Source organism: Frigoribacterium salinisoli (assembly GCF_054781095.1).
In genome coordinates this window covers 43,586-99,253 of the sequence record NZ_BAAGVB010000003.1, presented here as the reverse complement: position 1 = coordinate 99,253, position 55,668 = coordinate 43,586, and the positions used below count along the sequence as shown (strand labels likewise).

General features: G+C 74.2%; 53 protein-coding genes and 2 tRNA genes (1 of these 55 running past the window's edge). 27 read left to right on the top strand and 28 right to left on the bottom strand.

From position 1 onward, the window contains the following. Nucleotides 1-351 carry the 5' portion of a hypothetical protein gene (locus ACYVHQ_RS08520; protein ID WP_460512055.1) on the bottom strand. The gene continues 219 nt to the left of window position 1, outside the view, so only the first 351 of its 570 coding nucleotides appear in the window; the start codon lies at nt 349-351; its stop codon lies beyond the left edge, outside the window. A 147-nt stretch (nt 352-498) separates the two neighbouring features. On the opposite strand from ACYVHQ_RS08520, the gene ispD reads away from it, so the two are divergent. From ispD to rlmB, 3 genes are read left to right on the top strand one after another with little or no spacing between them, the layout of a single operon-like run. Next, nucleotides 499-1,848 (top strand): 2-C-methyl-D-erythritol 4-phosphate cytidylyltransferase, encoded by a 1,350-nt coding sequence (ispD, locus tag ACYVHQ_RS08515; protein ID WP_460512053.1) that lies wholly within the window; start codon nt 499-501, stop codon nt 1,846-1,848. A gap of 9 nt (nt 1,849-1,857) precedes the next feature. Next, nucleotides 1,858-3,276, top strand: coding sequence for a cysteine--tRNA ligase (gene cysS, locus ACYVHQ_RS08510; protein ID WP_460512051.1), 1,419 nt, complete (start codon nt 1,858-1,860; stop codon nt 3,274-3,276). After that, entirely contained in the window at nt 3,273-4,307 is a 1,035-nt protein-coding gene (gene rlmB / locus ACYVHQ_RS08505; RefSeq protein WP_460512050.1) for a 23S rRNA (guanosine(2251)-2'-O)-methyltransferase RlmB, read from the top strand. The genes cysS and rlmB overlap by 4 nt, the downstream gene beginning before the upstream one ends. Nucleotides 4,308-4,403: 96 nt before the next feature. Here the strand turns inward: rlmB and ACYVHQ_RS08500 are convergent, their stop codons facing one another. Beyond that, the gene (locus ACYVHQ_RS08500) at nt 4,404-5,699 is read right to left on the bottom strand and encodes a DUF4032 domain-containing protein (RefSeq protein ID WP_460512048.1); all 1,296 of its coding nucleotides are present in this window, start codon (nt 5,697-5,699) and stop codon (nt 4,404-4,406) included. A gap of 94 nt (nt 5,700-5,793) precedes the next feature. After that, nucleotides 5,794-6,894 carry an ABC transporter ATP-binding protein gene (locus ACYVHQ_RS08495; protein WP_460512047.1) on the bottom strand — a complete coding sequence of 367 codons (1,101 nt, stop codon included), beginning with the start codon at nt 6,892-6,894 and terminating at the stop codon, nt 5,794-5,796. A gap of 270 nt (nt 6,895-7,164) precedes the next feature. On the opposite strand from ACYVHQ_RS08495, the gene ACYVHQ_RS08490 reads away from it, so the two are divergent. After that, nucleotides 7,165-8,163 (top strand): DsbA family protein, encoded by a 999-nt coding sequence (locus tag ACYVHQ_RS08490; RefSeq protein WP_460512046.1) that lies wholly within the window; start codon nt 7,165-7,167, stop codon nt 8,161-8,163. A 40-nt stretch (nt 8,164-8,203) separates the two neighbouring features. On the opposite strand, the gene ACYVHQ_RS08485 is transcribed toward ACYVHQ_RS08490, so the two are convergent. Beyond that, nucleotides 8,204-8,752, bottom strand: coding sequence for a metallophosphoesterase family protein (locus ACYVHQ_RS08485; RefSeq protein ID WP_460512044.1), 549 nt, complete (start codon nt 8,750-8,752; stop codon nt 8,204-8,206). Nucleotides 8,753-8,872: 120 nt separating this feature from the next. Here ACYVHQ_RS08485 and ACYVHQ_RS08480 point away from each other — a divergent pair, with 120 nt between their 5' ends. The 3 genes from ACYVHQ_RS08480 to ACYVHQ_RS08470 all read left to right on the top strand — a co-directional run bounded on the left by ACYVHQ_RS08480 (nt 8,873) and on the right by ACYVHQ_RS08470 (nt 12,444). Further along, nucleotides 8,873-10,012, top strand: coding sequence for an AI-2E family transporter (locus ACYVHQ_RS08480; RefSeq protein WP_460512042.1), 1,140 nt, complete (start codon nt 8,873-8,875; stop codon nt 10,010-10,012). 253 nt (nt 10,013-10,265) lie between these two features. Then, nucleotides 10,266-11,948 (top strand): MDR family MFS transporter, encoded by a 1,683-nt coding sequence (locus ACYVHQ_RS08475; RefSeq protein WP_460512574.1) that lies wholly within the window; start codon nt 10,266-10,268, stop codon nt 11,946-11,948. After that, nucleotides 11,917-12,444, top strand: coding sequence for a MarR family winged helix-turn-helix transcriptional regulator (locus ACYVHQ_RS08470; RefSeq protein ID WP_460512040.1), 528 nt, complete (start codon nt 11,917-11,919; stop codon nt 12,442-12,444). The genes ACYVHQ_RS08475 and ACYVHQ_RS08470 overlap by 32 nt, the downstream gene beginning before the upstream one ends. Before the next feature lie 156 nt (nt 12,445-12,600). Here ACYVHQ_RS08470 and ACYVHQ_RS08465 read toward each other — a convergent pair whose 3' ends face one another. Then, nucleotides 12,601-13,653, bottom strand: a complete 1,053-nt coding sequence (locus ACYVHQ_RS08465; RefSeq protein ID WP_460512038.1) for an NAD(P)-dependent alcohol dehydrogenase — start codon at nt 13,651-13,653, stop codon at nt 12,601-12,603. A 195-nt stretch (nt 13,654-13,848) separates the two neighbouring features. Further along, complete coding sequence (locus ACYVHQ_RS08460) at nt 13,849-14,790, bottom strand: ROK family protein (protein WP_460512037.1); 942 nt, start codon at nt 14,788-14,790, stop codon at nt 13,849-13,851. Nucleotides 14,791-14,926: 136 nt separating this feature from the next. On the opposite strand from ACYVHQ_RS08460, the gene ACYVHQ_RS08455 reads away from it, so the two are divergent. Next, on the top strand, nt 14,927-15,820 hold the full coding sequence (locus tag ACYVHQ_RS08455) for a carbohydrate kinase family protein (RefSeq protein WP_460512035.1): 894 nt from the start codon (nt 14,927-14,929) through the stop codon (nt 15,818-15,820). 259 nt (nt 15,821-16,079) lie between these two features. Here the strand turns inward: ACYVHQ_RS08455 and ypfJ are convergent, their stop codons facing one another. The 6 genes from ypfJ to ACYVHQ_RS08425 form a co-directional block, all read right to left on the bottom strand. Continuing rightward, nucleotides 16,080-16,979, bottom strand: a complete 900-nt coding sequence (gene ypfJ / locus ACYVHQ_RS08450; RefSeq protein ID WP_460512033.1) for a KPN_02809 family neutral zinc metallopeptidase — start codon at nt 16,977-16,979, stop codon at nt 16,080-16,082. Between the two features lie 117 nt (nt 16,980-17,096). Further along, nucleotides 17,097-17,540: an OsmC family peroxiredoxin gene (locus ACYVHQ_RS08445; protein WP_460512031.1), complete on the bottom strand. Its 444-nt coding sequence runs from the start codon at nt 17,538-17,540 to the stop codon at nt 17,097-17,099. Between the two features lie 64 nt (nt 17,541-17,604). Next, a complete protein-coding gene (locus ACYVHQ_RS08440) occupies nt 17,605-18,099 on the bottom strand; it encodes a MarR family winged helix-turn-helix transcriptional regulator (RefSeq protein WP_460512029.1) in 495 nt (164 codons plus the stop codon). A gap of 118 nt (nt 18,100-18,217) precedes the next feature. Next, on the bottom strand, nt 18,218-18,391 hold the full coding sequence (locus tag ACYVHQ_RS08435) for an Rv0909 family putative TA system antitoxin (protein WP_460512027.1): 174 nt from the start codon (nt 18,389-18,391) through the stop codon (nt 18,218-18,220). A 112-nt stretch (nt 18,392-18,503) separates the two neighbouring features. Then, a complete protein-coding gene (locus ACYVHQ_RS08430; RefSeq protein WP_460512026.1) occupies nt 18,504-19,838 on the bottom strand; it encodes an alpha-amylase family glycosyl hydrolase in 1,335 nt (444 codons plus the stop codon). A gap of 75 nt (nt 19,839-19,913) precedes the next feature. Continuing rightward, on the bottom strand, nt 19,914-20,336 hold the full coding sequence (locus ACYVHQ_RS08425) for a DUF5997 family protein (protein ID WP_460512024.1): 423 nt from the start codon (nt 20,334-20,336) through the stop codon (nt 19,914-19,916). A 175-nt stretch (nt 20,337-20,511) separates the two neighbouring features. On the opposite strand from ACYVHQ_RS08425, the gene ACYVHQ_RS08420 reads away from it, so the two are divergent. From ACYVHQ_RS08420 to ACYVHQ_RS08405, 4 genes are all read left to right on the top strand, one after another. Next, nucleotides 20,512-21,258, top strand: coding sequence for a LysR family transcriptional regulator substrate-binding protein (locus tag ACYVHQ_RS08420; protein ID WP_460512022.1), 747 nt, complete (start codon nt 20,512-20,514; stop codon nt 21,256-21,258). A gap of 220 nt (nt 21,259-21,478) precedes the next feature. Further along, nucleotides 21,479-22,264 carry an SDR family oxidoreductase gene (locus ACYVHQ_RS08415; RefSeq protein ID WP_460512020.1) on the top strand — a complete coding sequence of 262 codons (786 nt, stop codon included), beginning with the start codon at nt 21,479-21,481 and terminating at the stop codon, nt 22,262-22,264. Nucleotides 22,265-22,386: 122 nt separating this feature from the next. After that, on the top strand, nt 22,387-22,593 hold the full coding sequence (locus tag ACYVHQ_RS08410; RefSeq protein WP_460512018.1) for a hypervirulence associated TUDOR domain-containing protein: 207 nt from the start codon (nt 22,387-22,389) through the stop codon (nt 22,591-22,593). A 14-nt stretch (nt 22,594-22,607) separates the two neighbouring features. Continuing rightward, a complete protein-coding gene (locus ACYVHQ_RS08405; protein ID WP_460512016.1) occupies nt 22,608-22,844 on the top strand; it encodes a hypothetical protein in 237 nt (78 codons plus the stop codon). A gap of 75 nt (nt 22,845-22,919) precedes the next feature. Here the strand turns inward: ACYVHQ_RS08405 and ACYVHQ_RS08400 are convergent, their stop codons facing one another. Beyond that, nucleotides 22,920-24,224 (bottom strand): MFS transporter, encoded by a 1,305-nt coding sequence (locus ACYVHQ_RS08400; RefSeq protein ID WP_460512015.1) that lies wholly within the window; start codon nt 24,222-24,224, stop codon nt 22,920-22,922. An 81-nt stretch (nt 24,225-24,305) separates the two neighbouring features. On the opposite strand from ACYVHQ_RS08400, the gene ACYVHQ_RS08395 reads away from it, so the two are divergent. Then, nucleotides 24,306-25,088, top strand: coding sequence for a TetR/AcrR family transcriptional regulator (locus ACYVHQ_RS08395; protein ID WP_460512013.1), 783 nt, complete (start codon nt 24,306-24,308; stop codon nt 25,086-25,088). Nucleotides 25,089-25,132: 44 nt separating this feature from the next. Here the strand turns inward: ACYVHQ_RS08395 and ACYVHQ_RS08390 are convergent, their stop codons facing one another. Then, entirely contained in the window at nt 25,133-25,978 is an 846-nt protein-coding gene (locus tag ACYVHQ_RS08390) for an ABC transporter permease (protein ID WP_460512011.1), read from the bottom strand. Beyond that, nucleotides 25,975-26,973, bottom strand: a complete 999-nt coding sequence (locus tag ACYVHQ_RS08385; protein ID WP_460512009.1) for an ATP-binding cassette domain-containing protein — start codon at nt 26,971-26,973, stop codon at nt 25,975-25,977. The genes ACYVHQ_RS08390 and ACYVHQ_RS08385 overlap by 4 nt, the downstream gene beginning before the upstream one ends. A 172-nt stretch (nt 26,974-27,145) precedes the next feature. Here ACYVHQ_RS08385 and ACYVHQ_RS08380 point away from each other — a divergent pair, with 172 nt between their 5' ends. Beyond that, nucleotides 27,146-30,712, top strand: coding sequence for a proline dehydrogenase family protein (locus tag ACYVHQ_RS08380; protein ID WP_460512008.1), 3,567 nt, complete (start codon nt 27,146-27,148; stop codon nt 30,710-30,712). Nucleotides 30,713-30,733: 21 nt separating this feature from the next. Here the strand turns inward: ACYVHQ_RS08380 and ACYVHQ_RS08375 are convergent, their stop codons facing one another. The 4 genes from ACYVHQ_RS08375 to ACYVHQ_RS08360 all read right to left on the bottom strand — a co-directional run bounded on the left by ACYVHQ_RS08375 (nt 30,734) and on the right by ACYVHQ_RS08360 (nt 36,007). Beyond that, a complete protein-coding gene (locus tag ACYVHQ_RS08375) occupies nt 30,734-31,717 on the bottom strand; it encodes an NAD-dependent epimerase/dehydratase family protein (protein WP_460512006.1) in 984 nt (327 codons plus the stop codon). Beyond that, nucleotides 31,714-34,545 carry an alpha/beta fold hydrolase gene (locus ACYVHQ_RS08370; RefSeq protein ID WP_460512004.1) on the bottom strand — a complete coding sequence of 944 codons (2,832 nt, stop codon included), beginning with the start codon at nt 34,543-34,545 and terminating at the stop codon, nt 31,714-31,716. Before ACYVHQ_RS08370 ends, ACYVHQ_RS08375 begins: the two co-directional genes overlap by 4 nt. Next, nucleotides 34,542-35,564, bottom strand: coding sequence for a 3-oxoacyl-ACP synthase III (locus ACYVHQ_RS08365; RefSeq protein ID WP_460512002.1), 1,023 nt, complete (start codon nt 35,562-35,564; stop codon nt 34,542-34,544). The genes ACYVHQ_RS08370 and ACYVHQ_RS08365 overlap by 4 nt, the downstream gene beginning before the upstream one ends. Before the next feature lie 161 nt (nt 35,565-35,725). After that, a complete protein-coding gene (locus tag ACYVHQ_RS08360) occupies nt 35,726-36,007 on the bottom strand; it encodes a hypothetical protein (RefSeq protein ID WP_460512001.1) in 282 nt (93 codons plus the stop codon). A gap of 114 nt (nt 36,008-36,121) precedes the next feature. On the opposite strand from ACYVHQ_RS08360, the gene ACYVHQ_RS08355 reads away from it, so the two are divergent. Further along, on the top strand, nt 36,122-36,379 hold the full coding sequence (locus tag ACYVHQ_RS08355) for a hypothetical protein (RefSeq protein ID WP_460511999.1): 258 nt from the start codon (nt 36,122-36,124) through the stop codon (nt 36,377-36,379). Nucleotides 36,380-36,473: 94 nt separating this feature from the next. On the opposite strand, the gene ACYVHQ_RS08350 is transcribed toward ACYVHQ_RS08355, so the two are convergent. Further along, complete coding sequence (locus ACYVHQ_RS08350; protein ID WP_460511997.1) at nt 36,474-37,547, bottom strand: FUSC family protein; 1,074 nt, start codon at nt 37,545-37,547, stop codon at nt 36,474-36,476. Nucleotides 37,548-37,649: 102 nt separating this feature from the next. On the opposite strand from ACYVHQ_RS08350, the gene ACYVHQ_RS08345 reads away from it, so the two are divergent. Together ACYVHQ_RS08345 and ACYVHQ_RS08340 are read left to right on the top strand one after the other, a co-directional pair. Continuing rightward, nucleotides 37,650-37,722, top strand: a tRNA-Thr gene (locus ACYVHQ_RS08345). 82 nt (nt 37,723-37,804) lie between these two features. After that, nucleotides 37,805-37,987 (top strand): hypothetical protein, encoded by a 183-nt coding sequence (locus ACYVHQ_RS08340; RefSeq protein ID WP_460511995.1) that lies wholly within the window; start codon nt 37,805-37,807, stop codon nt 37,985-37,987. 51 nt (nt 37,988-38,038) lie between these two features. Here the strand turns inward: ACYVHQ_RS08340 and ACYVHQ_RS08335 are convergent, their stop codons facing one another. Beyond that, on the bottom strand, nt 38,039-38,674 hold the full coding sequence (locus tag ACYVHQ_RS08335) for a nitroreductase family protein (RefSeq protein ID WP_460511993.1): 636 nt from the start codon (nt 38,672-38,674) through the stop codon (nt 38,039-38,041). After that, entirely contained in the window at nt 38,674-39,090 is a 417-nt protein-coding gene (gene msrB, locus ACYVHQ_RS08330; RefSeq protein WP_460511991.1) for a peptide-methionine (R)-S-oxide reductase MsrB, read from the bottom strand. The genes ACYVHQ_RS08335 and msrB overlap by 1 nt, the downstream gene beginning before the upstream one ends. Before the next feature lie 86 nt (nt 39,091-39,176). Between msrB and ACYVHQ_RS08325 the strand changes: the two genes are divergently transcribed. The 4 genes from ACYVHQ_RS08325 (at nt 39,177) to groL (ending at nt 43,026) form a co-directional block, all read left to right on the top strand. After that, complete coding sequence (locus ACYVHQ_RS08325; RefSeq protein WP_460511989.1) at nt 39,177-40,172, top strand: DUF2332 family protein; 996 nt, start codon at nt 39,177-39,179, stop codon at nt 40,170-40,172. A gap of 167 nt (nt 40,173-40,339) precedes the next feature. Continuing rightward, the gene (locus ACYVHQ_RS08320; protein ID WP_460511987.1) at nt 40,340-40,633 is read left to right on the top strand and encodes a DUF3263 domain-containing protein; all 294 of its coding nucleotides are present in this window, start codon (nt 40,340-40,342) and stop codon (nt 40,631-40,633) included. A 49-nt stretch (nt 40,634-40,682) separates the two neighbouring features. Continuing rightward, nucleotides 40,683-41,258: a LytR C-terminal domain-containing protein gene (locus ACYVHQ_RS08315; protein ID WP_460511986.1), complete on the top strand. Its 576-nt coding sequence runs from the start codon at nt 40,683-40,685 to the stop codon at nt 41,256-41,258. A gap of 148 nt (nt 41,259-41,406) precedes the next feature. Continuing rightward, nucleotides 41,407-43,026, top strand: coding sequence for a chaperonin GroEL (gene groL, locus ACYVHQ_RS08310; protein ID WP_460511984.1), 1,620 nt, complete (start codon nt 41,407-41,409; stop codon nt 43,024-43,026). A 747-nt stretch (nt 43,027-43,773) separates the two neighbouring features. Here the strand turns inward: groL and ACYVHQ_RS08305 are convergent. The 5 genes from ACYVHQ_RS08305 to ACYVHQ_RS08285 all read right to left on the bottom strand — a co-directional run bounded on the left by ACYVHQ_RS08305 (nt 43,774) and on the right by ACYVHQ_RS08285 (nt 50,271). Next, the gene (locus tag ACYVHQ_RS08305; RefSeq protein ID WP_460511982.1) at nt 43,774-45,477 is read right to left on the bottom strand and encodes a sensor histidine kinase; all 1,704 of its coding nucleotides are present in this window, start codon (nt 45,475-45,477) and stop codon (nt 43,774-43,776) included. Nucleotides 45,478-45,554: 77 nt separating this feature from the next. Further along, a complete protein-coding gene (locus ACYVHQ_RS08300; RefSeq protein WP_460511980.1) occupies nt 45,555-46,247 on the bottom strand; it encodes a response regulator transcription factor in 693 nt (230 codons plus the stop codon). A gap of 51 nt (nt 46,248-46,298) precedes the next feature. Further along, a complete protein-coding gene (locus ACYVHQ_RS08295; RefSeq protein WP_460511978.1) occupies nt 46,299-47,933 on the bottom strand; it encodes a DNA repair helicase XPB in 1,635 nt (544 codons plus the stop codon). 132 nt (nt 47,934-48,065) lie between these two features. After that, nucleotides 48,066-49,940: a helicase-associated domain-containing protein gene (locus ACYVHQ_RS08290; protein WP_460511977.1), complete on the bottom strand. Its 1,875-nt coding sequence runs from the start codon at nt 49,938-49,940 to the stop codon at nt 48,066-48,068. A 19-nt stretch (nt 49,941-49,959) separates the two neighbouring features. Next, the gene (locus ACYVHQ_RS08285; RefSeq protein ID WP_460511975.1) at nt 49,960-50,271 is read right to left on the bottom strand and encodes a hypothetical protein; all 312 of its coding nucleotides are present in this window, start codon (nt 50,269-50,271) and stop codon (nt 49,960-49,962) included. Between the two features lie 73 nt (nt 50,272-50,344). Here ACYVHQ_RS08285 and ACYVHQ_RS08280 point away from each other — a divergent pair, with 73 nt between their 5' ends. Further along, on the top strand, nt 50,345-50,719 hold the full coding sequence (locus tag ACYVHQ_RS08280; RefSeq protein ID WP_460511973.1) for a cold-shock protein: 375 nt from the start codon (nt 50,345-50,347) through the stop codon (nt 50,717-50,719). Further along, nucleotides 50,712-51,311, top strand: a complete 600-nt coding sequence (locus ACYVHQ_RS08275) for a DUF3027 domain-containing protein (protein ID WP_460511971.1) — start codon at nt 50,712-50,714, stop codon at nt 51,309-51,311. Before ACYVHQ_RS08280 ends, ACYVHQ_RS08275 begins: the two co-directional genes overlap by 8 nt. 79 nt (nt 51,312-51,390) lie before the next feature. Here ACYVHQ_RS08275 and serC read toward each other — a convergent pair whose 3' ends face one another. Next, complete coding sequence (gene serC, locus ACYVHQ_RS08270; RefSeq protein WP_460511970.1) at nt 51,391-52,509, bottom strand: phosphoserine transaminase; 1,119 nt, start codon at nt 52,507-52,509, stop codon at nt 51,391-51,393. Nucleotides 52,510-52,595: 86 nt separating this feature from the next. Here serC and ACYVHQ_RS08265 point away from each other — a divergent pair, with 86 nt between their 5' ends. From ACYVHQ_RS08265 to ACYVHQ_RS08250, 4 genes are all read left to right on the top strand, one after another. Beyond that, nucleotides 52,596-53,288 carry a metal-dependent transcriptional regulator gene (locus tag ACYVHQ_RS08265; protein ID WP_460511968.1) on the top strand — a complete coding sequence of 231 codons (693 nt, stop codon included), beginning with the start codon at nt 52,596-52,598 and terminating at the stop codon, nt 53,286-53,288. Nucleotides 53,289-53,580: 292 nt separating this feature from the next. Then, nucleotides 53,581-54,492, top strand: a complete 912-nt coding sequence (locus ACYVHQ_RS08260) for a C40 family peptidase (protein ID WP_460511966.1) — start codon at nt 53,581-53,583, stop codon at nt 54,490-54,492. Nucleotides 54,493-54,910: 418 nt separating this feature from the next. Continuing rightward, nucleotides 54,911-55,405, top strand: coding sequence for an HNH endonuclease (locus tag ACYVHQ_RS08255; RefSeq protein WP_460511964.1), 495 nt, complete (start codon nt 54,911-54,913; stop codon nt 55,403-55,405). A 38-nt stretch (nt 55,406-55,443) separates the two neighbouring features. Then, nucleotides 55,444-55,515 (top strand) — tRNA-Arg (locus ACYVHQ_RS08250). Nucleotides 55,516-55,668: the final 153 nt, after the last annotated feature.

Sequence of the window (55,668 nt, the reverse complement as noted above, 5' to 3'; positions counted from 1 at the left end):
GAGCTGCTCGGCGTCGGCGCTGGTGCCCCGACGCACCTCGGTGCCGGCGGGGACGTCGACGGTCTGCGTCTCGGTGCCGGTCGCGGTCTCGTACTCGAAGCGGACCTCGGCGTCGTCCTCGCTCGAGTTGAGCAGGACCATGACGAGGCTCGCCTCGGAGCCCTCGTCGGTGACGGCGAGCACGTTGCGGAGGGCGACGTCGCCGACGGTGGCGTTGACGCCGTCGACGACGTGGTCGATCGCGAAGGTGTGCTGGGGGGCGATGAAGTTGCACCCCGCGGCGAGGACCGCGACGCTGCCGGCCAGGACGGTGGCCGCAGCGGTGCGCAGGGTCACGGGGGCGATCTTCACGGGTCCTCCAGGGGTCGGTGCAGGGGTGCAGCGGGGCCACGAGGGCCCTCTGTCCAGCCTAGCGGCGGGCGCGGCGGTAGGGGCGCGGGACGGCTCTGCCAGTGGCCCCCAATGGTACCCTGGCGCCCTCAGATCGGAGTCCCAGGCATGCAGTCAGAACTCGACGAGGCCTCCGCCGCCGAGCACCGCGAGGCCGACGTCGACCCCCTGGGCGCCGTGCGGCGCGCGGTCGTGGTGGTGGCCGCGGGCAGCGGCACCCGGTTGGCGCAGGGGCGTCCCAAGGGCTTCGTGCCCGTCTCCGGGGCGACCGTGCTGGAGCGCTCCCTCGGGGCGCCGTTCGCGAGCGAGGTGCCGACCCAGGTGGTCGTCGTGGTCCCCGCACCGCTGCTCGAGGAGTCCCGGGCGCTGGTGGCCGCCGTCGCGGGCGCCGCGGCGCCCTACGCGTCGGTCGTCGCAGGAGGCTCCACCCGGCAGGGCTCCGTCGCCGCCGGTCTCGAGGCCCTCGCCCCCGGCGTCGAGACGGTGCTCGTGCACGACTGCGCGCGCCCCTTCACCCCCACGGCCCAGTTCGACCTCGTCGCCGCGACCGTCGAGTCGTCGGGCGACGGCGTCGTGCCGGGGCTGCCCGTGACCGACACGATCAAGCGCGTGGCGCCCGACGCCGAGGTGCTCGGCACGGTCGACCGCAGCGAGCTCGTGGGCGTGCAGACGCCGCAGGGGTTCCCGCGCGGGCCGCTCGTGGCGGCCTACGCCGCCGCGACCGCCGAGCACACCGACGACGCCGCCCTCTTCGCCGCGGCGGGGCACCGGGTCGTCGTCGTGCCGGGCGACGCCTCGGCCTTCAAGATCACCACCCCGTGGGACCTCCGTCGCGCCGAGGCGCTCGTGGCCGAGCAGGAGGCTCGGGCCCCGTCCGGGGCGCCGGCGGTACCGACCCCCGACCGGGCCGGGCCGCCCCTGCAGCGGCACCGGAGCCTCCGGACCGGCATCGGCGTCGACGTGCACGGCTACGACGCCGAGCAGCCGATGCACCTGGGGCTGCTGCACTTCGAGGGCGAGCCGGGGCTCGCCGGTCACAGCGACGGCGACGCGGTCGCGCACGCCGTGGTCGACGCGCTGCTCTCGGCGGCGGGGCTGGGCGACATCGGTTCGCTCTTCGGCACCGACGACCCCCGGTTCTCGGGCGCCTCGGGCGAGGTGTTCCTCGAGGCGACCCTCGACGAGCTGACGCGGGTGGGCGCGCAGGTCGTGAACGTCGCCGTGCAGGTGGTGGGCAACCGGCCGCGCCTGGCCCGTCGGCGCCTCGAGATGGAGGCGCGGCTGATGGAGGTCGTGGGTGCCCCGGTCAGCGTGAGCGCGACGACCACCGACGGTCTCGGCTTCACCGGGCGCAGCGAGGGCGTGACGGCGCTGGCGACCGCGCTCGTGGCCTTCGTCGCGCACCCGCGGCGGGACGTCGGCGGTCACGCCGACGACGCCGGGCACGACGTTCACTAGCCTGGGGCGGTGACCATCCGCCTCTGGGACTCCCGCGCCCAGGCCCTCGTCGACTTCGTCCCCCTCGAGCCCGGCAGGGTCGGCCTGTACGTCTGCGGGCCCACCGTGCAGTCGTCGCCGCACATCGGGCACCTGCGCTCGGCCCTCGTCTACGACCTGTGGCGCCGCTGGTTCACCCACCGCGGCCTCGAGGTCACGCTCGTGCGCAACGTGACCGACATCGACGACAAGGTGCTCGCCCTCGCGGCCGGCACGGCGGAGGAGTGGTGGGCGCGTGCCTACCGCGTCGAGCTCGAGTTCTCGGCCGGCTACGCGCGCCTCGGGGTGCTGCCGCCGACCTACGAGCCCCGGGCGACCGCCAGCATCGGCGAGATGCAGCAGATCGTGCAGCGCCTGCTCGACCGGGGCCACGCCTACGTGTCCGGCGACGGCTCGGGCGACGTCTGGTTCGACACCGCGAGCTGGGAGCCGTACGGCGAGCTCACCCGTCAGGGCGCCGACGACACGGTGCCCTCGGCCGACGCGGGCGGCCACGCCAAGCGCGACCCGCGCGACTTCGCCCTCTGGAAGGGCCGCAAGGACGACGAGCCGGCGTCGGCGAACTGGCCGAGCCCGTGGGGCGAGGGCCGGCCGGGCTGGCACATCGAGTGCTCGGCCATGTCGCGCCGCTACCTCGGCGCCGAGTTCGACATCCACGGCGGCGGGCTCGACCTGAGGTTCCCGCACCACGAGAACGAGCTCGCGCAGTCGACGGCGGCCGGTGACGCCTTCGCCCGGCACTGGTTGCACAACGGCCTGGTCGCGGTCGAGGGGCAGAAGATGTCGAAGTCGCTCGGCAACTCGGTGTTCGCCGCCGAGCTGCTCGGGGCCGCGCGCCCGGTCGTCGTGCGGTACTTCCTCAGCGCGGCGCACTACCGGTCGACGATCGACTACCACGACGGTGCGCTCGAGGAGGCCGAGGCCGCCCTCGACCGCGTCGAGACGTTCCTCGCCCGGGCCGAGCGCCGCCTGGCCGGGACCCGCTTCGCGGGCGCGGGCTCCCGGGTCGTGCCCGACGCCTTCGGCGCCGCCATGGACGACGACCTCAACGTGCCGCAGGCGCTCGCGGTCCTGCACGACGCCGTGCGCACCGGCAACTCGGCGCTCGACGACGACGACCTGGAGGTCGCGGCCCGCGAGCGGCAGCACGTGCAGGCCATGGTCGCCGTGCTGGGCATCGACCCGACGGCGCCCGAGTGGCGCGGCGAGGGCGACGACGCGGCGCACCGAGCGCTCGGCGTGCTCGCTGACGTACTCTTGGCCGAACGCCAGCGGGCGCGCGCCGAGCGCGACTTCGCCCGGGCCGACGAGATCCGCGCCCAGCTCACGAGCGCCGGCATCACCATCGAAGACACCCCCAGCGGGTCGCATTGGAGCCTCGAACAGTGAAGAACACCGAAGGAGCCCGCAAGGGCCGCCCCGGCGCCGTCCGCCAGGGCAGCAAGGGCAAGCAGGTCGGTTCGGGCGGCCAGGGGCGGCAGGCGCTCGAGGGCAAGAAGCCGACCCCGAAGGCCGAGGACCGCCCGTACCACCCCGCCGGCAAGCGCAAGCTCGCCAACGAGCGCCTCGAGGCGGCCCGCGGGCGCTCCGGCGGCAGCGGTCGCGGCGGTGCCGTCGCCGGTCGGGGCAAGCAGGAGGCCCCGCGGCGCCGCCCGGGACAGGCCGACGACGCCGAGATGGTCACGGGGCGCAACAGCGTGCTCGAGGCCCTGCGCACGCGCATCCCCGCGACGGCCCTCTACGTGGCCGCCCGCATCGAGATGGACGACCGCGTGCGCGACATCCTCGCACTGGCCACGCGTCGCGGCGTGCCCGTCATGGAGGTCATGCGCCCCGAGCTCGACCGGCTCACCGGGCCGGACAGCGTCCACCAGGGCGTCGCCATCAAGGTCCCGCCGTACGAGTACGCGCACCCCGAGGACCTCCTCGCGGCCAGCCTCGGTCGCCGGCAGACCCCGCTCTTCGTCGCCCTCGACGGGATCACCGACCCGCGCAACCTCGGGGCGATCATCCGCTCCGTCGGCGCGTTCGGCGGCCAGGGCGTCATCGTCCCGCAGCGCCGCTCGGTGGGCCTGACGGCGTCGGCCTGGAAGACCTCGGCGGGCGCCGCGGCGCGCATCCCGGTCGCCATGGCCTCGAACCTCACCCAGACGCTGAAGCAGTTCAAGCAGCAGGGCGTCTTCGTCGTGGGCCTCGACGGCGACGGCGACGTCGAGCTGCCGGGCCTCGAGCTCGCCGACCGGCCGCTCGTGGTCGTCGTCGGCAGCGAGGGCAAGGGCCTGTCGCGCATCGTCGCCGAGACCTGCGACGCGATCGTGTCGATCCCGATCACCGGCGCGGTCGAGTCGCTCAACGCCGGCATCGCGGCCTCGGTGACCCTGTACGAGATCTCGAAGCTGCGCGGCGCCGGACGCGACTGACGCCACCGGGGCGGCCCGCGCCTCCTGACCCGCGGTCGCCCCACGACGCCCGCCCTCCCCGACCAGCGGGGAGGGCGGGCGTCGACGCGTGCGGGGTCAGACCTTGCTGCGCCAGTCCTCCTCGACCTCGTCGTCGTCCAGGTCGGCGGCCGTCGGCAGCGTGATGGCACCGGTGACGGGCGCGATGACGGTCTGCTCGTCGCGGCGGTGGCGGAGCACGTCGTTGACGTACGAGGTCAGGGCCTCGGCGAGGGGCACGTCGCGGTCCTGCGCCTGGGACTGGTACCAGCGGTGCTCGAGCAGCTGGTGGAACACCTCGGCCGGCTCGAGCTTGCCGCGCAGGTCGCGCGGGACGCTCCGCACCACGGGCTCGAACACGCGGGCCGTCCACTCGTGCGCCACCATCTCCTCGTCGAGCGTCGACCGGTCGCCCTTCGAGCGGTAGGCGTCGAGGTCGTTGAGCAGGCGCCGCGCCTGGTTCTCCTCGACGTCGAGGCCGGTGAGGCGCAGCAGCCGACGGGAGTGGTGGCCGGCGTCGACGACCTTCGGCTGGATCTTCACCTGGGTGCCGCCCGCGGTCGTGCGGATCGCCAGCTCCTCGATGTCGAAGCCGAGGTCGTTGAGGCGCTCGACGCGGTCGTTGATCCGCCAGCGCTCGGACTCGTCGAAGGTCTCGGTGCCCGTGAGCTCGACCCACAGGCTGCGGTACTTCGCGACGATGCCGTTGCTCACGTCGACGGGGTCGAGGTTGTCGTCGAGGCGGCCCCCGGCCTCGAGGTCGAGCAGCTCGCCGGCGATGTTGACGCGGGCGACCTCGAGGTCGTTCTCGCGTTGGCCGTTGGAGAGCCCGCCCGGGTACAGCTTGCCCGTCTCGGCGTCGACGAGGTAGGCGGCGAAGGCGCCCGCGTCGCGCCGGAACAGCGTGTTCGACAGAGAGACGTCGCCCCAGTAGAAGCCGATCACGTGCAGGCGCACGAGCAGCAGCGCCAGCGCGTCGACGAGCCGCTTGGCGGTGTCGGGCCGCAGGGTCTGCGAGTAGAGCGCCCGGTAGGGCAGCGAGAACTTGAGGTGCCGGGTCACGAGCACCGGGTCGAGGGGGGCGCCGTCGGCGTCGCGCCGGTTGGTGATGACGGCGAGCGGGTCGACGCAGGGGATGTCCATGCGCTGGAGCGTGCGGAGCATCTCGTACTCGCCCCGCGCCATCTCGCCCGAGGTCTCCTTGATGGCGATCACGTAGCCGCTCAGGTGCGCGAAGCGCACGAGGTGACGGGAGATGCCCTTCGGCAGGGCGGCGATGGCCTCGTCGGGCCACGCGTCCAGGGGCAGCGACCAGGGCAGGTCGAGCAGGGCGGGATCGGCCGTGGCCGACGTGATGTTCAGGGAGTCGCTCATGGGGCCTTCCGGCGGTGCGGGGAACGGGGACGGCCCGCCACGGCCTCCGGGACGGTGCTCGGAGGCGCGTGACGGGCCGGTCGGTGCGGTGGCGTCAGGCGCTGACGACGGCCTGGTCGCCCAGGCGCTCGCCGCTCTCGCTGTCGAACACGTGCACGTGGTGCGCCTGCGGGGTGATGTGGATCGTCTCGCCCAGCTTCGGGTGGTTGCGGCCGTCGACGCGCACGACGATGTCGACGCGGGCGCCGTTCACCTCCGTGTGGCCGTAGAGGTAGCCGTCGGCGCCGAGCTCCTCGACGACGTCGACCGTGACCGCGAGGCCCTGGCCGTCCGTGTTGACGACGACGTCCTCCGGACGGATGCCCACGGTGACGCTCGAGCCGGTGGCGCGGCCCACGACGTCGCGGTCGACGCTCGTGACGGCCGTGCCGAACTGGATGCCGCCGTCGACGACGTCGGCGGGCAGGAGGTTCATGGCGGGGGAGCCGATGAAGCCGGCGACGAAGACGTTCTGCGGCTTCTCGTAGAGGTCGCGGGGGGTGCCGACCTGCTGCAGGATGCCGTCCTTGAGGACCGCGATGCGGTCGCCCATCGTGAGCGCCTCGGTCTGGTCGTGGGTGACGTACACCGTCGTGACGCCGAGGCGGCGCTGCAGGGAGGCGATCTGGGTGCGGGTCTGGACGCGGAGCTTGGCGTCGAGGTTCGACAGCGGCTCGTCCATGAGGAACACCTGGGGCTGGCGCACGATGGCGCGGCCCATGGCCACGCGCTGGCGCTGGCCGCCCGAGAGGGCCTTCGGCTTGCGCGAGAGGTAGGGCTCGAGGTCGAGCAGCTTCGCGGCCTCGAGGACGCGGCTGGCGCGCTCCTCCTTGCCGACGCCGGCGATCTTGAGGGCGAAGCCCATGTTCTCGGCGACGGTCATGTGCGGGTAGAGCGCGTAGTTCTGGAACACCATCGCGATGTCGCGGTCCTTCGGCGGCACGTCGGTGACGTTGCGGTCGCCGATGTAGATGTCGCCGCTGTTGACCTCTTCGAGGCCGGCGAGCATGCGGAGGGTGGTCGACTTGCCACAGCCCGAGGGGCCGACGAGGACGAGGAACTCGCCGTCCGCGACCTCGAGGTCGATCGCGTCGACCGCGGGGCGGGTCGAGCCCGGGTACAGACGGGTGGCCTTGCTGAACGTCACTGACGCCATGATCTCTTTCTCCTTCACCGGCAGGTACGTGCCGGACGATCCGTTGTGATGGACGGCGATCGACCGTGAGGGTCCACGATGACCGCTCTTGACAGCATGGCACAAGGACGGGCGGGTGCAGGGGTCCGATCGCTCGACTTGGACATCTCGCAGGTGCGGACCGTACGATCCCCTGGGCCCTGCGACGCGCACGGAGGGCCCGCGATCACCCCGATCACGCCCCCAGAACGACGGCGCGACGCCTCGCGTCGCGCAGCGGAGACCTCCCTCATGACCGAGAACGACCAGCCCACGGGCGAGCTCAGCACGAACCAGCGCCGAGCGGCCGCCCGCGAGAAGGCCAGGGTGGCCCGCACGAAGCAGAAGCGACGCCAGAAGGCGACGAGGTGGGCCCTCCAGGGCGGCCTCGTGCTCGTGCTCGTGGCCGCGGTCGTCGCGGTGGTCCTCGTGATCAGCAACGGCGTGCGCCCCGCGGGCCCCGGCCCCGAGAACATGGCCAGCGACGGGATCAAGATCGGGGAGGGCTTCCAGGCGGTCCCCACCGAGGCCCTGGGCCCCGACGACGAGCCGACGCCCAGCGAGACGTCGGAGACCGCCGACACCGTCGACATCGTCGTCTACCTCGACTACCTCTGCCCGATCTGCGGCCAGTTCGAGGCGGCCAACAACGACTACCTCGCCGGGCTCGTCGAGTCAGGGGCGGCGACCGTCGAGTACCACCCGGTCGCGATCCTCACGAACCGCTCCGGCGGGACCCGCTACTCCGACCGCGCGGCCAACGCGGCCGCCTGCGTCGCGAACTACTCGCCCGGGTCGTTCTTCGACGTCAACGCCGCGCTCTTCGAATCGCAGCCCGAGGAGGGCTCGCGGGGCCTCGACGACGCGGGCCTGAAGGACGTCGTCACCGGCGTCGCGGGCCTGCAGCAGACGGGCCTGATCGAGCGCTGCATCGACGAGGAGCAGTTCGGTTCGTGGGTCTCCGCGGCCACGCAGCGCGCCGTCGACGGCCCGATCCCGAACAGCGACGTCGACGCCCTCCGCGGCACGCCGCTGATCCTCGTCGACGGGCAGCGCTACGACTTCAGCACGCCGTTCACGCAGGAGGAGTTCAGCAACTTCGTCGTGACGGCCGCCGGCAACAGCTACTCCGAGTCCTCGACGGCCACGCCGACGCCTACCCCCGCCCCGAGCGACGAGCCCGAGGCCGACGAGCCCGAGACCACCGCCACGGCCGAGCCCGACCCGGCGGAGGAGCAGCCCGCCTCCTGACCCGGGCCTGCGTGGCCCGCGCGGCCTCCGAGTCCCGCGGTCAGCTCCGGAACCGCGGGTGCGGCCGCACGCGGGGCTCCTTCGGCGGCGTGGGCAGCGGGTGCAGGACGACGTCGCGGACCGCGCCCTCGTCGAGCACCAGCGACAGCCACGTGGCCTGCGGCTGGCGCCGCTTGTCGGTGGGGGAGCCGGGGTTGAGCAGGCGCAGCCCGGCCGGCGTCGTGGTGTCCCACGGGATGTGGCTGTGGCCGAACAACAGCAGGTCGAGGTCGCGGAACCTCCGGTCCACGCGGCGCTCGCGCCCCTCCCGCGCACCGGTCTCGTGCACGACCGCCAGGCGGACGCCGTCCACGGTCGCGGTGGCGACCTCGGGGAACCGGTCGCGGACCTCCTGCCCGTCGTTGTTGCCGTGCACGGCGAGCAGCCGCCGCGAGCGGCGCTCGAACTCCTCGACGAGCGGCAGGCCGTCCCAGTCGCCCGCGTGCACGACGAGGTCGGCGGTCTCGACGGCGTGCCAGAGGAACGGCGGCACGGCGCGGGCCTTCTGCGGGACGTGGGTGTCGGACACGACGACGACGGTGGTGGGCACGGGTCGACGCTAGCCTCGTGCTGACGCACCCGGGCCAGCGGGCCCGCCACGGGGTTGAGTGGGGCCGTGCGGCGTCGGCCCGCGCCGCCCATGCACGAGCACGAGAGAGACGAGGACCGCGTGGCACTCTTCCGCAGTCACCACCCCGAGGGGAAGCAGGCCGAGCGGGCCGTGTCGGAGATCGGCGGCATCTGGTCCGACCCCTTCGGCAAGCTGGCCAGCAGGGCCGTGCAGGTCATCGTCGTGGTGGTCGTGCTCGCCGCGCTGATCTTCGCGTTCCAGACCCTGAGCCTGGTGACGATCCCCGTCATCATCGCCCTCATCTTCGCCTCGGCCCTGCACCCCTTCGTCGGGTGGCTGCGGCGCCACAAGGTGCCCTCGGTCCTCGCGACGGTCATCGCGCTGCTGGCCGTGCTCGTCGTGCTCGGCCTCGTCACGTGGCTGATCGTCACCGCGGTCGAGGACCAGTGGAGCGACCTCCGCGACTCGGCCGTCGAGGGCTTCGGGCAGCTGCAGGACTTCGTCACCACGCTGCCCTTCTCGATCAGCGACGCGCAGATCGAGGATGTCACGGACACGGCGACCGACTTCGTCACCAGCGCCCAGTTCGGCTCGGGCGCGCTCGCCGGCGTCTCGGCCACCGCGAACTTCCTCACCGGGCTCGTGCTGATGATCGTGGTGCTGTTCTTCTTCCTCAAGGACGGCCCGCAGCTCTGGGAGTTCCTCCTGCGCCCCTTCAAGGGTCAGCAGTACGCCCGTGGCCGCCGGATCGGCGACCGCGTGGTCAGCACCCTGGGCGGATACGTCCGCGGCACCGCGACCGTGGCCGCGGTCGACGCGGTCGGCATCGGCGTCGGCCTGCTCATCGTGGGCGTCCCGCTGGCGATCCCGCTCGCGGTGGTCGTCTTCATCACCGCGTTCATCCCCCTCGTCGGTGCCACCGCGGCCGGCATCCTCGCCGCCCTCGTGGCGCTCGTCGCGCTGGGCCCGGTCAAGGCGCTGATCGTGGTCGGCATCGTGGTCCTCGTCAACCAGCTCGAGGGCAACTTCCTGCAGCCGGTCCTCATGGGGCGCACGCTCAAGCTGCACGGCCTCGTGATCCTCGTCGGCCTGACCGCGGGCACGGTGCTCGGCGGCATCGTCGGCGCCGTCCTCTCGGTGCCGCTCCTGGCCGCCGGCTGGGGCGTCGTGCAGGTCTGGAACGGCGAGCACCAGCCCGCCGAGATGTGGCGGAAGAAGCGACCGGAGGAGGTCCGCTAGGACCGCTGGACGTCCGTCGGCGACGGACGGGGCCGAGAGGGCCGGGGCGCAGCTGCCCCGGCCCTCCGTCGTCCGCGGGCCTCCTGGTGCCCTGGGAAGAGTGCACGATCTGCAGGAAGATGGTTGCGTTCCGTCAACTTCCGCGTATGGTTGACAGATCGCAACTGATTCCTGGAGGAACGCACCCGTGACGCAGAGCACCACCTCGGCGAGCCAGACGGCCGCCCCGCACGAACCGGGCGAGGCGCCCGGCATGAGCCACCGCGAGGTCCTCACCGCCCTCTCCGGGCTGCTGATGGGCATGCTCGTGGCGATCCTGTCGTCGACCGTCGTGTCGACCTCGCTGCCCCGCATCGTCAGCGACCTCAACGGCAGCCAGACGTCGTACACCTGGGTCATCACCGCGACCCTGCTCGCCACCACCGTGAGCACGCCCCTCTGGGGCAAGTTCTCGGACCTCACGAACCGCAAGATCCTCCTGCAGGCGGCCCTCGTCCTCTTCGTGCTGGCCTCGGTCGCCGCCGGGTTCTCGCAGGACACCGCGACCCTCATCACCTTCCGCGTCTTCCAGGGCCTGGGGGCGGGCGGCCTGACGGCCCTCGTGCAGGTCGTCATGAGCGACATCATCAGCCCGCGCGAGCGCGGCCGCTACATGGGCTACCTCGGCGCCGTCATGAGCGTCGGCACCATCGGCGGTCCACTGCTGGGCGGCGTCCTCACCGACACCATCGGCTGGCGCTGGAACTTCTTCGTCGGCGTGCCCGTCGGCATCGCGGCGCTCATCGTGATCCAGCGCACGCTGCACCTGCCCGCCAAGCCGAAGAAGAAGGTCGTCGTCGACTACTGGGGCGCGAGCCTCATCGCGGGCGGCGTCTCGCTGCTGCTCATCTGGGTGTCGCTCGGCGGCAAGCAGTTCGAGTGGAACAGCGCCGCCAGCTGGCTCATGGGCGTCGGGGCGGCCGTGCTCCTCGCGCTCGCCGTGCTCGTCGAGTTCCGCACCGCCGAGCCGATCATCCCGCTCTCGCTCTTCAGGGACCGCACCTTCACCTTCGCGGTCGTCGCCTCGCTCAGCGTCGGCGTCGCCATGTTCGGCACGAGCGTCTTCCTCGGCCAGTACATGCAGCTCGCGCGCGGTCAGTCGCCCACCATGGCGGGCATCCTGACCCTGCCGATGGTGCTGGGCCTCCTGCTCTCGTCGATGGTCGCCGGTGCGCTGATCTCGAAGCACGGCCACTGGAAGCCCTACATGATCGTCGGGTCGGTCCTGCTCGCCGCGGGCCTGTTCCTCATGGGCACCATCGAGTACGACACCGCGTTCTGGGTCGTGTCCATCTACATGGCGCTCATGGGCATCGGCATCGGCATGGTCATGCAGAACCTCGTGCTCGTCGTGCAGAACTCCGTCGACGTCAGCGTCGTCGGTGCGGCGTCGTCGACGGTCGCGTTCTTCCGCAGCCTCGGCGGCACCATCGGCGTCTCGATCATGGGCGCCGTGCTCGGCACCAAGGTCTCCGGCTACATCACCGAGGGCCTCACCGACGCCGGGGTCGACCCCAGCGCGCTCGGCAGCGGACAGTCCACGACGAGCATCCCCGACCTGAGCACCGTCCCCGGGCCGATCCGCACCATCATCGAGTCCGCCTACGGGCAGGGCGTGGCCGACGTGTTCCTCATCGCGGCTCCGCTCGCGATCGTCACCATCGTGTTCGTCTGCCTCCTGCCGAACGTCGAGCTCGGCACCAAGTCCGGCATCCAGCGCGCCGCCGAGGGCGGCACCACCGCCCCGACCGAGGGCGGAACGCCGGCCACCGAGACGGGGGCCGTCGACACCGTCATCGCGACGCAGGCCGCCGAGGTGGCGGGGCACCCCGCCGAGCACCGCGAGCCGGTGGAGGATGGTCGTCATGACCCGCAGCACGGCAGCCAGCGCCACTGATCCCGCCCCGGGCGACCGGGTCGGCACGGCACCTGCCGCGTCGGCCCTGCCCGTGCCGGGCGACGACGACCGCGAGGGCGTCATGGCGACGGTCGTCGACGAGGTGAGCACCCTGCTCGTCACGGCGAAGAAGACCGTGCAGGACGCCGCCACGCGCTTCGACGTCGAGCTGCCGCCCAGTGCGTTCTACGTGCTCCGCTACGTCGCCAAGCACGGGCCCTGCGCCTCCGGCGACGTGGCCCGCGCGATGAACATGGACAAGAGCGCCGTCAGCCGGCAGGTGACGTCGCTGCGCGAGCACGGCTACGTCGACGTCGTGGCCGACTCCTCCGACGGAAGGGTGCTCCTGCTCACCGTCACCGAGCGGGCGACCGAGCGGCTGCTGGCCGTCCGGCACGAGCACCGCGCCACGTTCCGCAGCCACGTCGACGGCTGGACCGACGACGAGCTCCGCGAGTTCGCCGGGTGGCTGCGGCGCTTCAACGGGACGGACTGACCGGGCGGCTCGCAGGAGGCTCGGGGCCGGGCTGGTGCGCGCCTCCTGCCCGCCCGCCGGGCTGGTGCGCGCCTCCTGCCCGCAGCCTCCTGCCCCGCGCACGACGAAGGCCCCCTCCCGATCGGGAGGGGGCCTTCGTGCGTCAGGAGGCGCGGGTCACGACGCGGGGATCGTGGCCGTGTCGATGACGAAGCGGTAGCGCACCTTCGACGACACGACGCGCTCGTAGGCGTCGTCGACCTCGTCGGCCGAGATCGTCTCGACGGTCGCGCCGATGCCGTGCTCGGCGCAGAAGTCGAGCATCTCCTGCGTCTCGCGGATGCCGCCGATGTTGGAGCCGGCGAGGCTGCGGCGGCCCGTGATGAGCGAGCCCGCGCTGAACGACTGCGGGTTCTCGGGCAGGCCGACGAAGACCATCGTGCCGTTGAGGCGCAGCGTGCGCGCGTACGCGTCGATGTCCATGTCGGCCGAGATGGTGTTGACGATCAGGTCGAACGAGTCCTTCAGCTGGTCGAACGTGGTCGGGTCGCTCGAGGCGTAGTAGTGCTGCGCGCCGAACTCGGTGCCGTCGGCCTGCTTCGACAGGGTCTGGCTGATGACCGTGACCTCGGCGCCCATCGCGGCGGCGATCTTGACGGCCATGTGGCCGAGGCCGCCCATGCCGACGACCGCGACCTTCGTGCCGGGGCCGGCGCCCCAGTGCTTGAGGGGCGAGTAGGTGGTGATGCCGGCGCAGAGCAGCGGCGCGGCCTCGTCGAGCGAGATGCCCTCGGGGATCGACAGGACGTAGCGCTCGTCGGCGACGATCTCGGTGCTGTAGCCGCCGTAGGTCTCCTCGCCCGTGTACTCGCGGCCGTTGTAGGTCGCGACGTTGCCCTTGGTGCAGAACTGCTCCTCGCCCGCGAGGCAGTTCTCGCACTCGCGGCAGCTGTCGACGAAGCAGCCGATGCCGACGCGGTCGCCGACGGAGTGCCGCGTGACGGCCGAGCCGACCTCGGCGACGACGCCCGCGATCTCGTGGCCGGGGACCATGGGGAAGATCGCCTTGCCCCATTCCTCGCGGGCCTGGTGGATGTCGCTGTGGCAGATGCCGGCGTACGCGATCTCGATGCGGACGTCGTTCTCGCCGAGGTCGCGGCGCTCGATGGTGCGGCGCTCGAAGGGTGCGCCGGCGGACGGCGTGACCAGTGCGGAGACGGTGGTGGACACGGGGGACCTCCCTGGGTCGGGGTGGGGTGGGGGGCGTCCCTCGGCGACGGGCGTGGCTGTGCGCGACGGGCGTCGGGGGGACTGCACGAGCCTACGCCCGGGCAGGAGGCCGCGGCTGGGCGGTGCGGGCGCGCTGCGGTCCGCGGCCGGCCGCACGGTGGCGGGCCCGACCAGCCCACCGCGCAGGAGGCGCGCTCAGCCCAGCAGGTCCGCCTGCCACACCAGCGCGGCCGCCCCCACGAGCGGGCTCTCGTCGCTCAGCCCCGAGCGCACGACGCGGCAGTGCCGCGCGTACTCGTTCACCGGGGCCTCCTCGACGGTGGCCCGGACGAGGTCGAGGTAGTCGTCGCTCACCCGCGAGAAGCCGCCGCCGATGGCCGCGACCTCGAGGTCGAGCAGCGTCGCCACCGACGAGATGGCCTCGCCCACGGCGTTGGCGCTGCGCCGGACGGCCGCGACGGCGACCTCGTCGCCGGCCACGTAGTCGCGGGCGAGGTCCTCGCCGCGCTCGCCGTGCCAACCGCGCTCCTGCGCCCACGCCACGACGTTGGGGCCCGAGGCGATCTTCTCGAGCGTCGCGCGCAGCGCGCTCTCGCCCGCCGGGCGGTCCGCGATCTGGACCTGGCCGACGTGGCCGGCGTTGCCCGTGCCTCCTGAGAGCAGTCGGCCGTCGACCAGGAGGCCGCCTCCGACGCCCGTCGACACGGTGATGGCGATCGAGTTGTCGACGCCCTGCGTCGCACCCACCCAGTGCTCGGCGAGGGCGAGGGCGGTGCCGTCGAGCCGCAGCACGGTGGGGGCGGCGTCGGGCACGCTCGCCGCGACGAGGCCCTCGACGAGCTCGCGCAGCGGGTAGCCGCGCCAGGCGGGCAGGTTGATGGGCGAGACGGTGCCCGCCACGAGGTCGACGGGGCCTGCGCTGCCGATGCCGGTGCCCACGACGACGTCGCCCTCGCCGAGAGCGCCGAGGGCGTGCGCGACGACCTCGCGGACCGCGTCGGCGAGCTCGTCGGACGTGGCCTGTGGCCCGGTGGGACGCCGCGCACGGCTGTCGGGCGAGAGGGTGCCGTCGGCGGCCACGAGGGCCGCCTCGACCTTGGTCCCGCCGACGTCGACGGCGAGCGCGTACTGCTGCATGACCAGCAGGCTAGCGGCCCGGCTGCCCGGGGCGGGCAGGCTGGCCGTCCGCGCCCGGAGGGTGCCCGACGACGTGGGCGGGGTCGCCCCGGGGGAGCGGGTCGGCCCGCCCTGCGTGCGGGCTAGGGTGGCCGGCATGGACCAGTCCGCAGGCCGGGTCGTCGTCGTCGGCGACGCCCTCATCGACGAGCTCCGCACGCCCGAGGGCTCTGACGACCACGTCGGCGGAGCCGGGCTCAACGTCGCCGTGGGGCTGGCCCGTCTCGGTGTGCCGACGACGCTGCTCGCGTCGGTCGGCGACGACGCCGACGGGGCGAGCATCCGCGCGCACCTCGCCGAGCACGGCGTCGAGCTCGTCGCCACCGTCAACCCGCTCGGCACCGGCCGCGCCGTCTCCGAGCGCGTCGCCGGAGAGCCCACCTACGCCTTCACCGAGGCCGCCGTCGCGCGCACGCTCGACTTCTCGCCCGCGCAGGAGGCGGCGATCGCGACCGCCCCGCTCGTCGCGGTCAGCTCGTACCCCTTCGACGACCCGCACGCGACGGAGCGCCTGCTCCAGGTCGTGGGGGAGCGACCGCCGCGCCTCGCCGTCGACCCGAACCCGCGGCCGGGGTTCCTCCGCGACGCGGCCCGGTTCGCGACCGGCTTCGAGCGCGCCGCCCGGGTGGCCCTGCTCGTCAAGGTCGGCGAGGACGACGCGGCGCTCGTCGCGGGCTGCACCGTCGACGAGTGGCGCCGTCGCCTGATCGACGGCGGTGCGGGTGCCGTCGTGGCGACCTACGGGGCCGACGGCGCGACGCTCGAGCTGGCCGGCCACGAGCCGGTGCGGCGCCCGATCAGCGCGCTGCCCGGCGAGGTCGTCGACACCATGGGCGCGGGCGACGCGACCTTCGCCGCGCTCGTGGCGTCCCTCCTGGCGCAGACCACGGGGGCCGTCGGGACCGACTGGGCCGCCGCCCTCGAGCGCGCCATGGACGTCGCCGCCGCCACGGTGCGGGCGCCGGGGGCGCTGCTGCGGCAGCCGTCCTGACGGCCGCGGGCGGGCCTCCTGTCCTCCCCAGGTCCCGGCCGCCGTCCCCGGCCCCCGGCCCCCGGCCCCCGGCCCCGGCCCCGTCCCCGGGACGGTGTCCACGACACGCGGAGGGCGGGCGTTCGGCACCCACCGTTCGTGGGCGACGTCGAGGGGACGGTGTCCACGGTCGGTGCGTGCGGCACGACCTGACCGGCAGATCGTGGACACCCTCTGGCGACTCGTGCCCGCCGAGGGCGCTCGCGGCCAGGCCTCCGGGTCAGAGCTGCTCGCCGGGCACGGCGAAGGTGTCGCAGGCCGTCGCGCCCTGCTCGAACCCCTGCGTGAACCAGCGCTGGCGCTGCTCGGCCGAGCCGTGCGTCCACGAGTCGCTGTCGACCTCGCCGCCGGACGCCTCCTGGATGCGGTCGTCGCCGACCGTGGCCGCCGCGTCGAGCGCGTCCGTGATCTGCGCGTCCGTGATCGGCTCGAGGAAGGTCACGCCCTCGACGTCCTTCAGGCTCGACGCGGCACCCAGCCAGGCGCCCGCGTAGCAGTCCGCCTGCACCTCGAGGCGCACCGAGTCGGAGGTCGGCCCCGTGCCGCTCCGGTCCGCCCGCGCGAAGGCGCCCGTGAGCTGCTGCACGTGGTGGCCCCACTCGTGGCCGACGACGTAGAGCTGCGCGAGCGGGCCGGCGGTCGCGCCGTACTGCTGCCGCAGCTGGTCGAAGAAGTCGGTGTCGACGTAGAGGGCCTGGTCGGGCGGGCAGTAGAAGGGCCCCGTGGCGCTCGTCGCCCCGCCACAGCCCGTCGTCGTCGACGACGTGAAGAGGAAGAAGTCGGGCTCGACGTAGTCCCCGATGCCGAGGGTGGGGGCCTCGCGCTCCCAGTACACGTCGAGCGACGTGGCCGCACCGGCCATGCGGCACGAGATGTCCTCGTTGGCGTCCGCGCCGGTCTCGCACTGCCCGAGCTGCTCCCCCACGACGGGCTGGGCCCCGCTGCCTCCGACCCCGCCGCCCCCGACGAGCCGGCCGAGGTCGACGCCCGTGAACTGGGCGATGAGGAACACCGCGACGGCGGCGAGCGAGATGCCGCCCCCGGCGAGGCCGGCGGTGCGGCCGCGGCCTCGGCGGCGAACGGAGCTGCCGTCGATGCGGGCGTCGGGGTCGAACGTCATGTCGACGACGCTACTGCTCCGGCCGCGGCCCGGCCCGGCGCCCGCCGACCGCACGCGACGAGGGCGCCGCCTCCGGTCGGGACCGGGGGCGACGCCCTCGTGGGGGACGGACCGGGGCTACGCCTCGAGCTCGGCGTCGAGCGTGATCTCCACGCCGGTGAGCGCCTTGGAGACCGGGCAGGTCTCCTTCGCGTTCTGGGCCGCCTTCGCGAAGGCGTCGGCGTCGAGGCCGGAGACCTCGCCACGGACCGTGAGGTGGATGCCGGTCAGCATGAAGCCGCCGTTGGCCTTGTCCGGGCCGAGCGAGACGTCGGCCTTGACGTCGAGCGCCTCGACGGTGCCGCCGGCCTCGCCGAGGACGGCCGAGAACTGCATGGCGTAGCAGGCCGAGTGGGCCGCGCCGAGGAGCTCCTCGGGGCTGGTCGAGCCGTTGGCGTCGTCGGCGGCGCGCTTCGGGAACGAGACGTCGTAGGTGCCGATCTTGGAGCTGGTCAGCTCGACCTGGCCCTCGCCGGTCTCGAGGCTGCCGTTCCAAGCGGTGCGTGCGGTGCGCGTGGGCATGGGATCTCTCTTTCGTCAGGGTGGGAGCGGCGGCCGGAGGTCCGGGTCGCCGGGGTCGGTGGGGTCAGGGGGCGAGCGGGGTGCCGGGCGCGGGGGTGCCGGGCTCGTCGTCCGTGCCGCGCACGCTCGAGGCGAGCGTCGCGACGGCGCTCGTCAGCTGGGCGATCGCCTCGCGGTCGAGGCCGGTGGCGGCGCAGATGCGGTCGGGCACGCTGCCCACCTCGGCGCGCAGGGCGTCGCCCGAGGGGGTGAGGGCGACGACGACGCTGCGCTCGTCGGTGCGGGACCGCGAGCGCTCGACGAGTCCGGTGGCCTCGAGGCGGCGCAGCAGCGGCGACAGCGTGCCCGAGTCGAGCTGGAGGCGCCGGCCGAGCCCGGAGACGCTCGTCGTGCCGTCCTCCCACAGCACCAGCAGCACGAGGTACTGCGGGTAGGTGAGGCCGAAGGGGGCGAGCAGGTCGCGGTAGGTGGCCGTGATCGCCCGCGAGGCGGAGTAGAGCGCGAAGCAGATCTGCTCGTCGAGCAGGGGAGCGGCGGCGGCGGGGGCGGTCGTGGTCACGGGTCCGACGGTAACACAATTGTGCGCAACTCGATGGTGCACAACCCAACGATGTCCGCGGAACGAGACGACGGCGGGTCCCCTGCTGGGGACCCGCCGTCGTCACGTCGAGGAGGCCCTACGAGCCGATCTTCCCGTCGGCCGCGTCGGTGGCCTTGTCGATCTGGTCGCCGTGGCCGCCGCCGGTCGCCTTGTCGGCCGCCCCGCCCGCCGCGTCGAGGCCCTTGTCGCTGACCTGCTCGCCCTTGTCGATGTCGAGGGCGTCCTTGGCCTTGTCGCCGATGCCTGCCATGTCGTGCTCCTTCGCGTCGAGGTGGCGCGGTGCTCCCGCGCCACGACCACGCTGCGCCTCCGGCCGTGCCCCGGGTGCTCAGGCTGTACCCCGGCGCAGGAGGCCCGGGTGCTCAGCCGAGGACGGCCCACCCGTGCGCCGGCACCACCCACGCGTCGCCGCGCCGGTCGGCGCTCCCCGCGAGGAGCTCGACGGGGGAGGGCGCGCCTCCTGCTGGTGTCCTGCCCGCGGTCGAGCCGTCGACGACGAGCTCGGCGTCGTCGAGGTCGAGCGCGACCACGACGCGGCCGTCGCCCTCGCGGGCCGTCACCTCGTAGACCATCGTCTCGTTCGTGAGCGCCAGGCGCTGGACGACGCCGTCGTGCAGCCACGGGTGGCGACGGCGGAGGCCGATCAGCTCCTGGTGCAGGGCGAGCGTGGCGCGCTGCCGGGGCTCGAGCTCGAGGTCGTCGGGCGTGGCGGGGAACGCGGGGCGCACGGCGTCGTCGCCGCCCGCGCGGTCCTCCTTGACGGCGCGCAGCTCGAGCTCGTCACCGGCGTAGACGGCCGGGGTGCCGGGCAGCGTCGCCAGCAGCACGACCGCGTGCGGCAGGTGCCGCTCGTCGTCGATCTGGCTCGCGATGCGGGTGACGTCGTGGTTGCCGAGGAACGTCCAGGGCGAGAACGCCTCCACGAAGGCCGCGTGGCGCTGCAGCGACCAGTCGAGCTCGTAGAGGTTGCGCTGGTCGAGGCTGCTCCAGATCGCCTTCCACAGCTCGTACTGGGTGACCGAGTCGACCCCGCTCGCGGCGACGAAGGCGGCGTGGTCGCCGTGCAGCACCTCGGCCACGACGTAGGCCCCGGGGTGGCGCTCGCGGACCCGCGGCAGCACGCGGGCCCAGAAGTCGGTCGGCACGGCGTAGGCGGCGTCGAGGCGCCACCCGTCGGCACCGGCGTCGAGCCACGTGGTCATGACGTCGACGACGAGGTCCTCGACGGCGGGGGAGGAGTGGTCGAGCGTGACGAGCAGGTCGTGCCCCTCGAACGGCACGAGCCCACCGTCGGCGTCGCGCAGGAGCATGGCGGCCTCGGGCGACGAGGGGTCGTCGAGCGCCGTCCGCACGATCGGGTGCTCGCGGCCGACGTGGTTGAAGACGCCGTCGAGCAGCACCCGCACGCCGCGCTCGCGGGCCGTCGCCAGCAGGTGGCGCAGGTCGTCCGCGTCACCGAGGCGAGGGTCGACCTCGTGGTGGTCGAGCGTGTCGTAGCCGTGCGTCGACGAGGTGAAGACGGGGCCGAGGGCGAGTCCGTTGAGGCCCAGCGACGTCACGTGGTCCAGCCAGGGCTCGAGCTGCCGGAGGCCCGGACCGGGCCCCGCGACGCCGCGCTCGACCCCGGTCGTGTCGGCTCCGACGAAGCCGAGGGGGTAGACGTGCCACCAGAGGGCGTGTTCGATCCAGGAGGGCATGCGGGCGACGGTAGCCGGGGAGCCGTCACGCGGGCTGGACGGCGGCGCCGGGCGGACAGCGCCGGCGGCCCGGCCTCAGCGGCCGGTGCGCTCCTCGCGCTCGGCACGGGCGGCGCGCTCGGCGTCGCGCTCCTTGACGCGCTGGTCCTCCTCGCGGACGGCCGCGAGCGAGGCGCGCTCCTGGCGCAGCCAGTCGGGCATGCGCTCGAGGAGCTCCTTGATCTGCGCCGTGGTCATGACGTCGTCGACGCCGGCGCGGGCGAGGCCCGACGCCGAGACGCCGAGCTTCTGCGCGACCACGGGGCGCGGGTGCGGGCCGGTGCGGCGCAGCTCGGCCAGCCACTCCGGCGGCTCGGCGACGAGCTGGGCGAGCTCGGCGTGGCTCACGCCGTTCGCCTGGAACTCGTCGGGGGTCGCCGGCAGGTACACCCCGAGCTTCTTGGCGGCCGTCGCGGGCTTGAGCGTCTGCGGTCCGGGCTTCGGGGTGCTGTCGGTCATGGGGCCAGGGTACCGGGCGGGCCCGCGCCTCCTGCGCTCGCGCCTCCTGGGTCCCGTCCGTCGTGCCGGGCGCAGGGCGGGCGGATCCGTCGTCGGCGGGCGACCGCGCACGCCCGTCGACGACGGGACCGCCCGGGGTCGGGGCCGCACCGGGCGGGACCGGTAGCCTCGCGACATGAGTGCGACGACCTTCCGCGTCGGGGCCGTGCCGGGCGTGACGCTGTCGAAGTGGTCGCGGGCCTGGGCCGAGCGCCGTGCCGACCTGCCCCTCGAGGTCGTCGAGGTCGACCCCGAAGACCCGCTGACGCCGGTCCGTGACGGCTCCGTCGACATGGTGCTGGCCCGCCTGCCGCTGTCGACCGACGGCTTCTCGGCGATCCCGCTCTACGAGGAGCGCCCGGTCGTGGTCGTCGCCAAGGACCACCTGCTCGCCGCCCTCGCCCCCGACGAGGAGGTCGCGCTCGCCGACCTCGCCGCCGAGCACCGCCACGACCTCGAGCTCGCACCGGCCGACGCCGTGGCGGTCGTCGCGACGGGCCCCGGGGTCGCCGTGCTGCCGCAGTCCCTCGCCCGCATGCACGCCCAGAAGGGCACCACGTACCGCTTCGTCGCCGACCTGCCCGGCACCACCATCGCCCTGCTCTGGCCCGACGGTCGCGACGACGACGACACCGACGACTTCGTCGGCGTGGTCCGCGGTCGCACCGCCCGCAGCTCGCGGGGCAGGAGTCGCGACGACGCCCCCGACGAGGCTCCCGCCCGGCGCGGGGCCGGCTCGAAGGGCACGGGCACCAAGGGTGGCGCAGCAGCCGGGGGCAAGGGCGTCAAGGGCGGCCGTGGCGGAGCGCCGGCCCGGGGCTCCCGCGCCCAGGGCGGCGGTCCTCGCCGCGGCGGGACGAGCCGCGGGCGCGGCGGCCGCTGACCGCGGCCGCTGCGCCCGCCTGTCCTCGTCCCCACCTGCCCTCGTCCCCACCTGCCCTCGGGTCATCGATGTGACCCGAGGTGTCGCCTCCTGCGCCGCGAGGCCGCACTTCGGGTCACCTCGATGCCGGGAGGGAGCAGGGCGGGCGAGCAGGGCGAGTCGGGCGGGCAGCACGGGCGCGGGCCTGGCGCGGCTGCGGCCCGTCTGCCAGGGTGGCGGCATGTCGACGACGACCAGGACCTGCCTGCTGACCGGTGCCGGACGACGCGAGGGGATCGCCGCGGGGATCGCCCGCGCGCTCGCCGCGGACGGCTGGGACCTCGCCCTGGTCACCTTCGGCGAGTACGACCGCGAGATGCCGTGGGGTGAGCGACCCGCCGACCTCGAGGAGCTCGTCGCCGAGATCGAGGCGCTCGGTCGCCGCGCCGTGGTGCACCAGGCCGACCTGGGCGACCCCGCCGTGCCCGCGCGGCTCTTCGACGTGGTCGAGCGCGACCTCGGCACGGTGACCGGCCTCGTGCTGTCGCACTCGCAGAGCGTCGACTCGAGCATCCTCACGACGAGCGTCGAGGCCTTCGACCGCCACTTCGCGGTGAACACGAGGGCCGCGTGGCTCTGCCTCGCCGAGCTCGCCCGCCGTCTGCCGCCCGTCGACGGGCAGTCACCGGAGGCCGTGGAGGGGCGGGCGCGCGTCGTCGCCCTCACGAGCGACCACACGGTGCACAACCTGCCCTACGGGGCGAGCAAGGGCGCCCTCGACCGCATCGTCGTCGCGGCCGCGAAGGAGCTGGGCCACCTCGGCATCACGGCCAACGTCCTCAACCCGGGCCCGATCGACACGGGCTGGATGGACGACGCGATCCGCGCCGCCGGCGTCGAGCGTCAGCCCAGCGGGCGCCTCGGTCGGCCGGAGGACGTGGCACGGGTCGTGCGGTTCCTGCTCGGACCCGAGGGCGCCTGGGTCACCGGCCAGCTGATCACCGCCGACGGCGGCTTCTCGGTCTGACCGCCGGGGCGCGGCCCTACCACGTGGGGTGTCGCGACCTCCCGGTGTTCGCCCACCCGGGCCGCCGGACGCCCCCGGGGAGGCGCGCGTAGCGTCCAGCCCACACACGCGAGGAGGCGCACATGGCGTTCAGCAAGGGCGATGCGGTCACCTGGAACACGTCCCAGGGCGAGACGCACGGCGAAGTGGTCGAGCAGAAGACCAAGGAGTTCCAGCACGACGGGCAGACCTTCAAGGCGAGCGAGGACGAGCCCTACTACGTCGTGAAGTCGGACAAGAGCGGATCGACGGCAGCGCACAAGGAGTCCGCGCTGTCGAAGCGGAAGTGACGGAGGGGACGAGCATGGCTGACATCAGCGAGGTCCAGTGGAACGACGAGGCGCGGGCGAAGATCCTCACGGACTCCGACCGCGTGCTGCAGGAGGCCGTGGCCGCGGCCGCGCAGGAGCACTCGGGGGAGTCGTGGGAGACGTCGTTCGCGGCGATCAACGAGGCCGTCAAGGACCGCTTCATCGACTACGAGCCCGGGCCGGACGTGCGGAAGTACGCCGAGATGATCGAGCGCGGCGAGTTCTCCTGACCCGCGCCTCCTGACCCGGCCCCCGGCCGCGGCGACGACGGGCCCCTCACCTCCGGGTGGAGGGGCCCGTCGTCGTCAGCGCTGGCCGGTCGGGGACGCGTCGACCCGACGGACCCGCCGGTCGAGCGCCACGGCCGTGGCCGCGAGGGCGACCAGCGCCGCGAGGCAGGCCAACGTCACGGCCTCGCCGAGCAGGAGCACGAGCGGCCCGGCGAGGAGCTCGCCGAGCGGGACGCCCCCGAGCGACGCCGCCGTGAGCACCAGGTAGACGCGGCCCAGCCACGCACGCGGCACCTGCTCGCGCACGGCACCGTCGAGCGGCACCGTGAAGAGCTCCAGCGCGACGCCCGCCGCGCCGAGCGCGAGGCAGACGAAGAACGCCAGGTGCAGCGGATCGATCACCAGGGGCCGCAGGCCGTAGACGAGGGCCAGCACGACGAGCGGCAGGGCCGTCACGGCGACGGCGAGGCAGCCGGCCCAGAGCCGAAGCCGGCCACGGAGCGAGGTCGCCCAGGCGGCGCCGACGACGAGGCCCAGCGTCTGCACGGCACCCGCGAAGCCCCAGGCGGTGCGTCCGAAGGACTCGTCCGTGGGGATCGGACCGTAGGGCTGGGCGAGGCCGCCGAAGGCCGCATCGGCGGCGATCGGCCCCAGCACGTGCACGCCGGCACCGAAGGCGAACTGCACGGTCCCCGCCAGCAGGGCGGTCGACAGCAGCCAACGGTTGCGGAGCACGAACCCCGCACCCGTCACGAGCTCGTGCGTGACGCCGCCCCAGGTGGCGGCCCTGCCGAGGGTGCGCCCCACGCCCTGGGGCAGTCCGGTGAACGCCACGGCAGCCGCTGCGAACGCCGCCGCCGCGACGAACAGCCCGGAGGCCGTGCCGAAGGCGCCGACCGCGAAGCCGCCGGTCGCGGTCCCCACGACGAGCCCGACGTGCATCGCGACCCTGTTCACGGCCGAGGCGTCGTGCACGCGGTGCTCGGGCAGCGTGGAGCGCACCACGGCCTGCGACGCCGGTGCGAACAGGGCCGCCGCGACGCCGTTGACGGCCGCCACGAGGGCCAGCGCCGCGAGCGTCTCGAGGCCCAGGAGCAGCAGCACCGCCGCCCCGACCAACGAGAGGGCCGACAGCAGGGACGAGACCACCGCCACGGCCCTCTTCGGCAGACGGTCGGCGAACGCCGCTCCGTAGAGGACGAGCACGAGGTTCGGCAGGGACCGCGCCGCCACGACGAGCCCGAGGTCGACGGCGTCGCCGCCGAGGTCGAGCACCGCGAAGGCCAGTGCGATCGGGGCGACGCCGTTGCCGAGCCAGGACAGCGCCCGGCCCCGCCACAGCGCCCGGAAGGCGGGGACGCGCAGCAGCGTCCAGTCCATGCCCGCCTCCTCGCGCCGAGTCGCGCCGAGCCTATGCCCGCGTCACGGGAAGGAGCCGGGTGCGCCGTTACTGTGGGTCCCGTGAGCAGCCGACGAGCCACCGAGGACCGCTCCGACGGCGTGCCCGTGCCCGCGGCCGACGAGCGGCCCGTGCCGACCGGGCCCGTGCCGACGGGATCCGTGCCGTCGGGATCCGTGCCGACGGGACCCGTGCCGTCCGGACCCGTGCCCGCCTCCGGTCCGGGCCGTTCCGCGAAGGGAGCCGTGAAGCGCGAGGCGATCCTCGACGCTGCCCTGCCCGTCTTCGGGCGCGTGGGGTTCCACGGTGCGACGCTGCGCGAGATCGCCCGGCAGTGCGGGGTGTCGCACCAGTCGCTCATGCACTACTTCCCGACGAAGGACGCCCTGCTGCTGGCCGTCCTGCGCCGCCGCGACGAGAAGCTGCGCAGCCACTTCCACGACGCGGGCGGCATGCGCCTCGGCGAGCTGCTCGCGCTCGCCGAGTACAACGTCGACGTGCCCGCCGTCATCGCGCTCTTCAGCACGGCCTCCGCCGAGGCGACGGGGTCCGAGCACCCCGCCCACGAGTACTACGAGGAGTACTACGCCCAGATCGTGGCCTCCACGACGTCGTGGCTGCGCGCGGCCGAGCGTCGCGGCTGGCTGCGCGAGGGCTTCACGGCCGAGGCCGCCGCCCGCGTCGTGCTCGCCGCCGTCGACGGACTGCAGCTGCAGTGGCTCTACGACCGCGACGTGCAGGTCGTCGAGCTGCTGAGGCTCGTCGTCGCGACCGTCGTCACGGTGCCGCTCGACCGCGTCGACGACGCCGTCCGCGACGACCTGCGCCGCCCCCCGGAGGACTGAACCCGCCCGGCCGGCCGGCCCGCGCCTCCTGCCCGGCCGGCCGCTCAGCGGGAGCTGGTGCGCGCGAAGCGGCGGACGGCGAGGGGCACGAACACGACGAGCATGACGGCGATGCCGACGAGCACCGTGAGGTAGGGGTGCTGCATGGTCCACACGTCGGGCACGGGGGCGCTGCCGACGTTGCCGAACGAGAGGCGCACGGCCTGGACGAGGCTCGACACGGGGTTCCACTCGGCGAAGACGCGCAGCACGGTGGGCAGGGTGTCGCTGGGCACGAAGGCGTTGGACACGAACGTGAGGGGGAACAGCACGAGGAACGACGCGTTGTTGATCGTCTCGGGCGACTTCACGCTCATCCCGAGCAGGCACATGACCCAGCTGAACGCGTAGCTGAACAGCAGCAGCAGGGCGATGCCGCCGAGGAACGACAGCGGCGACGCGTCGACCCGCCACCCGACGAGCAGTCCGGTGAGCATCATGATGACGATCGAGATCGTGTTGATGACGAGGTCGCCGAGGGTCCGCCCGACGAGCACCGCCGAGGCGCTCATCGGCAGGGTGCGGAACCGGTCGATGATCCCCTCCTTGAGGTCTTGCGCCATGGCCGAGCCCGAGAACGTCGACCCGAAGATCACGGTCTGCGCGAAGATCCCGGCCATGAGGAACTGCGTGTAGTCGGTCCCGTCGACCGCGATGGCGCCGCCGTAGACCTGGCTGAACAGCAGCACGAACATGATCGGCTGCAGCACCGCGAAGACGAGGATGTCGGGCGACCGGCGCAGGCGCAGGAGGTTGCGGCGCGTGACGATCCAGCCGTCCTCCGCCCAGGCCAGGAGGCCCGTGTCGCGCCCCGAGGAGGGCGCCGTCCGCAGCGTGGCCGTGCTGGTCATCGGGTGCCCTCCGCGTCGGTGCGCGCTGCCGGCGCGGCGTCGGCCTCGTCCGTCGGGCGGCCCGTGAGCCGCAGGAAGACGTCGTCGAGGGTGGGGCGCCGCATGCCGGCGTCGTGGAGCTCGACCCCGGCGTCGCCGAGGTCGGCGAGCACGGCCCGCAGCGCCCCGGGGCCGTCGGTGACGGCCACGTCGAGGCCGCGGCGGTCGTCGCTGAGCTGCGGTTCGCCGTCGCCGTGCCGGCGCAGCACCGCGAGGGCGGTGTCGGCGTCGTCGGGCCGCACGAGCGCGACGACGACGCGGTGCCCGCCGACGCGGGCCTTGAGCTCGTCGGCGGTGCCCTCGGCGATGATGCGCCCGCCGTCGACGACGGAGATGTCGTCGGCGAGCTGGTCGGCCTCCTCGAGGTACTGCGTCGTGAGCAGCACGGTGGTGCCGCCGGCGACGAGGTCGGTGATGATGTCCCACAGCCCGAGACGGCTGCGCGGGTCGAGGCCCGTGGTCGGCTCGTCGAGGAACAGCACGGCCGGGTCGGTGACGAGCGCTCCGGCGAGGTCGATGCGCCGTCGCATGCCGCCCGAGAAGCCCTGCACGGGTCGGTCGCCCGCCTCGGCGAGGTCGAACACGTCGATGAGGTCGCGGGCGCGGCGCCGGCTCGCGCGGCGGCCGAGGTGGTGCAGCCGCCCGATCATGTCGAGGTTCTCGAAGCCCGTGAGCTTCTCGTCGACGGCGGCGTACTGCCCGCTGACGCCGATGCGCCGGCGGACCGCGCGCGGGTCGGCCACGACGTCGACGCCCGCCACGACGGCGGTGCCCGCGTCGGGGCGCTCGAGCGTGGTGAGGACCTTCACGGTCGTCGTCTTGCCCGCTCCGTTCGGCCCGAGCAGGGCCTTGACGGTGCCCTCGGGCACGGTGAGGTCGAGCCCCGCGAGCGCGTGCACGGGGCCGCCCTTCGCGGGGTAGGTGCGGGTCAGCCCGCGTGCCTCGATGATCGCCACGGCGACTCCCGTCGTCAGCGACCGGCGACGCCTCCTGTCGGACGCCGCGGTCGGTCAGGGGCACGGTACCGCGGCCCGGCGACGTCGTCGAGAGGACGGGGAGGTCCACGTCCCCGGCGGGTCGCGGGACGAATGCTTGCCAGGTGGCAAGTTCTGGTCCTACGGTGTGGCCATGACCGACATCGAGCAGACGGCCGGGCCGTCCACCGGGCACCCCTCCCTCCCCGCGGGCCTCGGCGACGCCGCCGTCGCGCTCGCCCACCGCTGGGCGACGGAGGCCGCCGCGCCGGGCGGGGCCCACGACCGCGGCCGGGGCACGGGCGACGCGGGCCACCGTTCGGCGGCCCTGCTCGCCGAGGTGCTCAAGGACGAGTCCGGCCTCGCCTTCACGATCGGCTTCGTCGACCGCGTCGTGCGCCCGGAGGACCTCCGCGTGGCGGCCCGCAACCTCGCGGTGCTCGCCCGGTCGACGCCGTCGTTCCTGCCGCTGCCGATGCGCGGCGCCGTCCGCCTCGGCGGCCTGGTCGCCCCCGTGCTGCCCGGCGTGGTCGTGCCCATCGCCCGGCGCGTGCTGCGCGGCATGGTCGGGCACCTCGTCGTCGACGCGCGCCCGGCGAAGCTCGGCCCGGCCCTCGCCGGCATCAAGGCGCACGGCGCGCGCCTCAACCTCAACCTGCTCGGCGAGGCCGTGCTCGGCGACGGCGAGGCCGACCACCGCTTCGAGGGCACCCGCCGCCTGCTCGCGCGGGACGACGTGGACTACGTGTCGATCAAGGTGTCGTCGATCGTGAGCCAGCTGTCGATGTGGGCCTTCGACGAGACCGTCGAGCGCGTCGTCGAGAAGCTCACGCCGCTCTACGAGCTCGCCGCCGCGAGCCCGACGCCGAAGTTCGTGAACCTCGACATGGAGGAGTACCGCGACCTCGACCTCACGATCGCGGTCTTCACGCGCCTGCTCGACCAGCCTCAGCTGCGCGGCCTCGAGGCCGGCATCGTGCTGCAGACGTACCTGCCCGACGCGCTCTCGGCCCTGCAGCGGCTCACCGCCTGGGCGACCGAGCGGACGAGCGCAGGAGGCGCGCCCGTCAAGGTCCGGATCGTCAAGGGCGCGAACCTCGCGATGGAGACCGTCGACGCGACCCTGCACGACTGGCCGCTCGCGACCTACGGCACCAAGCAGGCGACCGACGCGAACTACAAGCGCGTGCTGGCCTGGGCCCTCACGCCCGAGCGCACCGCGGCCGTGAAGATCGGCGTCGCGGGCCACAACCTGTTCGACATCGCCTTCGCGCACCTGCTCTCGGAGGCGCGCGGCGTGCAGGACCGCGTCGAGTTCGAGATGCTGCTCGGCATGGCCGAGGCGCAGGCCGAGCTCGTGAAGCAGGACGTCGGCGGGCTGCTGCTCTACACGCCCGTCGTGCACCCCCGCGAGTTCGACGTCGCGATCAGCTACCTCGTGCGGCGCCTCGAGGAGAACGCGTCGAGCGAGAACTTCATGTCGGCCGTGTTCGAGCTCGCCGACGACGAGTCGATGTTCACGCGCGAGCGCGACCGGTTCCTCGCCTCGCTCGCCGAGGTCGACGACGTCGTGCCCGAGCCGCACCGCGTGCAGGACCGCACGAGCGAGACGATCGCGCCCCGCGCCTCCGGCGCCCCCTTCGAGAACGAGCCCGACACCGACCCGGCGCTCGCCGCGAACCGCGCCTGGGGCCGGGCGATCCTCGAGCGGGCGCGCGACTCGCGCCTCGGCGTCGACGCGATCGAGGCGGCCCGGGTCACCGAGGCCGCGGTCGTCGACGAGATCGTCGAGGGCGCCGTCGCCGCGTCGGCCCGGTGGGCCGCCCGGGGCGGGGCCGGTCGGGCCGAGGTGCTGCGCGCCGCCGCGGCGTCGCTCGCCGCGCACCGCGCCGAGCTGATCGAGGTGGCGGCGAGCGAGACCGGCAAGACGATCGCCGAGGGCGACGTCGAGGTCAGCGAGGCCGTCGACTTCGCCGCCTTCTACGCGGGCCTGGCCGAGGAGCTCGACGCCGTCGACGGCGCCGAGTTCGTGCCGGAGCGGCTCACCGTGGTGACGCCGCCGTGGAACTTCCCGGTGGCGATCCCGGCAGGATCGACGCTCGCCGCGCTCGCCGCGGGCAGCAGCGTCATCGTGAAGCCCGCGGGCCAGGCGAAGCGCTGCGGTGCCGTCATGGTCGAGGCCCTGTGGGCGGCGGGCGTGCCCCGCGACGTGCTGCGCCTCGTCGACGTGGAGGAGGGCGAGCTGGGCCAGCGCCTGGTGTCGCACCCGGCCGTCGACCGCGTCGTGCTGACGGGCGCGTTCGAGACGGCGGAGCTGTTCCGCTCGTGGCGGCCCGACCTGCCGTTGCTCGCGGAGACGAGCGGCAAGAACGCGATCATCGTCACCCCGAGCGCCGACCTCGACCTCGCGGCGGGCGACGTCGTGAAGAGCGCCTTCGGGCACGCCGGGCAGAAGTGCTCGGCGGCGAGCCTCGTGATCCTCGTCGGCTCGGTCGCGACGAGCGAGCGGTTCCGTCGCCAGGTCGTCGACGCGGTGTCGACGCTGCGCGTGGGCTGGCCGACCGACCCGACGACGACGATGGGCCCGATCGTCGAACCGGCGGCGGGCAAGCTGCTGCGCGGCCTCACGCAGCTGGGCGCGGGGGAGCGCTGGCTGGTCGAGCCGCGCCAGCTGGACGACACGGGTCGCCTGTGGTCGCCGGGCGTGCGCGACGGCGTCGTGGGCGGCAGCGAGTTCCACACGACGGAGTACTTCGGCCCGGTGCTGGGCATCATGACGGCGGCGACGCTCGAGGAGGCGATCGCGCTGCAGAACGGCAGCGACTTCGGCCTCACGGCGGGCCTGCACACCCTCGACCGCGCCGAGCTCGCGACCTGGCTCGACGGGGTCGAGGCGGGCAACCTCTACGTGAACCGCGGCATCACGGGGGCGATCGTGCGTCGCCAGCCGTTCGGCGGCTGGAAGCGCTCGTCGGTCGGCGCCGGTGCCAAGGCGGGCGGTCCGAACTACCTCGTGCACCTCGGCGGCTGGCGCCCGACGTCGCTGACGAGCGCGCAGGAGGCCCGCCCCGAGCCCGCCGTGCAGGCCGCGCTCCGCGCCGTGGCCGGCTCCGGCGTCGCGGGCCTCGACTCCGCCGAGGCGGCGTCCTCGTTCGCCGCCGCTGCCGCCTCCGACCAGGACGCGTGGGCCCGGGCCTTCGGCGCCGCCGTCGACGTGTCGCAGCTGGACCTCGAGCGCGACGTGCTCCGCTACCGTCCCCTGCCGGTGACGGTGCGCCTCGCCGAGTCGGGGTCGGTGGCCGACCTCGTGCGCCTGCTGCTCGCGGGCCTGCGCTCGGGGGCACCGATCGACGTGTCGACCGCGGTCGAGCTGCCGGGTCAGCTCACGCGCGCCCTCGGCGTGCGGGGCGTCGTCCACGAGGACGACGCCGTCTGGCACGCCAAGGTGCGGGCGGGCGGCCTGCGGACCGACCGCGTGCGACTCGTGACGGGTGCGGCGGACGAGCCCCGTGACTCCGGCCCGCGTGCCGCCGGCCCGCGGGCGCCCGAGGCGATCGCGCTGGCCGAGGCGCTGCGCGGCGATCCTGCCGTGGCCGTCTTCGCCCAGCCGGTGACACCGCAGGGCCGGCTCGAGCTGCTGCCGTTCCTGCGCGAGCAGGCCGTGTCGATCACGGCGCACCGCTTCGGCAACCCGGACCCGTGGAGCGAGGGCGTGATCTGAGGCCGCCGGGGCGCGCCGGGCTCAGCCCCGCGCGCCTCCGGCCGCGTACCACGCGGCCAACCGGCGCAGCCCCTCGTCGACGCTGACCGTCGGCGTCCACTCGAGGTCGCGCTGCGTGCGGCGCTGGTCGAACCAGTGCGCGGTGGACAGCTGCTCGGCGAGGAACCTCGTCATGGGCGGCTCGTCCTCGCCGGGGCGCAACCGCCAGACGGTCTCGACCAGCGAGCCGGCGACGCGGGCGACGGCGGACGGGACGCGCAGGCGGGGCGCGGGCGCGCCTCCTGCCCGCGCGATGCCGGCCATCAGGTCGGCGACCGGGCGGGGCTCGGCGTTCGTCAGCACGTAGGCGTTCCCGTGCACGACGTCGACGCGGTCGAGCGCGGCGGCGATGCCCGAGGCCGCGTTGTCGACGTAGAGGGAGTCGACGAGCACCGTGCCGTGGTCGAGCAGCGGCAGGCGCCCGGCCGCGGCCCGCGCCACGATGCGCTCGACGAGCTGGGTGTCGCCGGGTCCCCACACGAGGTGGGGGCGCACCGCCACCACGCGCAGCGCTGCGGAGTCGGCCGCGAGCGACGCCCGCTCGGCCAGGGCCTTGGTGCGGGCGTAGTCGCCCCGCGCGTGCTCCGGGTCGGCGGGCAGGGCGTCGTCGCCCACGATCGAGGAGCCCGCGTGCGCCACCGACGGCGACGACACGTGCACCAGGCGCGGCACGCCCGCGGCGCGCATCGCGTCGACCAGCGTCGCGGTGCCGCCCACGTTCACGCGCTCGAAATCGGCCGCGTCGCCCGTCAGCGAGACCTTCGCGGCCAGGTGCACCACGGCCTCCTGCCCGGCGACGGCGGCCTCGACCGCCGCCCGGTCGGTCACGGTGCCGAGGGCGTCGACGACGCCCGGCACGCCCGAGGGACGCCGCTGGAACGTCGTCACCGTGTGGCCCGCGTCGCGCACGGCCGCGGCGACGGCCCCGCCGAGCAGGCCGCTGGCCCCCGTGACGAGCACCTTCACGGGCGCACCCGGCCCCCGAACGGCCCGCGCCGGTCGGGTCGGGTCATCCGACCGCCGGCGAGCACGGAGCCCGCCCACGCCGAGAGTCCGCCGCGGTCGATCTTGGAGTTGTGGCGCACGTCCGTCGGCAGCCCCGGCACGACCAGCACGGCCGCGACCGGCACCTGCGCCGCCGCGCGCACGGCGTCGGCGAGCTCGCGGGGAGCCAGCCCCGGTCGGCGGGTGGGCGGCACGGTCTCGGCCACGACCACGACCTGCTGCGTGCCGGCCGGTCCGATGCCGACCACGGCGGCGCGGGCGACGCCCGCGACGGACTCGACGCGCTGCTCGGGCCCCACGGGCGTCAGGACGCCCCGCGGGGTCGTCAGCACGTGCGGCAGGCGACCCTCGATCCAGAGGCGGCCGTCGGCGTCGAGGTGGCCCACGTCGCCCGTGCGGTGCCAGCGGTCGGCGAGGCCCGCGTCGCCCTCGTCGGCGACGCGACGGCTCGCGCGGTCCGTGAGCCAGAGGCGGTCGTAGCGGTGCTCGACGTGCGGCGCCGAGACCACGACCTCGCCCGTCACCCCGGTCTCGTCGGAGAGGGGGCCGGAGGCCCGCCCCGCCTCGTCGAGGGCGGCGATCCGCACGAGCACGCCCGGCCCCGGCACGCCCACGCAGACCCCTGCGTCGGCTCCGGCCGCGGCCGCGCGCACGCCCTCGAGCGTCACGTCGGTCATGAGCAGGCCCTCGGTCATGCCGTAGGGGGTGTGCGGCACGGCGCCGGGCATGAGGTCGCCCGCCGCGGCCAACAGCCGCTCGGACACCGGGGCGCCGGCCGAGAGGAAGGTCTTCACCGCCGCCAGCGCACGACGATCGGCGTCGTCGAGCGCGTCGCTCGTCGCCACGACGTTCGTCAGGGCCGCGGGGGAGAGGAACACCACCGTCGCGTCCACGGCGGCCGCCGAGGCGGCGACGGCTCGCGCCGTGAGCGTGCGGGGCGCCGTGACGTCCATGTCGGGGGTGACGCTCGTCGCACCCAGTGCCGGGCCCAGCAGGGCGAACGGCGCGAAGCCCGCCACGAGCCCCGTGCCCACTCCGACGCCGTACTGCTCGGCCAGCGCGTCGCGCAGCGCCGAGAGCTGGCGGTGCAGGTACACGACGCCCTTGGCCGGGCCGGTCGAGCCCGAGGTGAAGAGGATCGCCGCGACGTCGTCGGGTGACGGCACGGGCAGGGGCTCGGCACCCGCGTCGAGGGCGTGACGGCCCAGGGCGACCACGTCGGCGAGCGAGGCCTCGACGCCGAGCGTGCGGGCGAGGGGAGCGGGCAGGCGCGTGGTCGAGATCTTGCGGCCCGGCCAACCGAGCGCGCGCGCCGCCGAGAGCCCGGGCAGGGCCCCGACGACGTGGTCGGGCCAGGCTCCGCGGACGGCGCGGGTCAGCCCCGCCAGCCCGAGGCCCGCGTCCGCGACGACCACGACGGCACCGAGCCGCACGCAGGCGTAGAGCACGGCCGTGAGGTCGGCGCCGGGCTGCACCAGCAGCGACACCCGGTCGCCCGGGCGCACGCCCGAGGCGTGCAGGCCCTGCACCAGCTCGTCCACCCGGCGGGCCAGGAGGCGCCACGACACGCGACGAGGACCTCCACCCGACGAGGGCGCCATCTCCACGAGCGCCGTGCCGTCGCTGTCGCGCAGCTCGTCGAGGCGCGCCCAGAGCGGCGGGCGCGCGGCGGCGGGCGGCGCGGGGGCGTCGTCGACGCCGGCGGCGGGAGCGGTCGTGCGCGCCTCCTGCGCCAGGGCTCGGGCGGCACCGGCACCGGCACCGGTGCGCGGCGCGCCGAGCAGCGCCTCGGCGTGGTCGTCGAGCCAGGTGAGCAGGGCGCCCGAGACGTCGCGGTCCTCGGCGACGAGGTGGCCCGCGCCCTCGAAGCGGTGCACGTCGGCGTGCGGCAGGCGCTCGACCAGGTCGTCGAGGTACCGGTCGCCGAAGATCGGGTCGCGCGGGCCCCAGAGGAAGAGGGCGGGCACGTCGAGGTCGCGGAGCCCGGACGAGAGGCGCTCGAGCTCGGGCGTGCTCGGGTGCGCGGCGTCGACGGGGATGTCGGCGACGAAGCCGCCGATGCCTCCCCGGCGCTCGGGCGTGCCGTAGGGGGCGCGGTACGCGCGGCGCACCTCGGGCGGGAGCGCCGGGTGCCCGAGGGCCAGCGTGACGTCGAGGAACCCCGTCGTCGACACCGTCGCCCGGCCGAGCACGCCCCGGGCGAGCGTGAGGCGCAGCGGCCAGGGGATCGGCTCGCCCTCGGGCTGGTGCACCGCCGTGTTGAGCAGGGTGAGGCCCGCGAGCAGCTCGGGGTGGTCGATGGCCCAGCCCGACGAGACGACGCCGCCCCAGTCGTGGCCCAGGGTGACGACGGGCCCGGCGAGTTCGAGGTGCTCGGTGAGGTCGCCCAGGTCGGCGACGCGGCGCGGGAGCGTCCGCGCGACGCCCGTGCGCTCTGAGAAGCCCATGTCGAGCTGGTCGACGGCGACCACGCGCCACGCGGCCCCGCCGGCGAGGGCGGTCTCGGTCGCCCTCGCGGCGACGTGCCGCCAGAGGTACGACCAGGTGGGGTTGCCGTGCACGCAGAGGACCGTGCCGACGGGCTCGACGCCCGCCGCCTCGAGCACGGCGCCCGTGTCGAGCAGATGCCAGGTGCGCCGGTCGACGCCCGGTTCGGAGGTCGGCGCCTCGACCAGCCGGGACCAGCGCGGGTCGAGCCCGGGCAGGCCGGCGGGCGGCAGCGTGGCCGGGGCGGTGGTGCCGGCCGCTCGGGGCAGGCGGGGAGCGTCGGTCACGGTGCCGGCACTCACCAGGCGAGCTCCATCATGGCCGTGTTGATGCCCGAGCCGACACCGCAGAGCAGGACGCGGTCGCCCTTGGCGAGCTTGGGCTGCTCTTCAGCCAGCGTGATGGGGATCGACGCCGGGCCCACGTTGCCCAGCCGCGGATAGGTCAGCGGCACGCGCTTCCGGTCGATGCCGGCGGCCTTGACGAAGGCGTTCGTGTGCACGTCGCTGACCTGGTGCATGACGTAACGGTCCATGCGCTCCCAGTTCCAGTCGCTCCGGGCTTCCGTCCAGGCCTGCACGACCAGCTCCATGCCGCGCTTGAGCAGGGCCTTGGCGTCGGTGAACATGCCGTCGACGCTGCCCACGCAGAGGTCGTAGTTCTCGGTCGCGGCACGCGTGACGCCGCCGACGATGCGGTGCCCCTCGGGGTGGCGGTCGGCGCGACCGAGGACGGCCGCCGCGGCGCCCGATCCCAGCGTGAGGCTGGCGAACTCGCTCATGAAGTCGTCCCGGTCGAAGCCCTCGGTGAGCAGTCGTTCGACGGTGTTGACCTGCACGTCGTCGGCGTCCTCGCCGTCGATGATGAGGGCGTAGTCGATCTGGCCGGCGTCGATGAGCTGCGCGGCGAGGGTCATGCCGTTGACGAAGCCGAGGCACGCGTTGGCGATGTCGAAGTTCGTCGCCGACGACGGCAGGCCCAGCCCGTGGTGCAGCCGCACGGCGACCGACGGCTCGAGGTGCGGCCGCGTCACCGAGGTGTTGATGAGCAGGCCGATCTGGTCGGGACGCACGCCGGCCTCGGCGAGGGCGCGGCGGCCCGCGTCGACGGCGGCCTCGTGGAAGGACTCGCCCTCGCCCCAGTTGCGGCGCTCGAGCACGCCCGCGACGCGCTCGAGGAGGCCGCCGGGCAGGCGGAGGCGCTTCAGCACGGGGCGGAGGCGCTCCTCGATGCTGGCGGACGTGGTCACCCGGTCGGGGAGGGTGCTGGTCACGGAGAGCAGTGCCACGTTGTCGTGCCGGGTGGTCGAGTTTCCGCTCAACGGGACTCCCTATCGAGTTGTGCCGGGGTGCGTGCGAGGTCGGGGGCGCACGCGAGGGGCACGGAGGCCCCTTGTGACGTACCGCACGAGTGTACGCCGCCTCCCTGGACCGTCCCCGGGATCGGGGCACAGTCGCATGCCGCGTCGGGCATGCGTCCCGGTCAGGCCCGTGGGTCGCGGGGCAGGCGCGCGATGGCCCGCCGACCGTCACGGGACCACCAGGCCAGGTCGGCGACGCCCCAGACGACCGCGCCGAGGGCGACGAGCACGACCACGACCGTGACGGGCGTGACCGTGCCGTCGGCGAGGACCAGGCTCGCGACGATGCTCGCCAGGACCACGAGCGCGGAGGCGATCGCGAGGAGCGGCAGCAGCAGGCCGCCGCGCGGGGTGAGCAGCCAACGGGGGAGGTCGGGATCGGTGATCTGGCCGCGTCGCGCCACGGTGCCCTCCTCCTCGCGCCCGGGTGGCGCACCGCGACAGGCTACCGGGCGCGCCCTCCGAGGCCGCGGCCGCGGGCCTCCTGGGGTCCGCCCGCGGCGGGTAGCCTCGTCATCATGTCCGAGCTCCGTCGCCCCTGGTACGTCGTCACGCGGACGGGCTCCGTGCTGTGGCCCTCGCTCGAGATCGCGGTGGGCCTCGTCGCCCTCGTCGTGCAGCTGCTCGTCGCGCTGCGGGGCGGTTCCGACGACGCGCAGGGCGTCTTCGCCTGGATCGTCGCCCCGCTGCTCGTCGCGCAGGGCGTCGCCTCCCTCGTCTGGTGGTCCCGCGAGGACCGGCGACGACGCGCACGGGAGCAGGGCACCGCGCCCTGAGTCGCGGCCCGGCCCCTCCTGCGGTCGCCCCGTCGCTCCCGTCGCCCGGTCCGGTCGCCGGGGAGACCGGTCGCCGTCGACGGCAGGAGGCTCGTCAGGCCCCGGTGCCCCGCGGCGCCGTCCGCAGGCGGTGCGTCACGAGCAGCAGCACCACGACGACGCCCACGCCGATGGCCGTGTCGGCCGCCCGGTCGAGCACGAGCGACGGGATGTCGACCGGGCCCGTGAGCGCGCCCATGCCGAGCGCCATGGGCGTGATGAACAGCAGCGTCAGCCCGTAGTGGCGCATGACGGCCAGCTCGGCCCCGAACTGGAGCACGCCGAAGGCGACGATGAGCCCGACCGGCGGCAGGTCGAGCGCGAGCAGGCCCGCGGCGAGCGCGACCCCGAGCAGGGTGCCGACCAGCCGGTGCGCGGCCCGCGTGAGTTGCAGGGAGGTGCGCCGCCCGACGACGGGCACGACCGCCGAGACCATCGCCCAGTAGGGGTGCTCGAGCCCGGCGGCGGTGCTGAGGCCCGCGGCGGTCACGGCGGCGACGAGGCAGATGCCCGCGTGCAGGGCGACGAGGCGCGCGTCGACGGGACCCGACGGGCGTCGCCGGCCCCGGGCCTCCTGACCGGCGACCGCCCGACGGGCACCGGGCAGCAGGAGCCCGGCCGCGCCGACCCCGAGGGCCAGGGCCAGGCTCGCCGTCGCGACCAGCGCGGCCACCCCGATCGTCGCCGGGACGGCCGGGACGGCGGCGCAGACCCCGGTCGCGAAGACGGGGAAGAGCGGCCCGGGCGGGCTCCACCGGCGCAGGTCGGCGACGGCACTGGCGGCCGCGGCGACCCCGCCCAGGGTCAGCGTGGTGACGAGCAGGGGCGCCTGCAGGGCCGAGAGGGCCGTGCCGAGGACGACGCACGCGACCAGGAGCCCGCCCGCCTCGAGCTGCATCCCCGCCCGCTGGCCGCGCGCGAGGCCGCGGCCGAACGCCGCCGCGAAGCCGCCGAACACGGCGTAGGGCACCCAGGCCAGGTGGCCCGTCGCGGCCAGCAGGGCCATCGGCACGACGATCGCGACCGCCACCCGGGCGGCGGGCAGGTGCGCCCGGTCGTGCGGGCCGACCCGCAGGAGGTCGCGGGGGCGGGGCAGGACCGGCTCGGCCCGGTCGGGGCGTGGGTCCACGGGGTCCTCCAGGTGGCGTGCGTCGCGCTCACCGTCGAACCGGGCACCGTGGGCCGGTGCCGTGCCCCAGGGTACGCCGGACGGTAGGATGGCCGGGCACCCGCCGGCTTGGCGCAATTGGTAGCGCATCCGACTTGTAATCGGAAGGTTACGGGTTCGAGTCCCGTAGCCGGCTCTGTCCGGCTGACGGCACCGTCCGGCCGGCGACGCAGGTCGGCACCCGGTGCCGACCCGCACGACCCACGTCAGGAGTCCCGTTGTCCACGATCCTCACCGCCCTCGGCTCGCTCGCCCTGCTCCTCGTGAGCATCGCGCTGTTCGGCTACTCGTTCGGCCAGGACGAGCCCAACGCGCTCGTCTTCGTCGCCGGCATCGTCCTCATGACCCTGTCGTTCGCCGTGCCGATCCACGCCCTGGGCAAGAGCAGCCGCTCCTGGTGACCACGGGCCGGTGAGCCCGGCCCGGTGAGCGCGGCCCGGTGAGCGCGCGGCTCAGGCCGACGCGCCGCCCGGGCGGTCGTCGGACGTCGCCGCCGCTGCTGCGGCGTCGTCGTGCGTCGGCCGGGGCCTGAGCGCCGCGGGCAGCGGTGCCACGAAGCGCTCTGGGTCGACCAGCCGTCGCGGCTTCACGTCGCGCTGCTCGGCGTCGCCCACGTAGAGCCAGCCCAGCAGTGCCTCGTGCTCGCCGAGCCCGTGCGCCGCGTGCACCTCAGGGGCCCGGGTCGAGCCCCCTGTGCGCCACATGACGCCCCAGCCGGCCTCGTCGAGCAGCAGCGACAGCAGGTGCGCGACGCCCGAGGCGACGCTCTCCTGCTCCCAGGTCGGCACCTTCCGGCTCTCGCGCGGCGACGAGACGACGGCCAGCAGCAGCGGGGCGCGCAGGGACTTCCGCTCGAGCTTCGCGACGGCGCCCGCGTCGTCGGCACGGCCCTCGGCGGCGGCCAGCGACCGGCCGACGACGAGCCGGTCGTCACCGCGCAGCTCGACGATCCGCCAGGGCTGCAACCCCGAGTGGTCGGCGACCGTGGCGGCCGCCTGGACCAGCTCGAGCAGCTCGGCGCGGTCCGGCGCCGACGGGCCCACCTTCGACCGTGACCGGCGACGGCGCGCGGCGTCGGCCGCCGTCATCAGTCCTGCGCCTCGAAGTTCAGCGACAGCGAGTTCATGCAGTAGCGGTCGCCGGTCGGGGTGCCGAACCCGTCGGGGAACACGTGGCCCAGGTGCGACCCGCACGTGGCGCAGCGCACCTCGGTGCGGACCATGCCGAGGGAGGTGTCCTCGATGAGCTCGACGGCGTCGGGTCGCACCGACTCGTAGAAGCTCGGCCAGCCGCAGTTGCTGTCGAACTTGGTGCCGCTCTGGAACAGCTCCGCGTGGCACGCGGCACAGGTGTAGAGGCCGGAGCGGCTCTCGTCGAGCAGCTCGCCCGTCCAGGGGCGCTCGGTGCCCGCCTGGCGCAGGACGGCGTACTCCTCGGGGCTGAGCTCCTCGCGCCACTGCTCGTCGGACTTCTGCACGTCGTAGGTCTTCTGCTCGTCAGCCACGGTTGCTCCTTCGTTCGGGGACACCTCATCCAACACGACGCCGCCCTCCGGGATTCCCGGGCGACGGCCCGTGACAGACTCCCCGCGTGACGACAGCCGACCGGTTCTCCGCCTACGCCGACGCCGCCGACCGCGACGGCACGCCCGAGCAGGCGGCCCTGGCCCGCGGGATCGCCGGCGACCCCGAGCTGGTCGCCGTCGTCGACCGCGCGCAGGAGTCCCGCCGTCAGCCCGTCCTCGTCCTCGCCGTGGCCCGGTGGCTGGGCCTGCCGCGCGGACCCTGGTCGGTCGTCCGTCCCTGGCTGCTCGACCACGCCGACCTGCTCGTGGCCGAGCTCGGTCGGCGCCTCACGCAGACGAACGACGTGCGCCGCTGCGGACCCCTGTCGTTCGGCCTCGCGCGCGTGCCCGGCCCGGTGTCGCTGCTCGAGGTGGGCGCCTCGGCCGGCCTGGCGCTGGTGCTCGACCGGTACGGCTACCGCGCGGGCGGCTCGGCGTGGGGCGACCCGGCGTCGCCGGTGCAGCTCGACCTCGAGCTGAGCGGCCCCGGCGCTCCTGGTGACGGCGCGCGCGGGGGTGCGGCGAGCGCTGCTGGGTCCCTCCGGCTGCCGGAGGTGGTCCGCCGGACCGGCGTGGACCTGGCCCCCGTCGACCCCACCTCCGACGACGAGGTGCGCTGGCTCGACGCCCTTCTGCCCGCCGAGGCCGCCGGGCGGCGGGACCTGCTGGCGCGGGCCGTGCGCGTGGCGCGGGGCGCGCCTCCTGCGCTCGTCGCCGGGGACGCGGTCGCGGCGCTCGACGACCAGCGCCTCACGACGCCCGCGCCGGGCTCGACGCTCGTGGTGGTGACCACCGGCGTGCTGGTCTACCTGCCGGGGGAGCGGCGCCAGGCGTTCACGGAGGCCGTCACCGGGCTCGACGCCCGCTGGCTGTCGTACGAGCGGACGGGCTCGCTGCACGCCGTGCCCGTCCCCGAGGGCGTCGACCCGGCCGACCCCGCCGCGTTCGCCACGCTGGCGCTCGACGGGGTGCCCCTGGCCGTGGGCGACGCGCACGGGACGCGGTTGCGCCTCCTGCCCTGACCGGGCGGGCGCCCGTGCCCCGGCCACCCCGTCCGGGGCCTTCCCGCCCCGGGCCCCGGCGGCGCGTCGACGGACGCGCCCGGCACCTCCAGGGACGGCCCGGACCGCGGCCCTAGGCTGTCCGCGACCACGGCGCGCGCGGCGCCGGGCTGAGGAGGACGTGGATCGTGCGAGGCGGTGGACGACCGGCACGGCTGACGCGCGCGGCCGAGCTCACCGACCACGAGCGGGCCCTGCTCGACTTCGAGGCCACCGCCCCCAGCTCGCCCGGTGCCCGCGAGGCCGCCGTCCGGCGCGAGCTCGGCCTCGGCGTGACGCAGTACCAGCAGCAGCTCAACGCGCTCGTCGACCGGCCCGCCGCCCTCGCCCACGACCCCGTGCTCGTGGGGCGGCTCCTGCGCCTCCGCGACGCCCGCCGCGAGGCCCGGGCCTCGCGCACCTTCGGGCCCACGGCCCGCTGACCCCACCGACCCCGCGACCCCGCCACCCACCGACGAGAGCCCCGCCGCCATGCCCCAGTTCGACCGTGACCGCTTCGACGACGTGCCGCGCGACCAGACCCGCATCGGCTCCCACCGCGCCGTGCCGCGCCCCGGCCGTCGCTGGATCGCCTTCGCCTGGGCGGCCCTCGCCACCGGCCTCCTCGTCGGGGCCGGCGTCGTCTGGCTCGCGGTCGCGAACCAGAGCTTCCAGTTCACGAACCCGCTGACCTCCGAGTCGTCCGCCCCCGGGGCCGGCACCACGGACGAGGCCGAGCCCGAGGCCGAGGCGACGCCCACCCCGACCGCCGTCGATCCGTCGAGCGTCGACCCGACGGTCACCACCCTCACCGTGCTCAACGCGACCGACACGGCCGGGCTCGCGGCCGGTGCCGCCGACACGCTCAGCGAGGCCGGCTGGACCGTCGGCAGCCAGGGCAACGCCAACGACACGGCGCCGACGTCGATCGTCTACTACGGCTCCGACGACGACGAGGGCGTCGCCCTGGGCGTCGCGCAGGCGCTCGGCATCACCGCCACCCAGCAGACCGACGCGTTCCCCGGCGCCGCGGTGACGGTCGTGCTCGGCGAGGACCAGGCCGGCTGACGGGCCGACGCGGGGCCGGTCCGCCGCGCCGCGCCTCCTGCCGTCTTGCACTCGCCCAGCACGAGTGCCAGAATCGTCCCTGGCACTCGCCGTGCGCGAGTGCCAGGTACCCACCAGTGCTTGACGTCCGGGAGGGACGAGAACACACATGTCGAAGATCATTGCTTTTGACGAAGAGGCCCGCCGTGGCCTGGAGCGTGGCCTGAACATCCTGGCCGACGCCGTGAAGGTCACGCTCGGCCCGCGTGGTCGCAACGTCGTGCTCGAGAAGAAGTGGGGCGCCCCCACCATCACGAACGACGGTGTCTCCATCGCCAAGGAGATCGAGCTCGAGGACCCCTTCGAGAAGATCGGCGCCGAGCTCGTCAAGGAGGTCGCCAAGAAGACCGACGACGTCGCCGGCGACGGCACCACCACCGCCACCGTGCTCGCCCAGGCGCTGGTCCGCGAGGGCCTCCGCAACGTGGCCGCCGGTGCGGACCCGATCTCGCTCAAGCGCGGCATCGAGAAGGCCGTCGAGGCCGTCTCCGCCGCCCTGCTCGAGAACGCGAAGGAGATCGAGACCAAGGACGAGATCGCCGCCACCGCGTCGATCTCCGCCGCCGACCCGACCATCGGCGCGCTCATCGCCGAGGCCATCGACAAGGTCGGCAAGGAGGGCGTCGTCACCGTCGAGGAGTCGAACACCTTCGGCACCGAGCTCGAGCTCACCGAGGGCATGCGCTTCGACAAGGGCTACCTGTCGCAGTACTTCGTCACGGACCCGGAGCGCCAGGAGGCCGTCTTCGAGGACGCCTACATCCTGATCGTCAACTCGAAGATCTCGAACATCAAGGACCTCCTGCCGATCGTCGACAAGGTGATCCAGTCGGGCAAGCAGCTCCTGATCATCGCCGAGGACGTCGACGGCGAGGCCCTGGCCACGCTCGTCGTGAACAAGATCCGCGGCATCTTCAAGTCGGTCGCCGTCAAGGCCCCCGGCTTCGGCGACCGTCGCAAGGCGCAGCTCCAGGACATCGCGATCCTCACCGGCGGTCAGGTCATCGCCGAGGAGGTCGGCCTCAAGCTCGAGAACGCCACGCTCGACCTGCTCGGCCGTGCCCGCAAGGTCATCATCACCAAGGACGAGACGACCATCGTCGAGGGTGCGGGCGACGAGGAGCAGATCGCCGGCCGCGTGCGCCAGATCCGCGCCGAGATCGAGGCGACCGACAGCGACTACGACCGTGAGAAGCTGCAGGAGCGCCTCGCCAAGCTGGCCGGCGGCGTCGCCGTCATCCGTGCCGGTGCGGCCACCGAGGTGGAGCTCAAGGAGCGCAAGCACCGCATCGAGGACGCCGTCCGCAACGCGAAGGCCGCCGTCGAGGAGGGCATCGTCGCCGGTGGTGGCGTCGCCCTCATCCAGGCCGGCAAGACCGCCCTCGAGGCGCTCGAGCTGACCGGTGACGAGGCCACGGGCGCGAACATCGTGCGCGTCGCCATCGACGCCCCGCTCAAGCAGATCGCCTTCAACGCGGGCATGGAGCCCGGCGTCGTCGTCGACAAGGTGCGCAACCTCGCGGTGGGCCACGGCCTCAACGCCGCGACCGGCGAGTACGTCGACATGCTCGCCGCGGGCATCATCGACCCTGCCAAGGTGACCCGCTCGGCGCTGCAGAACGCCGCGTCGATCGCCGGCCTCTTCCTCACGACCGAGGCCGTCGTCGCCGACAAGCCCGAGAAGAACCCGGCCCCGGCCGGCGACCCCACGGGTGGCATGGACTTCTAGTCCGACCAGAACGACCACGAGGGCGGCTCTCCTGCGGGAGGGCCGCCCTTCGTCGTGCCCGGGGGCTGAGCTCGGGCGAGGGGTGTGGGTGAGGGCGTGGGTGGCGGGGCGCGCGGGTCGTGAGAGATGGCGCTCGTGCCTCGTCCGCGGCGGAAAAGGCGACCGTTCGGCGCCCGGAGCAGCTGTGCGGGCCTCCTGCGCGGCGCGTCGCGTGCGAGTTGTCGCGTTCAGCGACGGGGGAGGGCGGAGCAGCCGGTGCTGGCCAGCGTCCCCGAGTAACCCTGGACGTCCGCTCCCTCCGCGCTCGCCCTCGTGCGGTCGTGCGGTCGTGCGGTCGTGCGGAAAAGGCGACCGTTCGGGGCCCGCAGCAGCTGTGCGGGCCTCCTGCGCGGCGGGTCGCGCGCGACCTGTCGCCTTGTGCGACGAGGGGCGGTGCAGAGGAGCACGGACGGCCGCAGGAGGGTGTGGGCGGCGCGGTGGACGCAGGAGGCGCGGGTCAGGAGGCGCGGCACGCACGGCGGCGCGGTGGACGCAGGAGGCGCGGGTCAGGAGGCGCGCGTCAGGCGGACGCAGGAGGCGCGGCACGCACGGCGGCGCGGCGGGCTCAGGAGGCGCGGCACGCACGGCGGCGCGGCGGGCTCAGGAGACGCGGCACGCACGGCGGTGCGGGGCACGCAGGAGGCGCGCCAGGCCCAGCAGGCGCGGCAGGCCCCCCAGGAGGCTCGGGTCGGGCCCGGGAGGCCCGGGTCAGGCGGAGGGGGTGGCGCCCGGAGCAGGGGCGGCCGGCACGTCGCCCTCCCAGAGCGGCAGCGCGACACGGAAGGTCGCACCGCCACCCGGGGTGTCGAGCACGTCGACGTTGCCCTGGTGCGCCTGGACGATGCCGGAGACGATGGCCAGGCCCAGGCCGCTGCCGCCCGTGTCGCGGGTGCGGGACGAGTCCGCGCGCCAGAAGCGCTGGAAGATCTTCTCGCGGATCTGCGGGGGGATGCCCTCGCCGTGGTCGACGATGTCGATCGTCGCGACGCCCGTGGCGGGGTGGGCCTGCACGACCAGTTCGATGGGACCGTCGGACTCGGTGAAGCGCATGGCGTTGCCCATGAGGTTCGTGATGACCTGGCGGAGCTTGTTCTCCTCGCCGGTCACGACGGCGGGCCACTCGGTGCGCTGTCCGCCCCCCGTGGCGACGCCGTCGGCCTGCGCCTCGTCGGCGGTCCGGCCGGCGCGCGTGCGGCGACTGCGGAGCCGCGCGAGCGTGGCGCCGGCGAACGACATGGGCCCGGTGGCCGCTTGCCCTCCCGGCTGCGGGGCGGAGGGCTGCTCGTCGTCGTCGCCCGGGGCGTCGCCCTCGCCGTCAGCGGCGGCGTCGAGCACGGGCTCGAGCACGAGCACCTGGATCTCGCGGTCCGGGTTCGAGGCCATCGTGTCGAGCGCGGAGTCCCGGGCGAGGGCGACGAGGTCGACGGGACCGAGCTCGAGCGGCTTGGACTCGTCGAGACGGGCGAGGGCCAGGAGGTCCTGCACGAGCAGGCCCATGCGGATCGCCTCCTTCTCGATGCGGTCCATCGCCTGGGCGACGTCCTCGTCCTTCGTGAGGGCACCCATCCGGTAGAGCTCGGCATAGCCGCGCAGCGAGACGAGCGGGGTGCGCAGCTCGTGGCTGGCGTCGCCCACGAACCGGCGCATCTGGTCGATGGTGCGCGCGCGGTCGTCGAAGGCGCTGTCGATGCGGCTCAGCATGCTGTTGAGCGAGCGGTTGAGTCGGCCGACCTCGGTGTCGGGGTTGGTCGAGTCGAGGCGTTGGCTGAAGTCGCCGTCGGCGAACCGTGCGGCGGTGGCCTCGACGTCGCGGAGCGGGGCGAACGTCGAGGTGACCAGGAGGCGCGTGAGGGCGGCCCCGAGCACGACGACCGACAGGCCGAAGCCGAGGAAGATGCCGCTGAACCGGCCGATCGTGGCGTTCGTGGGCGCCAGGTTCGTGCCCGTGACGATCGTCGCCGGGAAGGAGTCCTGCGTCGACTTCACGGTGAGCTGGGTGTCGAGGGCGTAGAGGCGCCACTGCTGCGTGTGCTCCTCGTTCCACCGGTCGAACGAGGGCGACTCGGCGGTCCCGGGGTCGAAGTCGCGCAGGTCGGGGGTCGAACCGGGCGTCAGCGAGGCGCTGTTGTCGCAGAGCTGCTCGCCCTCCTCGTCGAGCACGGCGACGTAGCTGCTCGTGCCCAGCCGGCCGAAGGTGGCCGTGCAGACGGTGTCCGACTGCTGGACGGTCGAGATGTTCTGCGCCGCGTTCTTCAGGTCGGTGTCGACCTGCAGCAGCAGGTACGTGCTCAGCACGGTCATGGTCCCGAGGCCCGCGACGAAGAGGCCGAGCGTGACGAGGGTGACGGTGATCGCCGTGACCTTGGTGCGGATGGAGATCTCGTTCCACCACCGGGAGAGGCTGGCGTGCATTCCCCGTACGCTACTTCACCCGGCTGGGTGCGGCGAGGCCCCGGGACGGTGCTCGTCCCGGGCCTCGTGAGCACCGGTCAGGCCTTGGCGGCCTTCAGCATGTAGCCGAAGCCGCGCTTGGTCTGGATGATCGGCTCGCTGGAGAACTGGTCCAGCTTGCGGCGCAGGTACGAGATGTAGCTCTCGACGATGCCGGCGTCGCCGTTGAAGTCGTACTCCCACACGTGGTCGAGGATCTGCGCCTTCGACAGCACGCGGTTCGGGTTGAGCATGAGGTAGCGCAGCAGCTTGAACTCGGTCGGGCTGAGCTCGATGGCGGTGTCGCCGATGGTCACCTCGTGGGTGTCCTGGTCCATGGTGAGCTCACCGGCGCGGATGACGGCGTCCTCGTCCTCGTTCATGGTGCGGCGGAGGATCGCCTTGATGCGCGCCACGATCTCGTCGAGGCTGAACGGCTTGGTGACGTAGTCGTCGCCGCCGACGGTGAGGCCCGTGATCTTGTCCTCGGTGTCGTCCTTCGCGGTGAGGAACAGGATCGGCGAGGTGTAGCCCGACGAGCGGAGGCGCTTCGTGACGCCGAAGCCGTTCATGTCGGGCAGCATGACGTCGAGGATGATGAGGTCGGGCTCCTCCTCGAGGACCGCCGAGATGGCCTGTGCGCCGTTGCCGACGGCCCGCACGGCGAAGCCGGCGAAGCGGAGGCTCGTGGTGAGCAGGTCGCGGATGTTGGGCTCGTCGTCGACGATCAGGATCTTGGGGCCGTCACTCATGTCCCTAGTGTCTGCGCGCCGCCTCGGTGTTCCCTGGGAGCCGAGCGGGCGTCAGCCGACGGCCACCGGGGAGTCGAGGATCGTGTACGAGTAGCCCTGCTCGGCGAGGAACCGCTGGCGGTTCTGCGCGAAGTCCTGGTCGACCGTGTCGCGGCTGACGAGCGTGTAGAACGAGGCCGGCAGGCCGCTCTTCTTGGGCCGCAGGAGCCGCCCGAGGCGCTGCGCCTCCTCCTGCCGCGAACCGTACGAGCCGCTCACCTGGATCGCGACCGTCGCCTCGGGCAGGTCGACCGAGAAGTTGGCGACCTTGGAGACGACGAGCACCTTCACCTCGCCCTCGCGGAAGGCCTGGTAGAGGTGCTCACGCTCGTCCACCGGGGTGGCGCCCGTGAGCTGCGGTGCGTCGAGCGTGGCCGAGAGCTCCTCGAGCTGGTCGAGGTACTGCCCGATGACGAGGATCTGCTCGCCCTCGTGCCGCGCCACCAGGTGCTTCACCACGTCGAGCTTGACGGGGGCGGTCGCGGCGAGGCGGTAGCGCTCGTCGTCGGGGGCGGCCGCGTACTCGAGGCGATCGTCCTGGGGCAGGTCGACCCGGACCTCGTAGCAGGTGGCGGGGGAGATGTAGCCCTGGGCCTCGATCTCCTTCCACGGGGCGTCGAACCGCTTGGGCCCGATGAGGCTGAAGACGTCGCCCTCGCGGCCGTCCTCGCGCACGAGCGTCGCGGTGAGGCCGAGGCGGCGCCGGGCCTGCAACTCGGCGGTGAGCTTGAACACGGGGGCGGGCAGGAGGTGCACCTCGTCGTAGACGACGAGGCCCCAGTCGAGCGCGTCGAGCAGCGACAGGTGCGCGTACTTGCCGCCGCGGCGGGACGTGAGGATCTGGTACGTCGCGATGGTGACCGGCTTGACCTCCTTGACGGAGCCCGAGTACTCGCCGATCTCGTCCTCGGTCAGGCTCGTGCGGCGCAGCAGCTCGTCGCGCCACTGGCGGGCCGAGACGGTGTTCGTGACGAGGATCAGCGTCGTGGTGCCGGCCTTCGCCATGGCGCCCGCGCCGACGAGCGTCTTGCCCGCGCCGCAGGGCAGCACGACGACGCCCGAGCCGGCCGCGAAGAACTCGTCGACCGCGCGCTGCTGGTAGTCGCGGAGCGACCAGTCGGCCTCGTCGAGGTCGATGGCGTGCGGGGTGCCGGGGGTGTAGCCGGCGTGGTCCTCGGCGGGCCAGCCCAGCTTGACGAGCTGCTGCTTGACCTCTCCGCGTGCCCAGGGCTGGAGCTCCCACAGGTCGTCGGCGAGCTTCACGCCGAGCAGCTCGCCGACCTTCTTGGCCCGCGTCACCTCGCGCAGCACGCTCGTGTCGGTGCCGCGCAGCAGCAGCTGGTCGCCGTCGCGCTCGATGACGATGCGGCCGTAGCGGCCGACCGTCTCGGCGATGTCGACGCTCACGCTCTGCGGCACCGGGAACTTGCCGAACCGCTCGAGGGTGTCGAGCATCTCGTCGGCGGTGTGGCCGGCGGCCCGGGCGTTCCAGAGCCCGAGGCGGGTGATGCGGTAGGTGTGCACGTGCTCGGGGGCACGCTCGAGCTCGGCGAAGACCGAGAGCGCGTGCCGGGCGTCCTCGGCCTGGGGGTGCGAGACCTCGAGCAGGACGGTGCGATCGCTCTGCACGATGAGGGGTCCGGTCATGAGGGGAGAGCCTAGCCGCGGCGGCCGGGGACGGGCCGTGCCGGGCGGCGGCGGACGTCGCGGACCGGCCCGTGCCTCCTGCCCCGTGCCGGGCCGGGCGGCGGCGGACCGGGCGACCCGTGCCTCCTGCGCTCAGCCGCCCGTGACGGAGGTGATGCTCGCGAGGGGGAGGGTCCGTTCGACGTCCTGCTTGGCGTCGCGGCCGCGCACGCGCCCGCCGCCGATGCCGGTCGGGTCGAGCGACAGCGTCCGCGTCGATCCGTCGGGCATGGCGACCGTCACCGTGACGGTCAGCCGACCGCGGACCGCGGCCTCGAGCTGGCGGGCGATCCAGGCGCGGTCGGTGCTCTCGTCGACGTCGCCGGAGCCCTGCCGGAGGCGCGCGACCAGCTCGACCTCGGGGTCGCGCCGCTCGGTCGCCGGCTGGCGGACGGGACCGCGTCGGACGGGCGGGGGCAGCTCGGCGTCGTCGGCGTCGACGAGGACCACGGGGTACCGCTCGTCGTGCAGGGCACGGAAGACGGTCGCGGGCTCGGCCCGGCTGCCGAGCCCGAGCGCGTCGCGACGCTCGAGCGAGAGCGCGGCCAGGGCCTGGTCGACCTCGAGGGCGTCGGCGCTCGGCACGTCGCGCGCGGTGACCCGGGCGATGTCGCCGTCGGCGTCGTCGCCGGGGGCGGCGGACACGCGGAAGCGCCCGTGCCGTTCGGCGGACTGCTGCAGCAGGTAGCTGAGCGGCTGCGGCACGCCCGTCGACGACAGGCCCTCGAGGAAGGCCAGGAGCCCGTCGGCGGTCTCGCCCTGCGACAGGGCCCGCTGCACCTTCTCTTCGGTGATGCGGAACGTCGCGGCCAGGCCCGTGCTCTCCGCCTCGGCCACGGTGCGCAGGCGCGCCTCGAGGTCGGGGCGCAGGGGCCCGGGTGCCACGACCGTGAGGTCGTGCTGCAGGTAGACGGACTCGATCGGCTCGGGCAGGAGGCGCGCCACGCGCTCACGGGCCGCGTCCGGCCCGTCGCGCAGCAGGGCCACGGCCGCCGAGGTGGGCACGTCGTCGTCGCTGAGGCCGAGCACGTGGGCCGCCTCGGCGAACGCGGCGAGGCGCTCGTCGATCCAGGGGCCGCCCGCGGGGTAGGCCCAGTGCGCGAACTCGCGGAGGGGGTCGCCCCACGAGGTCTCGACGCGCTGGTGCAGCACCGCGAGCACCTCGGCCGGCAGCGACGACAGCCAGGCGGAGGCGAGCACCTGCCAGCGGTCCGGCCAGGCGGCCTCGAGCCAGTCCGTGGCAGCCGGCGTCGGTGCCCAGCCTGCCGGCGTGAGTCCGACCAGCCCGGCCCGCACGACGATGCGCAGCAGTGCGGGGACGTCGTCGACGTCGAGGCGCGCGGCCTCGGCCAACCGGCGCCGCTCGGGCAGCGAGAGGCCGCCCTTGGCGAGCTCCCGGGCGGGCGAGGCCTCGACGGCGCGCAGCAGCTCGGCGCCCTGGACGACGATCTCGGCGAGCCGCTCGGCGGCCCGGGCGTCGACGGCCTCGCGGTCGTGGTCGGTCACCGTCTCGAGCACGAGGGGCGGACGGCCGGCGGCGAGGGCGTCGGCGGCGAGGCCCGGCTCGTCGTCGAGGCGGTCGCCCACGGCGTCGAGCGTGCTGACGGTGCCCTCGGGCACCGCCACGACGAGCAGGCGGAGCTCGAGCTCGCGCACGGCGCCGGCGACGGCGGCCTCGTCGGGGGCAGGAGGCGCGCCCGCGTCGTCGCCGGTCGGTGCGTCGGCGAGGCGGCCGACCAGGGCCGGCACGTCGCCGGGCGTGCGAGCCGCGTGCAGGACGCGGAGCGCCGTGCGGTCGAGGCGGGTGAGGGCGTCGCGGACGCTGGGGCCCTCGAGCAGGGCGTCGGCCAGGTCGAACGCGTCGCGCACGGTGGTCGAGCGCAGCTGGCGGTGGCGGAGCCGTGCGACGAGCTCGTCGTCGGGCAGGGCGCGGAGGACGCCCGCGAGGTCGAGGGAGGAGGAGGACATCAGCGTCGACCCGTCGCGATCAGCGTGAGGTGCCACCCGGGGCGGTCTCACCCGGCAGCGAGCTGCCGCGGGTCGTGCGCGAGCGGCGCACCGCGCTGGCCACGACGTAGCCGATGATCATCAGCATCGCGAGGGGGAGGCCGAGCAGCGGCAGGACCGAGACGACCGGCCAGGCGCCCGCCGTCCAGTCGTCGACGCCGCTCACCTGCCCGACCATGCGGGCCACGAAGGCGGCGATCGAGAGGAGCACGATCGCGGCGATCATGGAGACGAGCACGCGTTCAGTACGATGGGGTCTCGTCTGCGCGCTCTGGTCGCTGTCCTGTGCCATGGGTCCAGGGTAGTCGTGAGCGACCAGACGCGCTGATCCGTCCCAGGATCGCCCCAGTCCCCGAGGAGTCCCCATGCCCACCGGCAAGGTCAAGTTCTACGACGACGAGAAGGGCTTCGGCTTCATCAGCAGTGATGACGGCACCGAGGTCTTCCTGCACGCGTCCGCCGTGCCCGCCGGCGCGGTCGTCAAGGCCGGCACGCGCCTCGAGTACGGCATCGCCGACGGCAAGCGCGGAGCCCAGGCGCTCTCGGTGCGCGTGCTCGAGCAGGCGCCCAGCCTCGCGAAGATGCACCGTCGCAACGCCGAGGACATGGCGGTCATCGTCGAGGACCTCGTGAAGGTGCTCGACCAGGCCGGCGGCGACCTGCGTCGCGGCCGCTACCCCCAGAACGGCGCGCGCATCGCCGTGCTGCTGCGCACCGTCGCGGAGCAGTTCGATGCCTGAGTCGAGCCCCTACGCCGAGCTGGCCCGCCGGGCCCTCGCCGAGGTCACGCCCGCCGAGACCATCGGGGCCGAGGTCGACCAGGTCGACGAGGTCGACGGCGTCGTCTCCGTGCGCTTCGCCACGACGATGCCCGGTTACCCCGGGTGGCTCTGGACCGTCAGCATCGCCCACGTCGAGGGTGCCGAGCCGACCGTGCTCGAGGCTGAGCTGCTGCCCGGTGAGGGCGCGCTGCTCGCGACCGAGTGGGTCCCGTGGGCGGATCGCCTGGCCGACCTGCAGGCGAAGGAGGGCGAGTCGGACGACGAGGACGACGACTCCGACGACGAGGACGAGGACGAGGACGAGGACGACTCGGACGACTCCGACGACGACGACGACGAGGACTCGGACGACGACTCTGACGACGACGACTCGGACGACGACGACGACGACTCGGACGACGACGACGACGACTCGGACGACGACGAGACGGACGACGCCTTCGACGGCGTCGACGTCGAGCAGGCGGTCGACGCCGACGGGTCGGTCGACGCCGACGGGCGCGGCACGGAGGGCGAGCGTCCGCAGCGCCGCCGTCGCCGGCGCCGCTGACCGCGGCCACCCGCACGACGAGGGCCCCCGACCTGCACCAGGTCGGGGGCCCTCGTCGTCGCCCGGACGGCGTGCCGCGTCAGGAGGCCAGCGCGCCGACCACGTGGTCGATCGCGCGGACGAGCTGCCGCACGTCGTCGGGCTCGATGGCCGTGAAGGTCGCGACCCGCAGCTGGTTGCGGCCGAGCTTGCGGTAGGGCTCGGTGTCGACGATGCCGTTGGCCCGCAGCACCTTCGCCACCGCGGCGGCGTCGACCTCGTCCGCGAAGTCGATCGTCGCCACGACCTGCGAGCGGTGCTCGGGGTCGACGACGAAGGGCGTCGCGTAGGTGCTGGCGGTGGCCCAGTCGTACAGCAGTGCCGAGGACTCCTTCGTGCGGGCGTCGGCCCAGGCGAGGCCGCCCTGCTCGCGGATCCAGCTGGTCTGGTCCTCGAGCAGCAGGAGGGTCGTGAGGGCGGGGGTGTTCAGCGTCTGGTCGAGGCGCGAGTTGTCGATCGCGTTCTTGAGGCTGAGGAACTCGGGCTGGTACCGGCCGGAGGCGGCGATCCGCTCGACGCGCTCGATCGCGGCGGGCGAGAAGAACGCGAGCCAGAGGCCGCCGTCCGAGGCGAAGTTCTTCTGCGGTGCGAAGTAGTAGACGTCGGCCTGCGAGGCGTCGACGGCGACGCCGCCCGCGGCGCTCGTGGCGTCGACGACCGTGAGCGCGCCCGGGTCGCCCTGGACGCGACGGACCGGCGCCATGACGCCGGTCGAGGTCTCGTTGTGCGGCCAGGCGTAGACGTCGACGCCCTCGACGACCTCGACGGCGCTGCGCGAGCCGGCGGGCGCCGTCACGACGTGCGGCGCCTCGAGCCAGGGCGTGGCCACGGCCGACGCGAACTTCGAGCCGAACTCCCCGAAGGAGAGGTTCTCGGCGCGACGCTCGACGAGTCCGAACGCCGCGGCGTCCCAGAAGGCGGTCGAGCCGCCGTTGCCGAGCACGATCTCGTAGCCCTCGGGCAGGTCGAAGAGGTCGGCCAGGCCCTCGCGGACGCGGCCGACGAGCTGCTTGACGGGAGCCTGCCGGTGGGACGTGCCGAGGACGCTCGCACCGGCGGTCACGAGGTGCTCTAGCTGGGCGCCGCGGATCTTCGACGGCCCGCAGCCGAAGCGTCCGTCGACGGGCAGCAGGTCAGTGGGGATCGTGATGTCCGACATGGGTCGATCCTAGTGACGCCGCCCCGGCGGCCCGGAGCGGGCCGGTAGGCTGGGGCCCGCACCTGAGTCCACCCGGGAGGCCCTCGTTGACCGATCTCGTCGACACCACTGAGATGTACCTGCGCACGATCCTCGACCTCGAGGAGGAGGCGATCGTGCCGCTGCGTGCCCGCATCTCCGAGCGCCTCGGTCACTCCGGGCCCACGGTCTCGCAGACCATCGCCCGCATGGAGCGCGACGGCCTCGTCGTCGTCTCGGGCGACCGCCACCTCGAGCTCACCGAGGAGGGGCGCAGCAAGGCCACGCACGTCATGCGCAAGCACCGGCTCGCCGAGCGGCTGCTCGCCGACGTCATCGGCCTCGAGTGGGCCTACGTGCACGACGAGGCCTGCCGCTGGGAGCACGTCATGAGCGAGCAGGTCGAACGACGCCTGCTCGAGATGCTCGACCACCCCACCGAGTCGCCCTACGGCAACCCGATCCCCGGGCTCGACGAGCTCGGCGACTCGCCGGCAGGGCGGTTCCTCGACGGCGTCGTGTCGCTGCCGGCGGCGCTCGCCGCCTCGCCCGACGGCGTCACGGCCGTCGTGCGACGCCTCGCCGAGCCCGTCCAGTTCGAGCCCGAGCTGCTCCAGCAGCTCTTCGACGCCGGGGTCACCCCTGGGGGGTCCGTGCGGCTCAGCTCGGCGGGGACCTACGTCTTCGTGCAGGTCGAGGGCCGCGAGGAGGGCCTCGAGCTGCCGGTGGAGGTCGCGGCGCACATCTACGTCGCGGCCTGAGTCGTGAGGCGAGCGGGGCGCCCGCTCCTCCGGGCCTCCTGACCCTCCCCGTGCCGCGCCTCGCAGTGCTCTCGGAGGGCCCTCACAGGAGTTACGCAATTGTGACGAAAGTCCTCCTGCAGGCTGATTTCCTGCAGGGTCTCGGGTACAGTTCCAGAGTCCCGCGGCCGAGAAGCCGGGTGCGGGATCCGTGGCAGGACGTCTCGTGCACCCGTCTCCTGCCGCTCATCACGCGACTGACGACACGGATGGGGCAGCTTCCCTAGGGCTGGCGAGACGCAGGAGACCTCTCTTGACCCGTACCCCTGACGAGGGCGCCATGGTGCGCTCCGCAGCCCCGATCGTTCCCGTGCCGACCGAGACCGGAGCCCCGAAGCCCGCCCTCGACCGCGCCCTGCCGACCCGTTCCTCGCTGCGCCTCGCCGCCGAGCTCGAGGCCGCGCAGCGGTCGAAGGCCACGAAGCGGCCCCTGCGCGGCGTCGCGACCGCGGCCGTCATGACCGTCACGGCGGGCCTGTTCGGCACCCTGGCGCTCCCGGCCTTCGCGTCGACGCCCGGTGAGGGCGACGCGGCCGCGACCACCGCGCTCACGCAGATCCGCACGAGCGAGGCCCAGGACCTCGCGGTCGGCGACGTGACCGGCGCCGACGCCACGCGCGACGGCTACGGTGCCACCTCGCAGGCCACGCTCGACGCGGCCGCCGCCGCCGAGGCACAGCGCGTCGCCGACGAGGAGGCGGCTCGGGCGACCGCCGCCGCCGAGGCGCAGCGCGCGGCGAACGCCGAGCAGTTCTCGAGCTACACCGGCCCCACCGCGAAGGACTACGCCGCCTCGACGACCACGGCGGCACCCGCGCCGGCCGCTGGCGCCCAGTCGTCGGTCTTCGCCACGGCACAGCAGTACATCGGCACCCCCTACGTCTTCGGCGGCGCGACCCCGGCGGGCTTCGACTGCTCCGGCTTCGTCATGTTCGTCATGGCGCAGCACGGCGTCTCGCTGCCCCACTCGGTCACCGGCCAGGACCGCCTCGGCACCCCGATCAGCGCCGCCGAGGCGCGCCCCGGCGACGTCGTCATCTTCAACGACGGCTCGCACAACGGCTTCTACGCCGGCAACGGCCAGATCCTCGACGCGCCGAAGCCCGGCGACTCGGTCCGCCAGCGGGCGATCTGGTCGAGCGCCGTGCACTACGTGCGCTTCTAGGGAGCGCACCGCACCCGAGGTCCTGCCGACGAGGCCCCCGCTCACCAGCGGGGGCCTCGTCGCGTCCCGCGACCCACGCACGAGGCGGGCAGGAGGCGCGGGCGGGGCCGCCCCGCGCCTCCTGCCCGGTGAACGGCGTGTGAAGGAGCTGCACGGCCCTATGCAGGGCGCGGCGCGAGGGTTAGCCTGAGGCCACTCGGAGCACCACCGAGACGAGGAGCGTCAGTGAACGAGTCGAGCGTCGTCCGCACCACGGGCAGGCTCTCGCACGACTTCATACGACACCCCGCAGCACGACCCTGAGCACCGACCACTCCTGTGGCGGTGCTCTTCTCGTCTGCGGACCTCCCCTCCCCGCGGCGCCCCGAGCGCAGCTAGGCCCCCTGGAAGCCGTCCAGGGGCGACCGGAGGGATCCCCGTGCGCACACTCGTCCTCAACGCCGGCTTCGAGCCGCTCGCCGTCGTCTCCGACCGGCGGGCCCTCGTGCTCGTCCTCGCCCAGAAGGCGACCGTCGTCGCCGCCGACCCCGACGACCCGGTCCGCGGCACCGCCGCCGCGTGGGACCGCCCGTCCGTGATCGTCCTCACCCGCTACGTGCGGATCCCGCACACCCGGTCGATCCCCGTGTCGCGCCGGGGCGTGCTGCGCCGCGACGCCCACCGCTGCGCCTACTGCGGCCGTTCGGCGTCGACCATCGACCACGTGCAGCCGCGGTCGCGCGGGGGAGCGGACTCGTGGGAGAACCTCGTCGCCGCGTGCCTGAGGTGCAACAACCTCAAGAGCGACCGCACGCCCGCCGAGATGGGCTGGTCGCTGCGCTGGACCCCCAAGGCGCCGCACGGCATCGGCTGGGTCGTGCGCGGCGTCGAGAGCCCCCTGGCCGACTGGGACCAGTACCTCGAAGCGGCGTAGCGGGCTGACGGGTCGGGTTCGGTAGACTCGGCGCGTCAGCCTCTGTAGCTCAATGGAAGAGCAGTTCCGTCCTAAGGAAAGGGTTGGGGGTTCGAGTCCCTCCAGGGGCACTTCCTCGCTGCGCTCGTCGCCCCCTGCAGGGCCTCGAACCCGCGACGCCCGAGATCGCTGGCGCGATCTCCCCGCCAGGGGCACTTCCTCGCTGCGCTCGTCGCCCCCTGCAGGGCCTCGAACCCGCGACGCCCGAGATCGCTGGCGCGATC

Coding starts and splice junctions, on each gene's coding strand:
- ispD (WP_460512053.1), top strand. CDS start 499: ATGCAGTCAGAACTCGACGAGGCCTCCGCCGCCGAGCACCGCGAGGCC.
- ACYVHQ_RS08500 (WP_460512048.1), bottom strand. CDS start 5,699: ATGAGCGACTCCCTGAACATCACGTCGGCCACGGCCGATCCCGCCCTG.
- ACYVHQ_RS08495 (WP_460512047.1), bottom strand. CDS start 6,894: ATGGCGTCAGTGACGTTCAGCAAGGCCACCCGTCTGTACCCGGGCTCG.
- ACYVHQ_RS08490 (WP_460512046.1), top strand. CDS start 7,165: ATGACCGAGAACGACCAGCCCACGGGCGAGCTCAGCACGAACCAGCGC.
- ACYVHQ_RS08475 (WP_460512574.1), top strand. CDS start 10,266: ATGAGCCACCGCGAGGTCCTCACCGCCCTCTCCGGGCTGCTGATGGGC.
- ACYVHQ_RS08470 (WP_460512040.1), top strand. CDS start 11,917: ATGACCCGCAGCACGGCAGCCAGCGCCACTGATCCCGCCCCGGGCGAC.
- ACYVHQ_RS08460 (WP_460512037.1), bottom strand. CDS start 14,790: ATGCAGCAGTACGCGCTCGCCGTCGACGTCGGCGGGACCAAGGTCGAG.
- ACYVHQ_RS08455 (WP_460512035.1), top strand. CDS start 14,927: ATGGACCAGTCCGCAGGCCGGGTCGTCGTCGTCGGCGACGCCCTCATC.
- ypfJ (WP_460512033.1), bottom strand. CDS start 16,979: ATGACGTTCGACCCCGACGCCCGCATCGACGGCAGCTCCGTTCGCCGC.
- ACYVHQ_RS08445 (WP_460512031.1), bottom strand. CDS start 17,540: ATGCCCACGCGCACCGCACGCACCGCTTGGAACGGCAGCCTCGAGACC.
- ACYVHQ_RS08435 (WP_460512027.1), bottom strand. CDS start 18,391: ATGGCAGGCATCGGCGACAAGGCCAAGGACGCCCTCGACATCGACAAG.
- ACYVHQ_RS08430 (WP_460512026.1), bottom strand. CDS start 19,838: ATGCCCTCCTGGATCGAACACGCCCTCTGGTGGCACGTCTACCCCCTC.
- ACYVHQ_RS08425 (WP_460512024.1), bottom strand. CDS start 20,336: ATGACCGACAGCACCCCGAAGCCCGGACCGCAGACGCTCAAGCCCGCG.
- ACYVHQ_RS08420 (WP_460512022.1), top strand. CDS start 20,512: ATGAGTGCGACGACCTTCCGCGTCGGGGCCGTGCCGGGCGTGACGCTG.
- ACYVHQ_RS08415 (WP_460512020.1), top strand. CDS start 21,479: ATGTCGACGACGACCAGGACCTGCCTGCTGACCGGTGCCGGACGACGC.
- ACYVHQ_RS08410 (WP_460512018.1), top strand. CDS start 22,387: ATGGCGTTCAGCAAGGGCGATGCGGTCACCTGGAACACGTCCCAGGGC.
- ACYVHQ_RS08405 (WP_460512016.1), top strand. CDS start 22,608: ATGGCTGACATCAGCGAGGTCCAGTGGAACGACGAGGCGCGGGCGAAG.
- ACYVHQ_RS08400 (WP_460512015.1), bottom strand. CDS start 24,224: ATGGACTGGACGCTGCTGCGCGTCCCCGCCTTCCGGGCGCTGTGGCGG.
- ACYVHQ_RS08390 (WP_460512011.1), bottom strand. CDS start 25,978: ATGACCAGCACGGCCACGCTGCGGACGGCGCCCTCCTCGGGGCGCGAC.
- ACYVHQ_RS08380 (WP_460512008.1), top strand. CDS start 27,146: ATGACCGACATCGAGCAGACGGCCGGGCCGTCCACCGGGCACCCCTCC.
- ACYVHQ_RS08355 (WP_460511999.1), top strand. CDS start 36,122: ATGTCCGAGCTCCGTCGCCCCTGGTACGTCGTCACGCGGACGGGCTCC.
- ACYVHQ_RS08335 (WP_460511993.1), bottom strand. CDS start 38,674: ATGACGGCGGCCGACGCCGCGCGCCGTCGCCGGTCACGGTCGAAGGTG.
- ACYVHQ_RS08315 (WP_460511986.1), top strand. CDS start 40,683: ATGCCCCAGTTCGACCGTGACCGCTTCGACGACGTGCCGCGCGACCAG.
- groL (WP_460511984.1), top strand. CDS start 41,407: ATGTCGAAGATCATTGCTTTTGACGAAGAGGCCCGCCGTGGCCTGGAG.
- ACYVHQ_RS08305 (WP_460511982.1), bottom strand. CDS start 45,477: ATGCACGCCAGCCTCTCCCGGTGGTGGAACGAGATCTCCATCCGCACC.
- ACYVHQ_RS08300 (WP_460511980.1), bottom strand. CDS start 46,247: ATGAGTGACGGCCCCAAGATCCTGATCGTCGACGACGAGCCCAACATC.
- ACYVHQ_RS08295 (WP_460511978.1), bottom strand. CDS start 47,933: ATGACCGGACCCCTCATCGTGCAGAGCGATCGCACCGTCCTGCTCGAG.
- ACYVHQ_RS08290 (WP_460511977.1), bottom strand. CDS start 49,940: ATGTCCTCCTCCTCCCTCGACCTCGCGGGCGTCCTCCGCGCCCTGCCC.
- ACYVHQ_RS08285 (WP_460511975.1), bottom strand. CDS start 50,271: ATGGCACAGGACAGCGACCAGAGCGCGCAGACGAGACCCCATCGTACT.
- ACYVHQ_RS08280 (WP_460511973.1), top strand. CDS start 50,345: ATGCCCACCGGCAAGGTCAAGTTCTACGACGACGAGAAGGGCTTCGGC.
- ACYVHQ_RS08275 (WP_460511971.1), top strand. CDS start 50,712: ATGCCTGAGTCGAGCCCCTACGCCGAGCTGGCCCGCCGGGCCCTCGCC.
- serC (WP_460511970.1), bottom strand. CDS start 52,509: ATGTCGGACATCACGATCCCCACTGACCTGCTGCCCGTCGACGGACGC.